Raw genomic sequence first — 54,557 nt, forward strand, 5'->3', positions numbered from 1 at the left:
CCCCCAGTCCCGATTCAGCAGGTTCAGAACATTCTCGATGTCCGCGAACAGCGTAATCCGCGACCGACCGACAACCGCCGGAATCTCCTGCTCCATGTGAAGATCGATCTTCGTGAAGCTGGGCGAGCGTCCGACGTTCTTCGGTGCAGTTTGACCCTGGAAGTTCTTAAGGACAGATCCGTTCACGAGATCGCGAACAGCCTCGTACACAGCAGTGCTGGCATATACCACATTTGCATCGGCCGTCTGGCTGCTCACATTCGGGACATAGAGGAGATGACGACCGCCCGTGCGGTTGATCCCGTACAATTGCGAGACGCCACCAACAGCCGATGCATCGTTCATGGTGTAGCTGAATGCACGACCGTCACGCGTCTCGCCGAAAAGCTGGAAGCGCGTCTTGTAGTCGCCGAAGAACGCATGCTCGAAGCCGGCATAATATTTGAACTGCCATTTGATCTGGTCGTTGGCGGTTCCGTAAGCCGGATAATTGGGATCCACGTACACAGCATTGGTAAAGTTGGATCCCGGCGTGGAAGAAGTCAGAGGGCTGAGTTCCTTGACATCCTGCCAAGTGTAGCTGCCGCCGAACGAAAAACCGTTCTGGAACGATTTGTCGAACCGGACCACACCGACGATACTCCGCCCCTGATCCCCGTTCGTGAGCATCAGGTCTTCATTGCTGTCGGTCGGGCCAACCACGCTCACATATTTGGGGCGGCCATCCAGAGTGGTCGCGCCCGTCTTTACAAACCGGGCATTCGTAACGACCAGCGCATCCTTGACCCGCGTGTAGAGCAGATCCGCACCGAAGTTCCAGCCATCGCCCAGCGCACCAAAATCGGCACGGTAGTCAGCGGACAGGCTGAATTTCCACTGGCTCGGCAGTTTCAACTCAGGATCAAGGAGCGCTGTAGAACCGGTCGTGCCGGCAGATGCGTTTGAAACCGCGTCCATCACGGCTTGTGCGACACCTTGGCCTGTCACGTTCAGCAGACCAGCCGCTGGACCACCTGTCACGGCACCTGCGGCATTGCGCTGGATGGTCAGGCTGGACGTCACGATGCCGGTGTTGCTGTAGCTGTTGGAGACCCACACGTCCGGTGAACCGCCTCCGAACAGGCCGCCGCCGCCGCGCACGGACAACCGGTCATTTACCCGCCAGTCGAAGCCGACGCGTGGTTGCAAGACATCGCGTCCACCAAGCGTGGCCGTGTTGGTGAAGCCCAAACGATTATAAACATTGGAATTCAACGGAACGGGCGTGTTCATGTCATACACGTCCCAACGCACGCCATAGGTGAAAGTGAAGTCAGGCGTAACTTCCCAGTCATCCATGATGCCGAACGTAAACATCGTATAACGGAACTGTGCAGCAGCGTCGGAAAGCTCCTGAGAACGCGCGCCCTGATAGCGCAGCGCGCTTGCACGCCGGTTCTGGAAGTCTTGAATCGAATCGAAGTAGTAAGTGCCCAACGCATGCTGGAGGAACGCGTTATAGGTCTTCACATTCTCGAAGCCTGCCAGCAGCCGTACACGGTGGCTGTTCAGGTTAAGCTCACCGAGGAACTGCCCCGAAAAATTCTCGCTTTCCAATGCATTGAAGTGGCGCGAGGCATCCGGACCGATGTTGATAACGGGAACACCACTGGTGCAGGTCGTCGGAGAGGCCGAGACCGCCGGATCAACCTGCGATGTCTCATCAGCGCAGATCGAGAACTGGGAGAAATTCGCGCCCTGCGTCGGGTTCTGGCCGCGTGTGTACTTACGATAGGCGACGCGCGCCTCAGTCGAGAAGGTGTCCGACCAGTCACTGTTGAGCTGGAAGACGCCGGAGTGGACCTTCTCGCTCAGAATATAGTTGTTCGATGACAGCCCATATTGCGGCCGGGTCGCGCTGAACTCCGTACCTGAGTAGAAGTTATTGTCCCGCCCGGTCTGCACATAGAACGAGCCGTCATTATGGATATAGGTCAGGGCAGCGCGGTGATTGTCGGACAGGTTCGCGTCGAGCTTTACGACAACCTTGTCGTCCCGCTCTGTGTTGCTCGTCGGGACGCCACCCGCGTCATAATCGTAGACGCTCTGCGCAATGCCGGAAATCCGATCGAGCAGGCCTTGCGTGACGCCCTGAACCTCACTGCCGAAGCCCCCACCGATAGGCCCGATATTGATCGGCGTCGATTCACGCGCACGCTCGCCGGAAACCATGAAGAATAGACGGTCGGGGATGATCGGCCCGCGCAGCGTCGCGCCATAGACGCGGCTCTCGAAATCGAGATTGAGGGGCCGGTCCTTGGTGCGGTTGCCGGTCAGACCGTCGCTACTGAAGCTGTAGAAGCCGGTGCCATGCCAGTCATTGGTACCTGAGAGCAGCACCACATCGATGGCGCCGCCCTGCAAATCGCCGGCCGAGATGTCATATGGCGCGACCTTGACCGAGACCTGACCGATCGCATCGAGCGGAACCGGGCCACGACCGGTGGGCAAGCCACCATTGTTCAGACCGAAGTCGTCGGAGAACTGCACGCCGTCGACCGAGAAGCGGTTGAAACGGGGGTTCTGGCCGGCGATGGAAACAGCGCGGCTGTTCGTGAGATCGAGCGTGGCGAAAGCATCGCGACGAACCACGTCGCGAATATCGCGGTTGACCGAAGCGACACCCTCGATGTCATCGCGGGTAAACGCGCTGGCGGGACCTTGGCTGTAAGAGCCTGCGCCGGTGACGGCGGAGGCTGTCACGACGATGGTCTCACCCTCGGCTGTGAGCGCGATGGGCAGACGGAAGGTCTGGCCGGCCGTGAGATTGGCATCCGTGACGGTCGCATCGAGATAGCCCGGCGCACTGACCATGATGGTGTAAGGCCCACCAATCCGCAGGCCGCTGGTCGAGAAGCTGCCGTCGGCGCCCGTCGTCGTGCGCGAGACGGTGCCCGAGGGGACGTGCGTCACGGTGACGGCGGCGCCGGCGACCGGCGCGCCTTCTGCCGTGACAGTGCCGCGCACGGAAGAGGTTGTTTCCTGCGCATGGGCAGGGCTGATCGCCACGCAGGTGGCGATGCTCGCGGCCGAGGCAGCGAGGAAGAAGCGGAAGTTGCGCATCGAAGATCCCCTTTAGATCATCACGAAAACTGGTCTTGAGCCGTCCTGATCACGGCTGCCTTCACCCCTGTGGGCTCGGACACATCCTCTCGCCTGGTCTGCGATCCTTATGTCATCGCCCGTGTCTGGCGGACGTGACTCAATTATGACGATGGCGGGTTCATACTGGCGACCAGCCCAGTCTCGCCATTGCGAAATGAGCGGTATGTATCCGGAAAAAGGAGGAAAATTTCGCAAATCGCTCGTAACGCGGCAATAAAATCGCGCGATATCAATGGCATATTGTGCAGTGCGGCATCGATGCAACGCTCGCGCAGAATCTTGCCATGAGATGAACGGATCGCTGGCCCAATCGACCGTCTGGGCTGCCGGCGAGGCTCAGTCGCGCGAGATGACCGGCCGCTGCAGAAGCGGACGCCACCAGGGCAGGATGAAAAACACGAGCAGCAGCCAGATCAGGCCGACCGCCCAGCCGCCCGCCACATCGCTCGGCCAATGCACGCCGAGCCACACCCGGCTGGCCCCCGTGGCGAGAATCATCGCCGCGCAGACCCATGTCACCACCCGGCTCCGCGCCAGCAGCGCGATGGCGCCATAGAGCGCCATGGCGCCGGCGGCGTGCCCGCTGGGAAAGCTGGTGCCCACAGTCTCGACGAGGCAGGGGAGCATATCGGGGGAGAGCATCATCGGGCGCGGCGCATTGAAGCCGAGCTTCACCACGCCGATGACGAGCGCGGTCCCCACGCCCGCGACCAGCAGCGGGATCAAGCGTTCGGGATGCCCCAGCTTGATGAAGACCAGCCCCACCGCCAGCACGATCAACGTGCGACCGCCCACCGCGCCCAGCCGGTCCAGCGCCACTGCGCCATGCGTCACAAGCCCCGCACCGCGCACGCCGTGCAGCTTGCCCGCCAGTGCCATCAGCCGCTCATCGATGGGCGCGAACAGGCCGGTGGGCTGGAGGAAGCCGATGGCCGCGACCAGCAACGCCAGGCCGAGCGCAAAACTGAGCGCGACGCCCGGAGTTGGCGGTTGCCGCATCCGCCGATGGATCAGATGTGCAGCGCCCGCCCATAAGCGGCCAGCACGCTCTCGTGCATGGATTCGCTGATGGTCGGGTGCGGGAAGACCGTCTGCATGAAGTCCTGCTCCACCAGCTCGGCGGTCTTGCCGATGGTGAAGCCCTGGATCATCTCGGTCACCTCAGCGCCGACCATGTGCGCGCCGAGCAGCTCGCCGGTCTTGGCGTCGAACACAGTCTTCACGAAGCCTTCCGCCTCGCCGAGCGCGATCGCCTTGCCATTGCCGATGAACGGGAAAGTGCCGACCTTGACGGTATAGCCCGCGTCCTTCGCCTTCGCCTCGGTCAGGCCCACGGAGGCGACCTGCGGCTGGCAATAGGTGCAGCCCGGAATGTTGAGCGGGTCCATCTCATGCGGGTGGACATCCTTGTTGCCCAGCGCCTGCGCAATCGCCTCGGCGGCGGTCACGCCCTCATGGCTGGCCTTGTGCGCGAGCCATGGCGGCGCGGTGACATCGCCGATCGCCCAGATGCCATCGACGCCGGTGCGGCACAGGCCATCGGTCTTGATATGGCCGCGCTCCAGCGTGACGCCCAGCGCCTCCAGCCCGATATTCTCGGTGTTCGGGACGATGCCGATGGCGACGATGCAATGACTGAACTCGCTGGTTTCGCTCTTGCCATCCTTGCCCTTGATGGCAGCGGTAACGCCCTTGTCGCTGGCCTTGAGGCTCTCCAGCGAGGCGCCGGTGACGATCTTCATGCCACGCTTCACCAGTTGCTTTTCGAGGAACGCAGAGACGTCCTTGTCCTCGACCGGCACGATGCGATCCATCATCTCGACCACGGTCACATCCGCGCCCATGTCGTTATAGAAGCTCGCGAACTCGATGCCGATGGCGCCCGAGCCGATGACCAGCAGCTTGCCCGGCATTTCCGGCGGGGTCATCGCGGTGCGATAGGTCCAGATGCGCTTGCCGTCCGCCGGCGCGAACGGCAGGTCGCGTGCCCGCGCACCAGTCGCCACGATGATGTGTTTGGCGGCCAGATCGGTCTTCCTGCCGTCCTGGTCCGTCACCGAGAGCTTGCCTTTGCCGGTGATCGTGCCGGTGCCCATGTGCACGGCAACCTTGTTCTTCTTCATCAGGTGCGTGACGCCGGCATTGAGCTGCTTGGCGACACCGCGCGAGCGCTTCACCACCGCCTCGATGTCCGCGCTGATTTTCTCGGCGGCCAGGCCATAATCCTTGGCGTGGCTCATATAATGGAAGATCTCGGCCGAGCGCAGCAGCGCCTTGGTCGGGATGCAGCCCCAGTTGAGGCAAATACCGCCGAGCAGCTCGCGCTCCACAATGGCCGTCTTGAGGCCAAGCTGGCTCGCGCGGATCGCCGCGACATAGCCGCCGGGGCCGGAACCGAGAACGATGACGTCATAGGATTCAGACACGAAATGCTCCATCCATAATGCCCTCTCCCCTTGAGGGAGAGGGAGGGGCCCGCCGCGCAGCGGTGGGAGGGTGAGGGGTTTTCAACGCCGCAGATATCGCTTCGAGCGTTCCCTGCAAGTTGGTTTGAATATCATGATTCCAAAACCGCAGCACAATGTAGCCGCGCTCATTGAGCCAAGCCGTGCGAGCGACATCGGACGAGCTTTCCGCGTGCTGACCGCCATCGACTTCGAGAATTAGCCGCCGCTCCGGGCAGACAAAATCGGCGATGAAGGGGCCGATCGGTTGCTGCCTGCGAAATTTGAGACCTAGCTGGCCGCTCCGGAGCGCTTTCCAGAGCAGGCGTTCCGCGTCGGTCAGGTCGCGACGCAAACGCTTGGCCTGGGTCAGAGTGCTTGTGCTGTAGCCTGGCACCCCTCACCCTCCCACCGCTTTGCGGCGGGTCCCTCCCTCTCCCTCAAGGGGAGAGGGGAAAAACGAAGCGCCTGGAACCATCACGCCTCGGCAACCATCGGCGGCACCCTGCGGGGGCGGCGCACTTCGTCGATGGCGACGAAGATGAACCGGGCCTGCGTGACCTTGTAGGTTTTCTCGCTGTGCCGCGCGCGGCGCCAGGCCTCGACCTCAATGGTCATCGACGTGCTGCCCACCTTCATGAGCGTCGCGAAGACGGAGACCTCGTCTCCCACCAGCACCGGGCGGTGGAACTGCATGCCTTCCACGGCGATGGTGACAGCCCGGCCCTTGCTGTGCCGCGAGGCGACAAGCGCCGCCGCCATATCCATCTGGCCCATCAGCCAGCCGCCGAAAATGTCCCCATAGGGATTGGCATCCGCCGGCATCGCGGTGATCCGCGTGGCGGGCGCACCTTCCGGCAGGACATCCTCGTCAGCGGCCATGGTGCGCTTACGCCACCAGACCCAGCGGCGCCTCTACCAGTTCCTTGAACACCTTCATCAGCTCCGCGCCGTCCGCACCATCGATCGCGCGATGATCGAAGCTGCCGGTGGCGGACATGACGGTCGCGATGCCAAGCGCATCGTCGATCACATAAGGCCGCTTCTCGCCGGCGCCGATCGCCATGATCATCGCCTGCGGCGGATTGATCACTGCCTCGAACTGCTTGATGCCCATCATGCCCATGTTGGAGAGGCTGGCCGTGCCGCCGGTGAACTCTTCCGGCTTGAGCTTGCCTTCCTTGGCGCGAGTGGCGAGGTCCTTCATCCCAGTCGAAATGGCGGAGACAGACTTCGCGCCGGCATCGGTGATGATCGGCGTGATGAGGCCGCCCTCGATGGACACCGCCACCGAGATGTCGGCCCGGCTGAACTTGAGCAACTGGTCGCCGGCAAACTGCACATTGCATTTGGGCACAGCCAGCAGCGCCTTGGCCAGCGCCTTGATCAGCAGATCGTTGACCGAGAGCTTCACGCCCTGCGATTCGAGCGCCTTGTTCAGCTCGCCACGCAGCTTGAGCAGCGCGTCGAGGCGCACATCCACGGTAAGGTAGATGTGCGGCACCTGCTGCTTCGATTCGGTGAGGCGGCGCGCAATGGTCTTGCGCATGTTCGAGAGCTTCTCGACCTCGTGCGGAATGCCGAAATCCTGCGCGGCCGCGGCCACCGGGGCAGGCGCGGCCGAAGCCGACGCTGTGGGCGCCGCGGCCGGGCTCGCGGCCGGCTTGGGCGCGGTGCTGCCGGGCTTCACGCCCTCCAGATCGGCCTTCACGATGCGGCCATTGGGACCAGTACCGGAAACCGCGGCCAGATCGATGCCGCTGTTCGTGGCGATGCGGCGGGCAAGCGGGCTCGCCTTGACGCGATCTCCAGAGGAGGCAGCGGCCGGCGCAGCGGTCGATTTCGCGACTTCCGGCTCCGGCTTGGGGGCGCTGGCTGCTTCCGGCTTCTTCTCCGCAGCGGCGTCGGCCTTGGGTGCGGGCTTGGCTACAGCGGGAGCATCGCCGCTCGGCACCTCCTCGCCTTCCTCGACCAGAACCGCGATGACGGTGCCGACCTTCACATTGTCGGTCCCTTCGGCGACGAGTATCTTGCCGACGACCCCTTCGTCCACGGCTTCAAATTCCATGGTGGCCTTGTCGGTCTCGATTTCGGCGAGCAGATCGCCGGACGAGACGGTGTCGCCTTCCTTCACGAGCCATTTCGAAAGCGTGCCTTCCTCCATGGTCGGCGAGAGGGCGGGCATCTGGATATTGATCGCCATGGGGGCCAGGCTTTCCTGTTTTTCGGGTTGGACAATCACCGGCCACCTTCACGCTTTGCCCGTCGGGGTCAAGGCCATCCCTTGCATCCAGACCGAATTTCCCGCACCTACCGAGCCGGTTTCTTCGGGGGAGCAGGCGATGATGCGGACTTATCTCGTCGTGGTGGACGAAAGCAGCGAGGCGGAATCGGCCCTGCTGTTCGCCGCGCGCCGCGCTGCCAAGACGGGCGGCGGCGTGCATATGCTGGCGCTCGTGCCCAAGACCGAGTTCGTCCAATGGGGCGCCGTGCAGGCGACGATGGAGGAAGAAGCGCGCGCCCGCGCCGAGGCCCTCGCGGCCAGTGCCGCCGGCACGCTGATGGCGGAAGCGGGCATCCAGCCCGCGATCACGGTCAAGGTCGGCGATCCCGTGGCATCGGTGAAGGAGATGCTGGCCTCGGGCGAAACGGTCGCCGCGCTCGTGCTCGGGGCGGCGCCCAAGGGCGCGCCCGGCCCGCTGGTGGCGCACTTTGCCGGCAATGATGCCGGTACCCTGCCCTGCCCGGTGATGATCATCCCCGGATCGCTGAGCCGCGAGGATATCGAGCGGCTGAGCTGAGGGTCCGCTGCCGCCAAGTCAAATCAAAGCCGTGCTCCTGCGAAAGCAGGAGCCTAGGGCGGCGAGGTTCGTCGGTTGAGCCCTGGGCTCCTGCCTTCGCAGGAGCACTGTTAATTTCATTACGACAACGAAAAAGGGGCCGACCTTCGCCAGCCCCTCCTTCAAAATCCGATTGCGGCGGGTTCAGCCCGGCTGGTTGGCCCGTTCGGCGCCATTGCCGTCCAGATTCTCCGCGACGAACGCCCAGTTGACGTGCTTCTTGAGGATCGTGTCCGCGAAGTTGGGGCGCGCGTTGCGATAATCGATGTAATAGGCGTGCTCCCATACATCGAGGATGAACAGCGGCGTATCGCCATGCGCCACCGGGCAATCAGCGTCGTGATAGCTGGTCACTTCCAGCTTGCCGTCCTTGAGGATCAGCGCGGCCCAGCCGCTGGCGAAGTGGCCGACGGCTTCCGCCTTCAGCTTCTCGATCAGCGCGTCGGTCGAGCCGAAGCCTTCGTTGATGAGATCGGCCAGCTTGCCGCTCGGCTCCTGCGTCTCGGGCGAGAGGCACTGCCAGAAGAAGCTGTGGTTCCAGATCTGGCCGACCTGGTTGAACAGACCGCCCTTGGAGGACTTGATCAGCTCGACCAGCGACTTGCCCTGCAGGGCCGGATCGGCGGCGACCAGCTCATTGGCCTTCGTCACATAGGCATTGTGGTGCTTGCCGTGGTGATAGTCGAAGGTCTCGGCCGACATGTCATCGCCAAAGGCGGTCTTGGCATAGGGAAGGTCGGGCAGTGTGAATGCCATGGCGCTAATCTCCTCTTGGTGCATTAAAGTCGTTCTGCAGGCGAAACGCGCAGGCGCGCGATTCGTGTCGGTTGCCCGCAGCAGATGGCGCGTAGACCGGCAGCTTTCCAGTCATCTCTCCCGATCAGCGCCAAATATAATTTCGATATGACAGCGGCGCGACTTTGGCATAGCCTGTGCGATGGCCGATAACCGGCTTTAGGGGAGGGTGCGGTCAAAGCACCCGGCAAACGACTGGGGGAGCATCATGACGAAACTGTTCGGCAATCTGCATCTCGTCCTGCTGATCGGGGTTATTCTGACCCTGGCCGTCATTTACGGCATTGGCCCGAATGGCGAATCCGTTTCCGCCGCCTTGCGCTGGCTGCACACCTTCTTCGGCATTTTGTGGATCGGCCTGCTCTATTACTTCAACTTCGTGCAGATCCCGACCATGCCCAAGGTCCCGGCAGAGCTGAAGCCGGGCGTCTCCAAGTTCATCGCGCCGTCCGCGCTGTTCTTCTTCCGCTGGGCCGCGGCGCTGACCGTGCTGACCGGCCTGCTAGTGGCATGGCGCACCGGCTATCTGCACGAGGCGTTCGCGTTCAAGGCGCCCTATCAACTGATCGGCCTTGGCATGTGGCTCGCCGTGATCATGGCGATCAACGTGTGGTTCGTGATCTGGCCGGCGCAGAAGAAGGCGCTGGGGCTGGTGGCCGCCGACGATGCGACCAAAGCCAGCGCTGCCACCCGCGCGATGATCTTCAGCCGCACCAACACGCTGCTGTCGATCCCGATGCTCTACTGCATGGTCAACTTCAACGGCGGCTGACCGGCCGGCGCCCTGCGCGAGGCGCAAGCGCCTCAAAGCAGGGCGTGTTTCTTCAGGCAGTGCCGCAACTGGTCGTAGGAGAGCCCGATCGCCTTGGCCGTGGCGCGCTGGTTGAAGCGGTGGCGCTGGAGCGCATGGCGCAGGATCGCGGCCTCATGCGCGTCGACAGCACCGCGAAAGTCGGCAACATCGTCCAGCGCGATCAGCAATCGTCCATCTTCGACTGCACCCTCCTCGGAAGGACCGGCGACAGGCGCCGCGGTGGCGGTAGCGGGTTTTCCCGGCATCGGCTGCGGCTTCCAGGGCGAAGCAAAGGGATCGAGCTGGATCTCGTCGATCGGCCGATCCGGATCGGGCCAGCGATACACGGCGCGCTCGACCACATTGCGCAGCTCGCGCACATTGCCGGGCCAGCGATAGGCGTTGAGCGCCGTCATCATCCGCTTGGAAAAGCCCGGCCATGACGACCAGCCGCATTCCGATGCCATCTTGCGCCCGAAATGCTCGACCAGAACGTCGACATCGCCCTCGCGCCCGCGCAGAGGCGGCAGGGTAATCACCTCGAAGCTCAGCCGGTCGAGCAGGTCGGCGCGGAACCGCCCGGCTTCCACCGCATCGGGCAGATGCTCGTTGGTCGCCCCGACAATCCGCACATCGACATTGAGCGGCCGCGAACTGCCGATGCGCGTCACCTCGCCATATTCCACGGCGCGCAGCAGCCGCTCCTGCGCCGCCATGGAGAGCGTGCCCAGTTCGTCGAGGAACAGGGTTCCGCCATCGGCCTCCTCGAAGCGACCGGCCCGCGCCCGCGTCGCGCCGGTGAAGGCGCCGGCCTCATGGCCGAACAGCTCAGCCTCGATCAGCGTCTCGGGCAAGGCGGCGCAGTTCATGATGATGAGCGGCCCATCCCAGCGCTGGGAAAGGCGATGGATGCGCTCGGCGATCAGCTCCTTGCCGGTACCCCGCTCGCCGATGACCAGCACCGGGCGGTTGAGGTCAGCCGCGCGGCCGGCCTGCTCGACCGCATCCAGAAAGGCGAGGGATTCCCCGACGAAATGCGTCGTCTTTTCCATTCCCAACTTTTAGGGATATTTCCCAACTCATTGCAACAAACAATGCTTCGCGCCCACCTCGATCAAGAAGAAATTGGCGAAAATCCGGGCTTCTCAGAAATTGGCACGCCCCCTGCACTGCATTGGGCAATCCGCCAACGAGCGGGATTTGAAGGCCTAACCAGGATCAGGAAGAGACCGCCATGTTGAACACAATCGACCGCTTCGGTGCTCAGACCGCTGCAGCATGTCTTACCCTCATTTTCAGCGCCATCATGGTGATCGGCGCTGTCGGCCCTGCTCTCACCGGCAACCCTGCCGCCACGACTGCAGCGGCTCTGGACAACACACCGGACAAGCCGTCACAATCCCTTGTGTGACGGCTTCAAGGTCGGGGCAGCACACCCCCGCTGCCCCGACCGAACCGCCTCAGTTGGAGTATGTACATGAGTATTTTCTCTCGCACCCGGGACATCATTGCCGCCAACGTGACCGATCTGCTGGATCGCGCCGAGGACCCGGCCAAGATGATCCGCATGATCATCCTCGAAATGGAGGAGACGCTGGTCGAGGTGCGTGCATCGGCAGCGCGGACCATCGCCGACCAGAAGGAGATGCGCCGCCACATCGCCAAGCTCGATGCCCTGCAGGAAAGCTGGGTCGAGAAGGCGCAACTCGCCCTCTCCAAGGATCGCGAAGACCTTGCCAAGGCCGCGCTGGTCGAGAAGCAGAAGGCCGGCGACATGGCCGAGCAGCTGCGCGGGCAGATTGCCATGCTGGATGAGGCGCTGGCCGCATCCGAAGAAGACATCGCCAAGCTGCAGGCCAAGCTGCGCGAGGCGCGCGTCCGGCAGAACAGCCTCGTCGCCCGCATGGAGAGCGCACAGACGCGCCGGCGTGCGCGCGAGATGTATAATGGCGAGCGCGTGCAGGATGCCTTCTCCCGCTTCGAACTGCTGGAGCGCCGGGTCGATCTGGCCGAAGGCGAAGCCGATGCCATGGGTCTGGGCGGTCAGCCCAAGACGCTGGAGCAGGAAATCGCCGAGCTCCAGTCCGCCGACAAGGTGGAAGCCGAACTCGCGGCGCTCAAGGCCGCGCAAGCCAGGAAGGATTGATCCATGGAGGACGTCTTTCTGCCCATCGTCATCTGCGGCATGCTGTTCATCGGCATGCCGTGGCTGATCTTCCACTATGTCACAAAGTGGAAGCAGGCGCCCAAGATCACCGATGAGGACGAACGGCTGCTCGATGAGATGCACATGCTCGCCCGTCGCCTGGAGGAGCGCCTCCAGACGGTCGAGCGGATCATCGCCGCCGATAATCCCGATTTCCGTCCAGCCCGCCCGAGCGCGAGCGACGATCCCTATTTCGACAGGAGGAACTGAGATGTCCGCCCGCCGCACCAAATTCTACCTCGACAAGAAAAATGCCAAAGCCATGGGCGTGTGCGCCGGCATTGCCGACTATATGGGCATCGACGTGCTCTGGGTCCGCATTGGCGCCGTGCTCGTGACGCTGGCCGGCGGCTTCCCCTGGACGGTGATCGCCTATCTGCTCGCCGCATGGATGGCCGAGCCCAAGCCGACCGGCCTCTATGCCGACCGGGAAGACGAGCGCTTCTGGCAGGGCGTGCGCACCAATCCGGCGCGCTCTACCCGCGATGTGCGCAGCAAGTTCCGCGACATCGACCGGCGCCTGTCCGACATCGAGACCTTCTACACCAGCCGCAACACCCGGCTTGCCGACGAGATCGACAGCCTGCGCTGACACAAGGGCGAGGCGAATGAGAGGCGCAACAGCGCTCGATTACAGGGGAATTTCAACCATGGATCCTATCACCGCGGACGCCGTCGTCGAATCGATGCCGCTCATCGTCGGCGCCAGTTCGCTGCTCGGCCTGCTGGCCATCGCCGGATGGGTCTTCAACACCTGGCTGCGCGTCCGGCACGGCTATCCGCTCGAGAACAGCTGGGGCAAGGCCGTCTACCCGCAGAAGAATGAGGAGCTCAGCGAGCGGATCAAGCTGCTCAGCCAGGAGAATGCGCAGCTGCGTGCCGAGCTTGGCGCGGTCAAGGATCGGCTGGCCAATGTGGAGCGCATCGTGACCGACAGCGCCCTTCATCTGACCAACGAGATCGAAAGCCTGCGCACCCCCTCCAACTGATCGCCATCCAACTGGCCGGGAGTCCCATCATGCCTGCTTCAATGCTGTTATTCTTCATGATTGTCGTCGGCATCCCGGTCATCGGGGGCATCTGGAGCAAATATATGCGGCAGAAGATGAAGCTGCGCGAGCGCGAGTTGGACGTGCTCGGCACACAGACCGCAGAAAAGGCCGCACAATATGCCGCGCAAGTCGAGCGGCTGGAGCAGCGGGTGCGGGTCCTGGAGCGGATCGTGACCGATCGCGGCGCGGCCCTTGCCCATGAAATCGACCAGCTCGGCGGCGCTGAATCCGCCCCTCACGAAACCCCCACGCGGACCGACCACTAAGACATCGACAGGAGGAGATAGAGTCATGACCGATCTTGACCTCGTGAAGCACGCCATGACCATGATAGCGCTAACTTTATCATTTGCACTTGTCGCCCTGGCCTCGCTCAAGGGCTGGAACGGATGGCTGGCGCTCAAGCGGGCAGAGCTGGACATGGCCGCCAGCCGCGCCGCCCCGCGCGCGCCGACCCCGGACGCACCCCTGGCCGGCGGGCTGATCGAGATGGCCGATCTCAAGGAGCGCATCCGCAAGCTGGAAGCCATCGCCGCCGGCATCGACGTCTGATCCGCAGAGTTTCACTGGCCTCCCGCGCGCCGCGACCTATATGGGCGGCATGACGACATTGCAGACCATCCAGGACGATTACGAACTGCTCGAAGGCGATGAGCGCTACCGGCTACTGATCGACCTGGGCCGCGAACTGGAACCGATGCCGGACGCGCTGAAGACGGACGCGACGCTCGTGCGGGGCTGCTCCGCCTCCGTCTGGGTCTACCCGACACGGCTGGACAATGGCGCGCTGCATTTCCTGGCGGACAGCAACGCCGCCATCACCAAGGGCATCATCGCCTTGGTCCTGCTCACTGTGCAGGACCGGATGCCGGCGGAGGTCGCGACGTTCGATATCGAACAGGCGCTGGCACCCTTCGACCTCAAGCGCCAGCTCTCGTCCAATCGCACGCAAGGGCTGCCGAACATGATCGCGCTGATCCGGGAAACGGCGACTCGCCTGCAGGCGGAGGATGCTGCGGGTTGAAAAGGGGGCGGTTGACAGGCTCACGTCACAGCTTGCAGGTTGGGCGCCATACCGGTGAGCCGTTTTCACCGCAGCTTCATTCGCATTCGGCCTCCGCCACGAACAGGGCGGGCGCCAGAAGAAACAGGTGGCGCATTGATTGATCCCAAGCATTTCCGCGACGTTCTCGGCAGTTATCCCACCGGCGTATGCGTCATCACCTCAAATAATGCGGACGGCCAGCGCTGGGGCCTCGCGGTCGGCACTTTTTCTTCGATCTCGCTAGACCCGCCGCTGGTCGGCTTCCTGCCCGACAAGCGCTCGGGAAGCTGGGCCAATATCGCCACCACCGGCCGCTTCTGCGTGAATGTGCTGGGCAATGCGCAGCTGGAGACCTGCCGGCGATTCGCCTCGCGGCATGACGACAAGTTCGAGGGCATGGCCCATGGCACCAGCCCCGGCGGCCTGCCGATTCTCGATGGTGCGCTCGCATGGATCGAATGCGCGATCGAAAAGGTCGTGGAATTGGGCGACCATCTTCTCGTCGTCGGCGCGGTGCAGGCCATGGAGCGTGCGCCCGAGGGCTCGCCGCTGATCTTCTATCGCGGTGGCTATCACCGACTGATCGATCTGGAAGACGCCACCGCCTGACCGGCTCACGCCCGGCCGAACGGCAGGATCGCCTCCAGCTCCGGCAAAGACGGCTTGCCCGGCACCTGCCGACCGCTGCGCATCAGGAAGACATGGCGGACGATCTCCGCCTGCTGCTCGATCCCATAGCGCGCGAACGGCTTGCCCGGCTGGTAGTCGTAATCATAGCGGCAGAACGGGTGCCGCCACACCAGCAGGTTGATGCCGGTCTGGTGCTGCCAGACGTGCGTCATTTCGTGAATGAACAGCCCTTGCGCCGCCAGATCGCCGGCACCGAAGCAATCGCAATAGCTGCGCCCCTGCGGATGGAAATGAATATGCCCGCGCGGCGCCATGACGATGGCACGCGGCTGAAAGGGCCACCATTTGCGGTTGCGAATCCGCACCTCGTCCAGGGCGATCGCATCGCCGAACACCCGCTCGACCAGCGCGCGCTCCGGCTGGGACAGCGGCCGATCGACGGCGCCAATGTGCGGGGATGGGACGGCCATGCAGCCGTGATAGGCGCCCCTGCCTCACCGGCAAGGCCCGCCTCTCCCGGCGCATGCCCGCCGGCCGTCACTCGCTCTTGAGATCGAGAACCGACACCGCCGCCAGAATGACGCCAAAGACCGCAACCATGCCGATGAAGGTCAGGACCGGCCACTGCATAAGAAGGTTCATCGCGAATGCTCCTGCAAACCATGTGATGAGCCCTCTTTTCACCGAACGGCGCCGCCGACATTGATCGGCATCAAACCCGCGCCCGCCCCATCCGGGCGGAATTTTTTTCACGGGTGATCCCCGCGCGGCATTTCCCGTGCGTAAAAACCGACAATCTTGCCCAAGTCTGACAGGTCCATTCATCGGGCGGTCATCTGGGCTGACTTAGAAAAGCGATGTGGCGCGGGGACTGACCTCGGGATTCCCCCCTGTTGCCCGGGCTTCGCCCCGCACCACATGCGCAAAAATTCAGGCGCTTTCTTCGAGCCCCCGCTCCATGCCCCCCGGAGCGGGGGTTTTCGATGTCCGCGCTATACGCCCGGCCTGGTGCCGCGACGCACAGCCGCTCGAGTCAAAATAATCGCTTCGCGGCTTGGGTTCGGCGCCGAGGGCGGCTAGGGACTTTGGCCATGTCGACCAAGCAGACTCTCAAGATCGCCTCCTGGAATATCAACAGCGTCCGCGCCCGCCTCGAAATCGTCGAGCGCTTCCTCACCGAGTATCAGCCGGACGTTCTGTGCATGCAGGAGACGAAGGTCGTGGACGGCTCCTTTCCGGAGGGCCTGTTCCGCCGGCTCGGCTATAATCATCAGGTGCTGCACGGCCAGCCGATGCACCATGGCGTGGCCATCGTCAGCCGCATTCCGGTGCGTGAGGACGAGCGACTCGATTGGCAAGCCAATGGCGAGGCGCGCCACATCGGCGTGCGGCTGGAAAACGGGCTGCGCATCGAGAATGTCTACGTGCCCGCCGGCGGCGAAGAGCCGGACCGCACGATCAACCGCAAGTTCGGCCAGAAGCTCGATTTTCTGCAGCGTATGATCGATTGGTCCGGCAAGCTCGGCGGATCGACCCTGCTGCTCGGCGACTTCAACGTCGCGCCGCTGGAGTGCGATGTGTGGAGCCACAAGCAGCTCATCAACGTCGTCAGCCACACCCAGATTGAGCGCGACCTGCTCGGCCATCTCCAAAGCTCGCACAACTGGATCGACCTTGGCCGGCGCTTCGTGCCCGCGCCCGAGCGGCTCTACACCTGGTGGAGCTACCGCGCGCAGGATTGGGCGAAGTCTGATCGCGGCCGTCGGCTCGACCATATGTGGCTGAGCCCCGACCTCGCGGAGACGGCGGTCTCGCATCAGGTCGCCGAGGATTGCCGCAGCTGGACGCGCCCCTCGGACCACGCTCCGCTGATTACGGAATTCGCCTTCTGATGGGCGCGCGATAATGGACGGGCGCGCTGCGGCTCGCGCCATCGATGCCCTTCGGCGCGGCTGGCCTATCCGGCTGGTCGATGCAGGTGTCGATGCAGGTGGGGCGCTGACGCTGCTGCCTGTGGAAGGCGCGACGCCGACGAGCCTCTCCTCGTTCGACCCGGCGGCAGAGGCGCCCCTGCTGCTCTCCGCCGCGCGGGCCGTCACGCTCAAGCTCGCCAACCAGCGGGAGGCGGCGGACCCACAAGCGCCGGCGCTCATCGCCCGCGAGCGCTGGATCGATTCGCCCGCCGCCGCCATGGCCATTGCCGATCCGGTGCGCGATCTCGCGACGCCGCTCAAAGGCCCGTTCCGCGCCCTGCCGGTGCCGCACCCGGCCCTGGCCGCCGCCGCCCTCACCCTTGCGCGCCTCGCCGGCATGTTGCCCGCCTTCTTCATCGGCTCCGAGGATGCCGAGGCCGAGGTGCAGCTGAGCGCGGACGATATCGCCACTTATGCAGACCCGACCCGGCTCGCCATCGCCGCCCGCGCGCGTCTGCCCGTCGAAGCCAGCGTGGATGCGCAGATCGTCGCCTTCCGCTCGCCGGAAGATCCCCGCGAGCACATCGCCCTCGTCATCGGCGAGCGCGACGGCAGCGCCCCGGTCGTCCGCCTGCACAGCGAGTGCCTGACCGGCGACGTGCTTGGCTCGCTCAAATGCGATTGCGGACCGCAATTGCACGGCGCTCTGCACGAGATCGCCCATGCGCGCTGGGGCGTTCTGCTCTACCTCCGGCAGGAGGGGCGCGGCATCGGCCTCATCAACAAGCTGCGCGCCTATCAGTTGCAGGATCAGGGCTTCGATACGGTGGACGCCAATGTCCGCCTGGGCTTCGCTATCGATGCGCGCGATTTCGGCGTGGCGGCGCGGATGCTCGATCTGCTCGGCATCGACGAAATCCGACTGCTCACCAACAATCCGGAGAAGGTCGCGGGCCTGGAATCGCAGGGCATCCGCGTGGCCGAACGGCTGCCGCTGGCTTTGCCCTCCAATCCCCATAATGAGCGCTATCTCGCGACCAAGCGGGACCGCACCGGCCATCAGTTGTGAGCGAAGCGCCAGCCATTCTGGTCGATGGCGAGGCGGGGCGCCTGACCATCGGCGACTGGTCCTGCGCCTGTGTCGTCGGCAAGGGCGGGCTCATCGCTGCGGCGGACAAGCGCGAGGGCGATGGCGCCTCGCCCATCGGTGACTGGCCGGTTCGCGCCGCGCTGCTCCGCCCCGGTCGCATCGATGCCGCTCAGGCGCCCGCCATCCCCTGGCGCTGGGTCCGGCCGGACGATGGCTGGAGCGACGATCCCGCCGACCCGGCCTATAACCGCCCCGTCCATCTGCCGCGCCACACCAGCCACGAGCTGCTCGCACGCGCGGATCAGGCCTATGACGTCATCATCGTCCTTGGCCATAATGATGCGCCGCCAACGCCCGGCATGGGCAGCGCGATCTTCTTCCACCAATGGGTGATCGGTGAGAATGGCCAGCCCAAGGCGACGGAAGGCTGTGTCGCCATCGCCCCGGACGACATGCGCACCGTCCTTGGGCTGCTTCGCCCCGGCACGACGCTCCGTTTGCGATAGCGCATCCTGCCGCATTCAACGGCTCGTCGCGAAACCACCCCATGGTAAGCAGCGCTTAACCACAGGGGCCTCACCTGCCGGGACGACCACAAGGTGATTCATGAACGCATATCTCGAAGACGGGCGGACCGACGCAGCCTGGCAAGCCATTTGCCGGTCCCAGGGCGTCATCGAATTCAGCCCCGAAGGCACCATCTTGTGGGCCAATGACGTCCTGCTCGAGACATTGGGCTACCGCCTCGATGAGGTGGTCGGCGAGCATCATCGCATCTTCTGCGCGCCATCCTTCGTGCGCTCCACTGACTATGCGGCCTTCTGGCGGACACTGACCTCCGGCGCGTTCCACGCCGGCCGCTATGAGCGGCGCTCACGCGGCGGCGCCCCCGTCTATCTTCAGGCCACCTACAATCCCGTTGTCGATTGTCAGGGCAGACCGGTGCGCATCCTCAAGATCGCATCCGACGTCACCCGGCAGGTCCAGCTCGAACAGGAAGTGCAGGCCCGCTATGAGGAAAGCCAGCGCCTGCAGGGTGAGTTGCAGCGCGGCAATGCGCGGCTCCAGTCCACCATGGCCGAACTGGCGGCCATCGTGACCACGATCGGCGCCATCGCCAACCAGACCAACCTGCTGGCGCTCAACGCGCGCATCGAAGCCGCCCGCGCCGGCGAAGCCGGTCAGGGTTTCGCGGTCGTCGCCAATGAGGTGAAGAAGCTGGCCGGGGACACCCGCCTCGCGACCTCCCGCGCGGTGGACATGATGAAGCACAGCATCGCGCCGGATATCGCCGCCTGAGCTACTCCGCCGCATCCTCCAGCGATGCGCTGGGTTCGGATGCCGCCAACCCCGCCTCCGGGTTCATCCGCTCGGCCTGCTGGCGCATCCACATCTGCGCATAATGGCCGCCGAGCGCGAGCAACTGCGCATGCGTGCCCTGCTCGACCACGCGGCCGTCATCCATCACGATGATGCTGTCGGCATGGACGATGGTCGAGAGCCGGTGCGCGACGATGATCGTCGTGCGGCGCGCGGCTACGTCATCAAGCACGGTCTGGATCGCCGCTTCCGTGCGGCTGTCGAGCGCACTGGTCGCCTCGTCGAGGACCAGGATCGGCGGATCTTTCACCAGCGTGCGCGCAATGGCAACGCGCTGCTTCTCGCCACCGGAGAGCTTGAGGCCGCGCTCGCCCACCCGCGTGTCATAGCCCTTGGGCAGCGAGTCGATGAAGCGGTCGATCGCCGCCCCGCGCGCGCCCGCCTCGATGTCCGCCTGCGTCGCGCCGTCACGGCCATAAGCGATGTTGTAGCCGATGGTATCGTTGAACAGCACCATGTCCTGCGGTACGATGCCGATGGCGGCGCGCAGCGAGGTCTGTTGCACGCGGGCGATGTCCTGCCCGTCGATGAGGATGCGACCGCTCTGAATATCGTAGAAGCGGAAGAGCAGCCGCGCGATGGTCGACTTGCCCGCGCCGGAATGCCCGACCACCGCGAGCGTCGTACCCGCCGCGACATGGAAGCTCACGCCCTTGAGGATCGTCCGGTCGGGATCATAGCCGAATACCACGTCCTCGAAGCGGATATCGCCGGCCGTCACCGTAAGCGGCGGCGCATCGGGCACGTCCTTGATCTCGGTCTCGGTATCGATCAGCCGGAACATCGCCTCCATGTCGATGAGGCCTTGGCGGATCGTGCGATACACCATGCCGAGCAGATCGAGCGGGCGGAAAAGCTGCATCAGCAGCGCATTCACCAGCACGACATCGCCCGGCGTGAACCGGCCCTGCGCCCAGCCCCACACCGTGAACGCCATCGCGCCGCCCATCATCACATTGGTGATGAGCGCCTGGCCGATGTTGAGCATCGCAAGGCTGTTGTTGCTCTTGGTCGCCGCGTTCATGTAGCTGCGCTGCGCAGCCCCGTAGCGCGCGGCCTCGCGGTCCTCCGCCGTGAAATATTTGACCGTCTCGAAGTTCAGCAGGCTGTCCACGGCATGGGCCGTCGCCCCGGTATCGAGATCGACCATCTCCCGCCGCAGCGCGTTGCGCCATTCGGTGATCTTCTGCGTGAAGGCCGTGTAGAGCGCGATCATCACCAGCGTGCCCGCCACCAGCCCGAAGCCGAACTTGACCTGGAAGATGATGCACACCGCGATCAGCTCAATCGCGGTCGGCGCGATGTTGAAGAGCAGGAAGTGCAGCATCGTCTCGATGGACGTGGTGCCTCGCTCGATGACCTTCGTAACGCCGCCGGTCTTGCGGTTGAGGTGGAAGCGCAGCGAGAGATTGTGCAGGTGGCGCAGCGTCTGCTCCGCCATCAGCCGCTGGGCATTGCGGCCGACGCGCTCGAAGGCGACATTGCGCAGATTATCCGACACGACGCCGCCAAAGCGCGCGCCCGCATAAGCCAGAACCAGCCCCAATGCGACGGCCACCCCCGCCTGCATCCCCGGCCCCATCCGGTCGATGATACCCTTATAGGCGAAGGGCATGACGAGGATGATCGCCTTGCCCAGCAACACCAGCACCAGCGCGACGATGATCCGCGCCTTGAGATTGGGCTCACCCGCCGGCCAGAGATAGGGCAGGAAGCGCCGCAACGTCGCCCATGCGGGCGGCGTGGGCAGATCCTTATCCTGATTGTCCGGTGGCATGGATGCCAGTTAGGCGCGCGGCCACCGCTTGCCAAGGGCGGTGAGCTTTGCGCGCCCGATTACCCTCGTTGCGGCCTGCCGTGGCATCAGCCCTGTGGCGCGGAGGGCACGGGCTTTCGACCGATTGTCCACCAAACGCGATGCGGCGCCAGCAATGGTTCCCGAGGAAAGCGCTCAGCGAGCATCGCCGCGTGAGCCGAATCGAAGGCCGCAGTGGCATCGGCCCCGAGGCTCGCCTTGATGCCCGCGCTGGCTTTGATCCGCCCGCGCCATCCTTCATGACTGTAGGGCTGATTGATATCGAAGGACGCCGTTTCGAGTTCGCTGAAGCCAGCTCTGGCCAAATCCGCCAGCCATTGCGGGTAGACGCCGCAGCCTCCCGCGCCGGGCCATGCGGGATTGTGCGCCAAGATGAGGGCTTCGGTCGCCTCCACAACGGTTCCGGGCAGCGGGAGCCAATCGAAATGAGCCAGGACCACAACGCCGCCGGGCCGCAGCACCCTGCTCGCTTCCCGCGCAGCGCGCTCCCGGTCGAACCAGTGCCAGCATTGTCCAGCGGTTACGATGTCGAAAGCCCCATCGGCGAAAGGCAGCGCCTCGGCTGTCCCAACGACATAGTCGACCTCAAGCTTGGCAGCCCCATCCAGCGCGCGCGCCTCTGAGAGCAGAGCTTCGCTCGGATCGAGGCCGGTGACGGTCAGCCCCCTGAGCGCCAAGCCACGCGCCACGGACCCTGTGCCGGTGCCGATGTCCAGCGCACGCTGGCCGGGTTGCGTGGCAATTTGACCGGTGAGCCGATCGAAGAATGCGGGCGGGAAACCGGCGCGGTGGCGCCCATAATCCGCCGCAGCCCGCCCGAAATCGACCGCGCCTCCAAAACGGCGCAATTGTTCCGCTGTTTGTGCGCTCTTGTCTCTCAACGTCTGGACTCCGGCACCGGCATAGGGCCTCATGTTATCATCGCGCCGAGATCGCGCGCAGAGATTTCACCAGCTCACGCCCGCGCGCTGAAGACGCTCCAGCCGGTGGCTTCGGCCAGCCGCTCGAGGGCACGCGTGCCGAGGTGGGAGTTGCCGCTTTCGTTGAGGCCGGGCGACCAGACGGCGATGCTCGCCTTGCCGGGTACGACGGCGAGAATGCCACCGCCGACGCCGGATTTGCCCGGCATCCCGACCCGAAAGGCGAAGTCGCCGCTGGCATCATAATGGCCGCAGGTCAGCATCAGTGCGTTGATACGGCGGGCGCGGCGGGGCGAGACCACGCGCCCGCCCGCCGGCTGGCGTCCATCCAGCATGAGGAAACGGCCGGCCTGCGCCAGCTGCACGCAATCCATGGTGATGGCGCATTGGTGGAAATAGCAGCCCGTCACCAGATCGACGGGATTGTGGATGTTGCCGAAGGCCCGCATGTAATTGGCCAGCGCGATGTTCCGGTAGCCCGTCTCCGCCTCGCCCCGCGCCACGCTTTCATCGATGGCGATGCTCTCGTCATCGGCCAGATAGCGCACGAAGCGCAGCAGCGCGCCGATGGATTCGCGGGGTTGATGGCCGGAGAGATTGACGTCCGCCACCACCAGCGCGCCCGCGTTGATGAACGGATTGCGCGGAATGCCCCGTTCGGCCTCGAGCTGGACGATGGAATTGAAGGCATTGCCCGAAGGCTCGCGGCCGACGCGCTTCCAGAGCTGGTCCCCCACCTTGCCGAGCGCCATGGTGAGCGCGAACACCTTGGAGATGGACTGGATCGAAAAGATCCTGCGCGCATCCCCGCCCATGGCGATGGTCCCATCCGCGCCGACAATGGCCATGCCGAACTGGTCCGGGGACACGTTGGCAAGGCCGGGGATATAGGTCGCGACGGCGCCGCGATCCCGCTCGGCCGCCATGGCCGCGACGATCTCGTCGACGATTGTCTGCAGGTCGCCAGCCATCGGAGCGATCAATGGATGACGATATCGGCAGGCTCCGGCGGCAGCTCATCGCCTGAGGTGCTGGCGATCACCTGCGCCGCGACAAGATCGCCCACCACATTCACCGTGGTGCGACACATATCGAGGAAGCGGTCCACACCCAGCACGAGCCCGATGCCCGCCGGGGGCACGCCCACGCTGGCGAGGATGAGCGCGATTACCGGCAGCGTACCGGCCGGAACGCCCGCCGTGCCGATCCCGCCCATGATGCAGATGAGCATCACGACGAGCTGCTGGCCCAGCGTCAGATCGACGCCGAAAAACTGCGCGAGGAACAGCACCGTCACGCCCTCGAACATGGCTGAGCCATTCTGATTGGCGGTAGCGCCGATGGTGAGCACGAAGCGGGAGATGGGGCGCGGAAGCTTCAATTTCTCCTCGGCGACCCGCAACGATGTGGGCAGGGTCGCATTGGAAGAGGCCGTGGCGAAAGCCATCACGCTCGCTTCCTGGGTCTCGCGGAAGAAGGCGATGGGATTCTTGCCGGCGATGAACTTGAGGATGAGCGGAAACACGCCGAACATCTGCATACCGAGCGCCAGCAGCACGACAAAGACAAAGGCGGAAAGACGCCCGATCAGTTCCCAGCCAAACAGCGCCGCCAGATTGAACATGAAGCAGAAGATGGCGATGGGCGCGAGCTTGATGACAAGGCCGATGAGCCGCATCGAGACCTCGAAAATGCCTTCGAACCCGGCCTTGATCGTCGCGGTCTTCGCTGGATCGACCAGCAGGAAGCCGACGCCGAAGAAGAGCGCGAAGAACATCACCGCCAGAATGTCGTTCGCGCTCATCGCCGCGACGAAGTTGGTCGGCACGATCGCCAGCACCGCCTCGACGCCGGTTTTGGACTCGCCGGCCTGCGCCACGATGGAGGCCGCCCCTTCCGAGGATTGCGCGATCATGCTCCGGGCCAGCGCCGGATCGATGCCGCCGCCCGGCTGGAGCAGATTGACGAGTGCCAGAGAGATGGCGACCGAAATGCTGGAAACAACGACCGTGTAGAGCAAGGTGCGCAGGCCCACGGTCTTGAGATGCCGCGCCTCCCCCATATCCGCGACGCCCACGATCAGCGCCGAGACCAGCAGCGGAATGATGAGCATGAACAGCAGGCGCAGGAAGATCTGGCCAATGGGCTGCGTGACATAGGTGGTGACGATCGCCACCCAGGCCGCGTCCGCCGCGACGCTGTGGACGATCAGCCCCAGCACCAGCCCCGCAAGGAACCCGCCGAGCATCCAGTATTGCAGGCGCGTTTCCTTGCGGTCTTCGCCCGCGCTGGCTTCGGTCATGCTCGATCCCCTTTTGGTGTTGCGAAGCAGGCTAACAGTGCGGGGAGCGCATCGCAAATACGCAAAAAGCCACTCAGCATCCTAGAAGATGCAACGCCACCTCGCGCTGATGCGGGGCACGGCGATGCTCGACCAGATAGATGCCCTGCCAGGTGCCGAGCGCCAGCCGCCCGCCGATCAGCGGCACGCTGAGCGAAACACCGGTCAGTACGGCCTTGAGATGCGCCGGCATATCGTCCGGCCCTTCATCGTCATGCAGGTAGCGCTGGTCCTCGGGCGCCATCCGCGCCAGCCAGGCGAGCAGATCCTTCTGCACCGCCGGCGCGGCATTTTCCTGAATGGTGAGCGAGGCGGAGGTGTGGCGGCAGAAAACGGTAAGCAGGCCTTCGTCCATTCCTTGCGCCAAAGCCCAGTGCGAAACCTCGCGGCTGATCTCCACCATGGCCTGCCCCGGCGTCGCGATGCGCAGGACCGTGCTGGCCTGCCGCAGATCAGCCATGACCGGCGGGCGCAAAGATCACGAGCAGCCTTCGACCCACTGGACCTGCTCCCACTGGCCGATGCGCCAGCTCTGCACGGTCTTGCCGTCCGTCTCCGCGATCAGCCCCGTCGGCGCATTGGCCCGATGCAACACCAGATAATGGCCGGTCGGCCCGGTATAGGGATGCGGCTGCACTTCGGCCGAACCGAGCCGCTTGATCGCCTCGGCTTCGCTCTGGCCCACGCGCAGGCCAAATGGTCCCTCATGCTGCGCATCGGAGACATCGACCCGCACGACATGGTCGCCATCCAGCATCACCGCCGCCTCCGGCCAGCCCTTGAAATGCGCATAGGTGCAGGTCGAGCCCGGCATGGGATCATCCCGCCCGGCGACCGCGAGCCCTTCAGCGGCCAGCTCGGCGAGGGTCGCGCCGATGCGGATCGGCCCGACCTGGTCGAGCGTCTCTGCCTCCGCCGGCTCTGCAGCCGCATTCGCCGCGTCGGCGATGTCATTGGCCGGCACAGCCATGTTGCGACCCGCCTGCGCGCCATTGTCCGGATCTTCAGGCTGGGACTGGCAGGCGGCAAGGCTTGCCAGAGCGAGGATGGCGAGGGCCGTCCTCATCCGCATTGCGCCCGGTGGAGCAGCGCCTGATCGGCCAGCACCAACGCCATCATCGCCTCAACGACCGGTACCCCGCGAATGCCGACGCAGGGATCATGGCGGCCCTTGGTGCGGATGTCCGCTGCCGTCCCCTCGCGCGTCACCGTTTCCTGCGGAATAAGGATCGAGCTGGTCGGCTTGAACGCCACGCGCACCCGGATCGGCTGACCGGTGGCGATACCGCCGGCGATGCCGCCGGCATGATTGGCGAGGAACACGGGTCGCCCGTCATTGCCCGGGCGCATCGGGTCGGCATTCTCCTCGCCGCGCAGCCGCGCTGCGGCAAAGCCATCGCCAATCTCCACGCCCTTCACCGCGTTGATGCTCATCATCGCCGCCGCCAGTTCGCTGTCCAGCTTGGCATACAGCGGCGCGCCCCAGCCTGCGGGCACGCCCATGGCGACGCATTCGACTACGGCGCCGAGCGAGGAGCCATCCTTGCGGGCCGCATCGACAAGCGCTTCCCAGCGCGCGGCCGCAGCCGGGTCCGGGCAGAAGAAGGGATTGTTGCCGATCTCGCTGGCATCGAATGCCGCAGGATCGATGGCGTCCCCGCCGATCTCGCTGACATAGCCAAGGATCTGGACCTGCGGCACCACCAGCCGTGCCACGGCACCCGCCGCGACCCGGCTCGCCGTCTCGCGCGCGGATGAGCGCCCGCCGCCGCGATAATCGCGCAGGCCATATTTGGCATCATAGGCATAATCGGCATGGCCGGGCCGATAGGCCTGCGCGACCTCGGAATAGTCCTTGGAGCGCTGGTCGACATTCTCGATCATCAGGCTGATCGGGGTGCCGGTCGTCTTCCCCTCGAACACGCCGGAGAGGATGCGCACCTGATCCGGCTCCTGCCGCTGGGTGGTGAAGCGCGACGTCCCCGGGCGGCGCTTGTCCAGCCAGGGCTGCACATCGGCCTCGCTCAGCGCCAGTCCCGGCGGGCAGCCATCCACCACGGCGCCGATAGCCGGGCCATGGCTCTCGCCCCAGGTGGTGAAGCGGAAGACCCGCCCGAAACTATTGAAGCTCATGCCATTCTTTCCAGCTCAGCCGCCAGGGCAGCGCAGACGGCTGCGCTGCCGCTCATCCCTTGTCGAGCGCGATATCCGGCGCGTCCTCGGCCTTCATGCCAATGACGTTATAGCCTGCATCGACATGATGGATCTCGCCGGTCACGCCGGAGGCAAGATCGGAAAGCAGATACAGCCCGGCCCCGCCGACATCCTCGATGGTGACGTTGCGGCGCAGCGGCGAGTTCAGCTCGTTCCACTTGAGGATGTAGCGGAAGTCGCCGATGCCCGATGCCGCGAGCGTCTTGATCGGCCCGGCCGAAATCGCGTTCACGCGGATGTTCTGCGGCCCCAGGTCCATGGCGAGATATTTGACGCTGGTCTCCAGCGCGGCCTTGGCGACGCCCATCACATTATAGTGGGGGATCACCTTCTCGGCGCCGTAATAGGTCAGCGTGACGATCGACCCGCCTTCGCTCATCATCGGCACCGCGCGCTTCGTCACGGCGACGAGGCTGTAGGCCGAGACGTTCATGGTCAGCAGGAAGTTTTCGAGACTAGTGTCGACATAACCGCCGCGCAGTTCGTTCTTGTCCGAGAAGCCGATGGCGTGGACCACGAAGTCGATGGTCGGCCAGCGCGCGGCCAGTCCCTCGAAGCAGGCATCGACAGACGCCATGTCCGACACGTCGCAGGGCAACAGAAAATCGGAGCCGACTTCCGCCGCCAGCGGGCGCACGCGCCGCTCCAGCGCCTCGCCCAGATAGGAGAAGGCCATTTGTGCGCCCTGCGCGTGAAGTGCCTTGGCAATACCCCAGGCCAGCGACTTGTCGTTGGCCAACCCCATGATGAGGCCGCGTTTGCCGGCCATAAGGCCTGTCATGATGTTGGATCCTCCGTCTCTTCCGCCGGTTCTTCCCCGTCCGGGAAATCAGCCAGCGCGGCGTTGAGTTCGGCGCCAATTACCACGCCAAGCCCAATGATGAAGAAAAAAATGAGCGTGATCATCGCGCCCGCCAGACCGCCATAGGTCAGGCTGTAGCTGGTGATGTTGGAGAAGAAGAGCGGCAGCAGCAACGAGGTGACATACCACCAGCCCGCCGTGAACGCCGCGCCGGGCCATTTCGGGAAGCGCTTGGCGCGATAACGGCTCGGGGTCAGCGCCGCGAAGATGAAGTAAAGCGCGAGATAAAGGATGATCGCCGGCACGAAGCGGGTGGCGGTAAGAATGGCGAAAGCCTGGTCGCTGCCCGGCAGCAATTGCTCGACGATCGTCTCCGCCGCGACGAGCAGCACCTGCAGGGAAAGCGCCAGCAGCGCCCCGAACACGCTGAGCACGATGATCCCCATGGCCCGCAGTCGATAATGCCAGAAGGGCGATGTCGAGCGCGTGCCATAGGCCCGGCGGAGAATGTCGCGGATCGTCTCGATCAGGCTGCCGACGGTCCACAGGCCGATGATCGCGCCAAGCCAGAGCAAGGGTCCGGTCCGCGCCTCCAGCACATCGACGATGGCCGGCCGCAGCACCTGTGCGACGCTGGGCGGCACCGTCAGCAGAAAACCGTTCACCGTTTCGAGACCGGCGCGGGTGCGCCCGAGGATCTGCGCGATTGCCGCAGCAAGGATGAAGAAGGGAAAAACCGCGACCAGCGTGAGATAAGCGAGATTGCCGGCATGAATGAAGCCGTCATTATAAACACCGACCGCGACGCGCTTGACCACGGCCAAAGCGCGGCTCGCCCAGCGGCTCCGCTCGATTTCCGCGCGCAGGCGCTCGCCCCGATCACGCAACCGGCGACGGCGCGCTTCAGGCGATTGCGGAGAGGGATTGGTCAGCACGCCCGATCTCTAGAACAAAGCGGCAGGCGAGGGAATCGCGCACATGCGCCCCTCGTCGCCGGCCATAGCGCAGGGCTTGCCCGCGCCGGGATCACACGCCCAGATGCGTCCGCAACGGCCGCGTGTCGCTCCAGCTCTCCACGAAAGACTTCAGCGCGGCATCATGGCCCGGCACGTCGATCATCAGCGTGACGAGCTGGTCACCGCGACCACCGCTTTTGCGATGGAAACCCTTGCCCTTCAGCCGCAGCGTCTGCCCTGAATGGGCGCCCGCCGGAACGGCGAGCATCACCGGCCCATCGACCGTGGGTACCTTGACGCGCGCGCCGGCCACGGCCTCGTTGAGGCTGATCGGCAGGTCCAGCCGCACATTGTCGCCATCGCGCTTGTAGAAAGCGTGATCGCCGATCTCGATGGTGACGATGGCATCGCCCGCGCCCGCCGGGCCCGGCTGCCCCTTGCCGCTGAGCTTCATCTGGGTGCCATTCTCGACACCGGCAGGCAGCTTAAGATCGATGGTCTTGCCGTCCGCCAGCGTGATGCGCTGCGGCGCCAGCGTCGCGGCATCGGTGAACGGAACGGACAGGCGATAGGCCATGTTGGCGCCCCGCTGCGGCGGTGGCGCACCGCGCCCGCCAAAGCCGAAGCCGCCGCCCGGTCGCCCGCGTCCACCGCTGAACAGCCCCTCGAAAATATCCGAGAAGTCCGGGCCGCCGGCCCCGAACTCAAAGCCTTCCGGCCCGCCGCCCTGCGAGCGGCCCCCGCCCTGTCCGCCAAAGCCGAAGGGATGCGTGGGGTTGCCGTCGGCATCGATCTCGCCCCGGTCGAACCGGGCGCGCTTGTCCTTGTCGGACAGCAGATCATAGGCGCGCGTGACCTCGGAGAATTTCTCCGCGGCCTTGGGATTGTCCTTGTTCCGGTCCGGATGCAGCTCCTTGGCGAGCTTGCGATAGGCGGACTTGATCGCCGCCTCGTCCGCACTGCGGGGGACGCCCAGCAGCGAATAGGGATCAGCCATGTCGTTCTACCCACCCGTTCACGAAGATATCATGCCTCATGGCATTCATCTGGCGATTGCGGCGCGGCGCCGCAAGTGGGGATGCGCGTGCGGCTAGCGCGCGGCGACGCGTGCCGGCCCGTTCGGAAAGCGCTCGAACATCGCCTCGGCGAGGCGCGTGGCGATCGCCTGGTCGCTCCAGCGCGAATCGCCCTCGCGCGTCGCGATCTCGGCCCGGCCTTCCCACAGGGGCGCGCCGGTAGCCTTGTCGAGGATGCGCGCTTCCATGCGGGTCGACACCAGCGCCTTGCGCGGCTTGGAGAGATCGACCGCGAGCGCCATGCCCATCGTCGAGCCATAGGTGCCGGTTCCGACCATCATTTCGCCGCTCACCGGCTTGCGCTTGGTCTCCTCGGGCACCAGCGTCTCGCGGCGGATGCGCAGTTCGGTCACCTGCCCGCTGTCGCCCTGCGACTGCGCCAGCGTATCATAGCCGGCCTTCACCAACTGATCGATCACCGCCGCTTCAAAGGGCGCGGTGCCCGGGACATCATCGACCGCGCCGGTCAGCGTCGAAACCTGGACCGGCCCGCTGCCGAGCCGCGCGGCCCCGCCCTCGGCGGTGAACTGTGCGGCATCGACCTGCCCTTCGCGCGAGTCCCGACCGCTGCTCACGAGGGGTGCACGCGGCGAATCGATGCGCGAGCCGCCCCAGCGATCCGGGCCGCGACCCCATTGGGCAACGCCCGGCGCGGCGGTCGCGAGGAGGGAGAGGGCAGCGATGAAGCGGACAGGGACGGAGGCGTTCATGGTGGTCCTCTTGCGCAGAGCTTGTTTCCGCGCCAGCCCACCCAACTGGTCCAGCATCGGCGCGCATAGTCTATCGACCCACGCCTTGCCCCCATATGAATGGGCATCGCGCCTTCGGGGCAGGAAGCGACAGGAGAGTTTCCACGCGCGGCCGCACAGGCTAGGTGAAGCGCATGACGACACAGACCGCGACCTCATCCGAACCGACCACGCTGACGGACGACCCCTTCGCCCTCTTCGCCCAATGGATGGCCGACGCCCGGGCCAGCGAGCCCAATGATCCCGAGGCCATGGCGCTCTCGACCGTCGATGCGCAGGGCCGCCCCTCCACCCGCATGGTCCTGCTCAAGGGCTATGGGCCGGAAGGCTTCACCTTCTACACCAATTTCGAGAGCCGCAAGGCCGGGGAACTGCTCGCCCATCCCGAGGCGGCCCTGCTGTTCCACTGGAAGTCGCTGCGGCGTCAGATCCGGATCGAGGGACCGGTCGGCCCGGTGGATGCCGCAACGGCGGACGCCTATTTCGCCTCGCGCCCGCGCGTGTCGCAGATCGGCGCCTGGGCATCCGACCAGTCCCGGCCGCTGGATGCCCGCGAAACCTTCGAGGATCGCATCAGGGAGGTCGAGGCGCGCTTCGCCGGCGTCAACGTGCCCCGCCCGCCGCACTGGTCGGGCTTCCGCCTTGCCCCGCGCGCAATCGAGTTCTGGCTGGACCGGGCCTTCCGCCTCCACGAGCGTCGCCGCTACGAGGCGGACGGCGCGGGTCGCTGGGCCGCGCAGATGCTCTATCCATGAGGCATGGCCGGTGAGTGCGGCGAGGCCTCCGGCGCACGAGGATCATCTCGCCACGACCGGGGCGATCAATCGCAAGGCCGCGCTCGCCAGCGTCGCCGTGGCGCTCATTCTCGCGACGGCCAAGAGCTGGGCCGTGCTGCGCACCGAGTCCATCGCCATGCTGGGCTCATTGGCGGATACCGGGCTGGATCTGGTTGCCAGCCTCGTCACGCTCTTCGCCGTCCGCCTCGCCGCGCGCCCGGCGGATTACGACCACCGGTTCGGCCATGGCAAGGCGGAGGCTCTGGCCGCGCTGTTTCAGGTCTCGCTGATCAGCGTTGCCGCTGTCCTCATCATCCTGCGCTCGGTCGAGCGGTTCGGCAGTGCCGGCACGCCCACGGCGATCGAATATGGCATCGGCGTCTCCATCCTCGCCATCGTGCTGACCATCCTGCTCGTCAGCTATCAGGCGCGTGCGATCCGGGCGACGGGATCGGTCGCGATCAGCGCGGACAGCCTGCATTATCGCAGTGACCTGCTGCTCAATGGCTCGGTCATCCTGGCGCTGGTTCTGGAAACGGCGCTGCACCTGCGCGGCGCGGACGCGCTCTTCGGCCTCGGTATCGGCCTGTGGCTGGCGCTCAATGCGGGCCGGACGGCGATGCACGCCATTGGCGAGCTGATGGACAAGGAATGGCCGCTGGAAAAGCGCCAGCGCTTCCTCGACATTGCCGAGCGGCACCCCGCCCTGCACGGCATCCACGATCTGCGGACCCGCAGCAGCGGATCGCATGACATCGCCCAGTTCCACATCTGGCTCGACCCGCATATGTCGCTGAAACAGGCGCATGACGTGATGGAGGACATCACCCGCGACCTGACCGCCGACTTCCCCGGCCTGGAGCTGATCATCCACCCCGACCCCGCCGACCAGCCGGAAAGCGACCTGCTCACCCAGCAGGATGCCCGCACGGTGCTCGTCAACGAAGCCGCCGCGAGCGACAAGACGCCCGGGCCGGAGACGCCCGCCCCATGACGGCAGCGCCGATGATCCTCCCTTTCGTCCAGGTCGATGCCTTTGCGCATGCGCCGTTCACCGGCAACCCCGCCGCTGTCATGCCGCTGGATCACTGGCTGGCGGACGATGTGCTGCAGGCGATCGCGCAGGAGAATAACCTCGCGGAGACTGCCTTCGCCGTGCCGCTCCCGCCCGGCGCCGGGGCGGACTATGACTTGCGCTGGTTCACGCCGACCGTGGAAGTCGCGCTGTGCGGCCACGCCACGCTGGCGAGCGGTCATGCCCTGATGGGCGCCGCGCGACAGAGCCTGCGCTTCCGCACACAGCAGGCCGGGGATCTGGTGGTCGAACGCGTGGCGGGCGGTGAAGGCGATACCTACCGGCTCGATCTGCCGGGCATGGCCATGACGCCGGCGGACCTTTCAGAAATCGCCGCCCTGCTCGGTGGCCCCGCGCCGCAGGAGACGCACGCCCGCGACGGCGGCTATCGCCTGCTCGTCTATGCGGACGACGCGCAAGTGCGCGCGCTGCGCCCCGATTTCGCGGCGCTCGGCAAGCTCGGCAATTTGCTCATCATCGCCACCGCGCCGGGCGCCGAGACCGATATCGTCAGCCGCGCCTTCGTGCCGGGCGCAGGGATCGACGAAGACCCGGTGACCGGCTCGGCCCATTGCCTGCTCACGCCCTATTGGAGCGACCGGCTCGGCCGCGACCGCTTCACCGCCTATCAGGCCAGCGCGCGCGGCGGCTATGTCGACTGCGAACGCACCGGCGACCGCGTCATTCTCACCGGTCGATGCCGCACGGTGATCGAGGGGCAGTTTTTGCTTTCAGGGTGGTAAGCCGCCATGAGCAAGAGAGAACTGACGCAAAACGAACGTCGGCAGTTCCACTTGGGCTGCGCCGCCTTGCTCCTCATTCTGGCATTCGGACTTGTGCGGTCAGCCGGCAGCGCAATGTGCGACACAACGACTTTTTATGAAAGTCTCTCGCCCGACGGTTGGACCGGAGCGCGCGTTCAAATGACGGACTGCGGCGCTTTGTCCGGCTTCTCCAGAGTCGTCTGGATACAGCCCCGCTGGCTTCCAACGGATCGGCTCTTCGCCTGTCGAGCCGTAGCGATCGATGGTCAACCAGCTGTTCGTCTGGAGTGGGCGCAGGCAACGCTGGTCGTCGTGACCGACGCACCGCGCGCGAGCGTCATCCACGCCAACGCCTCGTGCTACGGTTGGTCCGTTAAACTGGCAGCGCCACACTCCTGACCAGTCACGAAAACCGCCGGACCAGCCGCGCCATGGCTTCGCGCAGGGCGTCCATGTCTTCCTCGCGGGTGATGCCGAGGCGGACGATGACCAGTCGCTGCTCGGGCGAAACGAGAACAAACTGGCCGCGCTCGCCCACCGCCGCCATCACGCCGGCACCGGCCTGGCCCGGAAAGAGCGGTGAGGGGTCGCCGCCCCGGTTGAGCCAGAGATGCCCACCAAATGCGGCATGAGCGGGCGACGGCGCCGTCATGAAATCGAACCAGGGATCGGCGATGATCTGGCGCCCCGCGACATGGCCGCGCTGGCGGATGAGTTCGCCGATCGTCGCATAGTCGCGCGCCGTCATATGCATCATCAGCGCGCCCTCGAGCGTCCCGCGCGCATCGAATTCCGGCACGAAGTCCTTGAGCCCGAGCGGTCGCGCGAAGCGGGCATCGAGAAAGCGGGCCATGGCGGCGCGGCGGGCGAGCGGGTCCTGATTCGCCGTCAGCCGGTCTGTCATGATGCCGGTGAGGATCATGGTGCTGCCCGCGCTCGGGGCGAAGGTCACGCCCGGGGCCTGCACCAGCGGCTTGGCCGCTGCGAACGCCGCCTGATCCGTGCTGCCCTCGCCCGCGAGCATGGCGAGAGTGTCGCTCGGCTCGCCCGGTTGCCAATCCTCGCGATATTGCAGGCCACTGCTCATCTGCAGCAGGTGCCGCAAGCTGATCGCGGCGCGCGGATCGCCGGTCTGTCGCCAGGCGGCGACGGGCGCCGGATCGTCCAGCGCCAGCAGACCGTCGGAGACCATCATCCCGGCGATGAGGCCGGTGACGGTGCGGGCAATCGACCAGCTCAGGAAGCGGCTCTGCGGCGTGAATCCATCGGCATAGCGCTCGGCGACGATCTCACCCCCGCGCATCACGATGAGCGCGCGCGTCTCGCCGACGTCCGCGCCATCGCCGGGATCGAACAGCGGGTCCACCGCCTCGCGCAGCGCCATGGCGGAAAGGCCGGGGCTGTCCTTCAGCACGGCATAGCGGCTGGCCGGCACGTCCTGCGATGCGCCCGCTCCGGCGAGCATCAGGCTGGCGGCGGTGACGCACAGCCAGCGGGAAAGGCTTTTGATCTTCATGGCGCGCGGCCTTATCACGCAGCGCGATGAAAGGGGATAATCAGATGTGGGGGCAGCGCGATCCTCTCAAGCGCAAGGCCATGATGAAGCGCGCGAGCGGCTGGCTCGCGCTGCTACCGGTGGTTCTGGTCGCCTTCTGGGTCGCGGTGAGCTGGCCGGGCTGGGAGCGGGAGGCCGACCAGGCCGCCGGCCTCGCCGCGCGCCTAGGCTGCTCGTGCCGCTACGTCGAGAATCGCCCGCTCGAAAGCTGCCAGAGCGATCTGGCCGGCGTGCCCTGGATAGCGCTCGTGCGCTATGAGGATGCACCCGAGGCCCGGCGCCTGACCGCCAAAATACCCATGCTGGCCACGCGATCCGCGCGACTCAAGCCCGGCTTCGGCTGCATGCCCGAGCGCTGAGGGGCGTAGGGTGGCCCGTCATATCTCCCCTCCTCTTCAGAGGAGGGACTAAGATAGATCAGTGCCTGCCGCGCAGCCGCTGGATGAGGTGCACCACCGCCGCCACCACCAAGCCGACGAGGAAGCCGAACAGCGCCGCCAGCATCGCGCTGATGGTCCAGACGATCGCCGGCGCGTGGCTCACCGCTTCGGCAATGGCATGCTGGCCATGGGGCAGCACAGCCAGCGGCGTGCCTTCCAGCCCGTGCAGAATGATCCCGCCGCCGACCCACAGCATCGCTACCATGCCGATCGATTCGAGCAGGCTCAGCACGCCCGGCATCATCCGCACCAGCCCGCGACCCACCCGCTGGACCAAAGGGCCACCGGTCTTGGCCAGATGCAGACCGATATCGTCGAGCTTCACGATCAACCCGACCACACCATAGACCGCGACGGTGACCAGCAGGCCCACGACGGCGAGGACCAGCGCCTGCGTGAGCAGCGGCCGACTCGCCACGTCAGCCAGGGCAATCGCCATGATCTCGGCCGAGAGGATAAGGTCGGTGCGGATCGCGCCTGAGACTTTCGCCTTTTCCAGCGCCTTGGCGTCGCCATCGGCGGGGAGCATGTCCTCCTCCTGCGCATGGCCGCCCCGCAGCATCTCGATGATCTTCTCGGCCCCCTCGAAGGCCAGAAAGGTGCCGCCGACCATCAGCAGCGGCGTGATCGCTTGCGGCAGGAACGCGCTGAGCAGAAGCGCGAGCGGCAAAAGGATGAGGAGCTTGTTGCGAATGGACCCGAGCGCGATACGCCAGATCATCGGCAGTTCGCGTTGCGGCGAAAAGCCGGTGACGTAGGTCGGCGTTACGGCGGCATCGTCCACCACCACGCCGGCTGTCTTCACGCTGGCCCGGCCGGCCGCGGCGGTCACATCGTCGACGGATGCCGCGGCAAGGCGGGCGATGGCGGCGACGTCGTCAAGCAGGGCGGCGAGGCCGGAGGCCATAAGGGATGCTCCTCGTCAGGATATTGCAGCCACCCTGCCTGATTTCCCGGCGGGCGGAAAGATCGGGCAGCGGGTCAGGCGGCAGGCTCTGGCGGCAACGACCAGTCGATCGCCCCCCGCCCCTGCGCGGTGAGAAACGCATTGGCCCGCGAGAAGTGCCGGCAGCCAAAAAATCCATTATGGGCCGAGAGCGGCGAGGGATGCGGCGCCTTCAGCACCAGATGCCGCCCCCCCGCGCTCACATCCTGCACGAACGCCGCTTTCTTCTGAGCGTAGGCCCCCCAGAGCAGGAAGGCGACCGGCTTGTCCTGCGCGGCGACGGCGGCGATCACCGCGTCGGTGAACCGCTCCCAACCCTGATTGGCGTGGGCGCCGGCCTTCCCCATCTCGACGGTGAGCACGCTGTTGAGCAGCAGCACGCCCTGTTCCGCCCAATGGACGAGGTGACCATGGCCGGGCGGGGTAAAGTCCACATCGGTCCGCAATTCCTTGAAGATGTTGACGAGGCTCGGCGGCGGCCGCACGCCCGGCTTCACGGAGAAGCACAGGCCATGCGCCTGCCCCGGCCCATGATAGGGATCCTGCCCGAGGATCACCACGCGGACATCCGGCAGGGGCGTGAGGGCGAGCGCGTTGAACCAGTCGCTGCCGCGCGGAAAGATTTGCGCGCCGGCCGCCTTGCGGGCCTGAAGAAAGGCCTTGAGCTGCGCCATGGAGGGCGCGGCGAACGCATCGGCCAGTGCCACCCGCCAGCTTTCATCGAGCGAGGCAGGGATGGAGGGCGGGGTTATGGCGGTGTCGGCATCGGCAGTCATTCGCCCGGCTTAGAGCATTTGCGGCGCCGGGCAAATTAGTCCGCATAGGCGCGAACGGCAGACAGCCGCTGCCGGTTGACACGCAAGGCGATGAAACGCATGGGATTTTCATGCGGATATGCATCAGGCATTTTTCCATCCGCCATCATGCGGGGCAGCTTCTCGCGGGCATCTAGCCCCGGGACCCGGTGCCGTGCGCGCCGGGCTCGGGGCCCTTTCGCCGAACCGCCGTGCGACGTTCCAGACGCGCATGCCCCACGCCCGAAAGTCCGCATGATGCCACGCCACTCCATCACATTCCGCCACCCTTCCGGGGCCTGACCAGAGCACGACCGCCGGCCTTCACCGCGCGCTGAGTCCTGCTCGGCCCGGCAATGTTCGGTCGCTTCGTCTCTGCCTGCCCCACGCGCGCCCTGTCGGCGCCGTCCAGCCCAGCCATCAAATTTACGTCCAGAGAAGAAAGACCAAACATTGCTGAGAATTGACGATAAGCTTCGCCCGGTCCTGCATGACGTCATCCGCCGCAATGGCGGCGAGCCGGAATTTCATCAGGCGGTGACGGAGGTGCTGGAAAGCCTCGGTCGCGTCGTCGCAAAGCGGCCCCATTATCTGGACAATGCCCTGATCGAGCGGCTGTGCGAGCCAGAGCGGCAGATCATCTTCCGCGTGCCGTGGGTGGACGATAATGGCCAGGTGCAGATCAACCGCGGCTTCCGCGTGCAGTTCAACTCGGCACTCGGGCCCTACAAGGGCGGCATCCGCTTCCATCCCTCGGTCAATGTCGGCATCATCAAGTTTCTCGGCTTCGAGCAGACCTTCAAGAACGCCCTCACCGGCATGCCGATCGGCGGCGGCAAGGGCGGATCGGACTTTAACCCCCGCGGGCGCTCGCAGGGCGAGATCATGCGCTTCTGCCAGTCGTTCATGACCGAGTTGTTCCGGCATCTGGGCGAATATACCGACGTGCCGGCCGGCGATATCGGCGTGGGCGGGCGCGAGGTCGGCTATATGTTCGGCCAGTATAAGCGGCTCACCAACCGCTATGAGGCCGGTGTGCTGACCGGCAAGGCGCTGTTCCACGGCGGCTCGCGCGCCCGCACGGAGGCCACCGGCTATGGCGCGACCTATTTCGTCCAGCGGATGCTGGCGACCCGCAAGCAGAGCTTCGATGGCAAGCGCGTGACCGTCTCCGGCTCGGGCAATGTCGCCATCTACACCATGGAGAAGGTCATCGAGTTCGGCGGCATCATCGCGGCCTGCTCGGACTCGAACGGCTATGTGATGGACGAGGACGGCATCGACCTCGAACTGGTCAAGGAAGTCAAGCTCGTCCGCCGCGACCGGATTAGCGACTATGTGCGCCTCAAGGGCGGCAAGAGTCATTATGTCGAGGGCGGCTCGGTTTGGGATGTGCCCTGCGACATCGCCATGCCGTCCGCCACCCAGAACGAGCTGACCGGCAATGACGCCAAGACGCTGCTCAAAAATGGCGTCATCGCGGTGGGCGAAGGCGCCAACATGCCCTCCACCCCGGATGCCGTGCGGCTGTTCCAGGAAGCCGGCATCCTCTTTGCGCCCGGCAAGGCCGCCAACGCCGGCGGCGTCGCCACCTCCGCGCTGGAAATGCAGCAGAACGCCTCGCGCGACAGCTGGTCCTTCGAGAAGACGGAAAGCCGCCTCGCCTCGATCATGCACGACATCCACGACCGCTGCGCGGAAACCGCCGAGGAATATGGCGCCCCCGCTGACTATGTGCTGGGCGCCAACATCGCCGGCTTCGTCCGCGTGGCCGAGGCGATGGACGCGCTTGGGGTGATCTGACGCGCGGTGGACACACAAAGGCCGCCGGAACACCGGCGGCCTTCGCATGTCTGATCCGATCAGCGCTGGTTCTGGCGTTGACCGCCGCCCTGCTGGTTCTGATCGTCCTGTCCGCCCTGCTGGCGACCGGACTTGTCCGTGTTGGACTGGTCCTGCTGGCCGCCCTGGCCGGGCTGGCGCTGTTGATCATTCTGCTGGTTCTGGTTTGCCATGGTCCATCCTCTCTTGTCGCCCTTGATGGGCATGGGAGAGAAACGGATGGAAGAGCGGCCGGTGCCCGGCTTTGCGACGAATGCCGGAAAAGCGGACGAGTTGAAAGGAGCGTCGGACGGGCCGGGTAGGCCGTCAGCCGATCTGCTTCCAGGCCGACGCGATTTCCGCGATGAAGCCGTGAGCGCTCTCCATCAGGCTGGGATCATTGGCGACGGTCGCCTCCAGCGTCCGGCGGCGCGTCTCGCGGTAGATGGTCGCAAGGCTGATGGCGATCTCGCCGCCCTGATCGAAATCAAGGCTCGTCTCCAGCGCGTGGAGAATGGCGAGCGCGCGCGTCTGCCGGTCCAGGCATTTGTGGCGGTCACCGGCCTTGAGCGCCAGTGCGGCGGTATCCAGCGCGAGCAGCAGCTCGTCGAACAGGATGCGCACGAGCTGGTGCGGCGTGGCGCCCTCGACGCGGCTGCCGCTATCCACCGCCGCATAATGGCGGAGCGCGGCCATCGGCCTCATCGGATGCGAACCCATGTACATACAGCGTATCCCTTATTTGGTGCGTCCAGCGTCTGCGCCCGGACTGTTAGTCGTTGTTCTGGCTCCAGATCTTGACCTGCTGCTCAAGATAGGATTGCGTCGCCTGGAACTGCAGCAGGCGCGTTTGCATCTTCGCGTAGGTCGCGGTGAGCTGGGTGCTGTAGGTGCTGCGCTGATCGCCCAGCTTCTCCAGCTCCTTCTCCAGCGCGGCCTTCTGCTTCCCGTAAATGGCTGCGGAACTGGCGAGCGGCCCTTCGCTGCCGTTCACATAATCGGTGATGTCCTTGAGCGCGCCGGCAATGCCCGGCTGCGTCGCGCTGGGCACGGCAGGATTGAGCATCTGGGTGACGCCTTCGGGGTCAGCCGCCAGCGCCGCTTCGAGCCGCTTGGTATCCAGCGTGAGCGTGCCGTTGCGTTCGGTGCGCACGCCCAGATCGCTCAGCGTGCGATAGGTGCCGCTGTCGGTCAGCGGTTGGGAGACCAGGCCGGCGAGACGACGCGACAGATCCCGCACGCCAAAGTCGCCCGAGAGCAGGCCGGCCGTATCGCCCTGCGCGACCGTCGCATCGTTGAGGGCGCCCTTGAGCTGATTATAGGCGGTGACGAACTCGCGAACGAGATCGCTCATGGTGCTGGTCGGCTGGTCCGTGGCGAGGGTGATCGTCTTGCCCGGCTCCGCCTTGTTGAGGTCGATCTGGATGTTGGGGATGGCGGTGGTGATCTTGTTCGAGCCGAATTCCATATCGACATTGTCGATGCGGATCAGCGCATTCGCGGCGACCTGGCTCTGCGTCAGCGTCCCGGCGGCGCCATCCCAGACGAAGCGCTGGAGATTGGCATCCGCATCGGCCTCGGCAGTGAGCGTGAAGGCCTTGGCGGTGCCGGTCTCGCCCTTGAGCACGAGGCGCGCGCCGGATTGATCGGTGACGATCGAAGCCGTCACGCCGGCATTCGCGGCATTGATGGCCGAGGCAAGGTCAGCCAGCGTGCCGGTGCCGCCGACGGTGATCATCGTCTCGGTGCTGCCCACGGTGAGCTTGAGCGTGCCGGTGCCAGCGACGGCGGCGCTGTCGGCCAGCGCGGCGGACTGGAGTACCTGCCCGGCGGCAAGCTGGCGCACCTCAAGCTGCGCCGGCAGGCCCTTGGGCACGCCGCCCGGAATGAGCGAGACCGCCGCGATGGTCGGATCATTGGAGACCGGATTGCCACGATAGCCGGTGCCCTGCAGCAGGTCGGTCAGGGCCTTGGAGAAGGTCTCGAGCGAGCTTTTGGCGGAGGCCAGCGCCGACACGCGGGCACTGGCGGTATCCAGCCGGGACTGGACGGCACTCTGGCGCGGCTGGAACGAGGCATTGGTGAGATCGGACACCATCTGGGTGATGTTGATCCCGGAGCCGATGCCCAGTGCGCTCGCAATATCCGTCGCCATATCCGTCGTCCTTTCAAGGCTTCAGAACGGCAGCGGCGAGCGCGGCTTTAGTGCCACGGGCAAAGAATCAGGGCAGGCGCATTCAGTCGTCGAACAGCGGCGCGCTTGGCGCCGGAACCCTCAGTGCGAGGCGGCTTCCACCATGAGCGAGGTGACCGATGCCTGCGCCGCCTGGGCCAGCCCGGCCTGCCGCGCCACCGCCTGCGCCACATTGGCGACGAAGGTGACCATCTGCTCGTCGGTCGGCGGCATGGGGAGCATGACGACGGGGCTCGGCATCAATGCGACGATGGCCCGGTCGGCCAGTTCGACACTCGATTCAGCATTGCGGGCCGAGGGCTGGATATGCGCCAGCACATCGGCGATCTCGGCATGGATGCGGGCATAATCGGCAGCGGCGGCGGAGCGTTCGCGATCCCGCAGCAAGGCGGCGCGGGAGGTCTCGCCCTCCGCCCCGCCATGCATGGCACGGGATTGGGAAACGGCAGGCACAGCCAAGGGGCTGCGCTCCGTTGCGCTGGTCACCGGGGTGACAGCCCCGGCGCGGGGCAAGAACTCGTTCATGACACATTGCCTTCTAATGTGTCCCCATCAACAAAAGACGGACGAGTTCGGCTAAGCTTTAATTCACGATATTGCGCCCATCCGCATCGAATCGCATCGCATCGGGCAGATCGATGTGCGGACGGTCCATCTCGGTCGCCATGGCGTGCTCGATCCGGTAGACGAAGGCGAGGATGGCGGCGACGGCCATGAACAGCCGTTCGTCCACTTCCTGCCCCGCGCGCGAGGTGAAGTAGATGGCGCGGGTAAGCTCGGGATATTGCAGCACCGGCCGGCCCTGATCGGCCGCGAGCGTGCGGATCGCCGCGGCGATTTCATCGGAACCGCGCGCGACTACCACAGGCGCCGCATCGCGCCCCGGATGATAGCGCAGCGCGACGGCGAAGTGCGTCGGGTTGGTGAGCACCACCGTGGCCTCTTCCACCGCCTTACGCACCGAGCCGTTGAGCGTCTCATATTGCCGCCGGCGGATCGCGCCCTTGAGTTCGGGAGAGCCTTCCGTCTCCTTGTGCTCCTGTTTCACTTCCTGCTTGCTCATGTTGAGCCGCTTCATGCGCTGGAAGATCTGCGCCGGCACGTCGATGCCCGCGATGAGGAACAGGGCCGCCGCGAGCGCGAGCGTGACGACCACGAAGATGTGGCCCATCTCGCTCATCGCCGGCATCACCCCGGTCTTGGCCATGCCGTGAATCGCATCGAACTGCCGCCACAGCAGCACGCCGCCGATGCTGCCGAGCAGCACCACCTTGGCGAGGGATTTGACCAGCTCGATAATGCCCTGCATGCCAAAGATGCGCTTGAGCCCGTTGATCGGGTTCATGCGCTCCGGCTTGGGCACGAGCGCGCCGGTGCGGAAGCCGAGCGAGCCAAGCACGGCAGGCGCGGCAATCGCCGCGACGACCGTCGCCAGCAGCACGCCCGCGAGCGGCAGCGCGATGATGGCGAGCAGATGATAGGCGCGCTGCTCCGGGGCGAAGCCCGCAATATCGCCCTGATCGAACCGCAGGGCCTCGGCGAGCATCAGGCGGATGGCGTCGATCAACGCCGGCCCGGCAATCGCGAGCCAGCCGACGCCGGCCATCACCACCATGGCGGTGGAGAGTTCGCGGGACTGGAGAATGTCGCCCTTGCTGGCCGCGTCCGTCAGACGCTTGGCTGTTGGCTTCTCGGTCTTTTCGCCGCCGCCGGAGGCTTCCTGCGCCATGGTTCAGCCGCCCGCCAGCAAGCGGCTCATGTCGAGCCCTTGGCGCAAGGCGTCGCTGATCGCCTCGCCCATGACCGGCGCGGCGATGGCGAGCAGCACGAGGCCGGCCAGCAGCGTCGCCGGCAGGCCGACCGCGAAGAGATTGAGCGACGGCGCGGTGCGCGCGAGCATGCCCATGACGAGCTGGACGAGAATGAGCGTGAAGGTGACCGGCAGGGCGATGATGACGCCCGAGGCAAACATGGTGCCGCCGAACTGCGCGATGCTCTCGAACGCGCTCGCCGGCATGAGATTGCCCGGGGGCAGCGCCTTGTAGCTCATCACGACGTATTGGATGAGCAGCAGATGCCCATCCATGGCGAGCAGCAGGAAGGTAGCAATGATCGAGAGAAAGCGGCCGACGACCGGCGTTGGCTGGCCTGAGAGCGGATCGACCATGGAGGCAAAGCCGAGGCCCATGGCATTGGCGATCGTCTCGCCGGCAATGAACGCCGCCGAATAGCCGATCTGCAAGGCGAAGCCGAGGCTGAGGCCTGCAATCACTTCCGCCGCGACGAGGGCGATGCCGGCGATGCTGGCCAGCCCTTGTTCGGGCAGCGCAAAGGGGGCGCTGTTGAGCGCGGCAATGCCGATCGCGAGGCTGAGTATGATGCGCAGCTGCACCGGCACGGCGGCGGCGCCGAAGATCGGCGCGGCGAGCAATGCGGCGCCGGGCCGGATCATCGCCAGCATCCAGAGCCACAGCTGCGCCTCGAGGCCCGCAAATGCCGGTGCGATCATCTGAGCAGGTCCGGAATCCGCTCGAAGATCTCGCGCGTGAAATCGGCGATGAGCATCAGGATCGCCCCGCCGAACAGCGCCAGCGTCACCGCGACGATGATGAGCTTGGGCACGAAGGAGAGCGTCGCCTCGTTGATCGAGGTCGCGGCCTGGATCATGCCGATGATGACGCCCGCCAGCAGGGCCGGGATCAGGATCGGCCCGGTCGCGAGCGCGGCAACCCATAGCGCCTGCTGGGCGAGGCCGACGAAGAAATCGCCATTTTCCATGATGCGTCCCTTTCCTGCCCGCTCAGGTCGCGAACGAGCCGGCGAGGGAGCCCATGGTCAGCGCCCAGCCATCCACCAGCACGAACAGCAGCAGCTTGAACGGCATGGAGATGATGGTCGGCGAGAGCATCATCATACCGAGCGCCATCAGCGTGGAGGCGACGACGAGATCGATGATGAGGAAGGGCAGGAAGATCATGAAGCCGATCTGGAAGGCGGTCTTTAACTCGCTGGTGATGAAGGCCGGCAGCATGATCGAGAAGGGAATCTCCTCGGGCGAGCGGAAGGCCGGCACGTTGGCGAGGTTCTGAAACAGAGCGAGGTCGTTCTGGCGGGTCTGCTTGGCCATGAAGCCATGCAGCACCTTGCCCGAGCGGCTCACCGCTTCCTCGATGCTGATCTGACCCTCACCATAAGGCGTGTAGGCGCTGGCGGTGATCTGGTCGATCGCCGGGCGCATCACGAACAGCGAGAGGAACAACGCGAGGCCGACGAGCACCTGGTTCGGCGGCGTCTGCGCGAGGCCGAGCGCCTGACGGAGCAGCGAGAGCACGATGATGATGCGCGTGAAGCTGGTCATCATCAGCACCAGCGACGGCAGCACCGTCAGCAGGCTCATCAGGACGAGGATCTGCAGCGAGATGGAGAGCGGGCGCCCATCGCCCGAAACATCGTCGAGCGCGCGGGTCAGCCCGCCCGAGGCAGCGGCAGCGCCTTGCGGCAGCGCGCCGGTTGCGGGTGCCTGCACTTGCGGCGCGGGCGCGGCGGCGGGTGCAGCCGGGGCAGTCTGCGCGAAGGCGGGCTGCGTGAGGCTCAGCGCGGCAAAGAGAAGAGCGCAAAGGAGGATCAGCAAACCCGTGCTCCTGCGGAAGCAGGAGCCCAGGGCAGCTAGGGACAGCGACTGCGCCCTGGGCTCCTGCCTGCGCAGGAGCACTTGGGTAGTCGCCAGAATGGGGTCAACCATGACGGGTTTCGCTCTCCGCGATCTTCTCGACCTTGCCGCGCGAGACGGAGAGCAGCAGGCGCTTGCCCTCGAATTCCACGACCGCGAGCTTGCCGAGCGTGCCCATGGGCAGCACATCGACCAGCTTGACCATCCGATCGCGCTGGCCGGCGCCGAGCATGCCGGGCTGATATTTGCGCCACAGCCACAGCGCGCCATAGGCCATGCCGCCGACCAGCGGCAGCATGATGAGCAGCTTGAGGAAATACCAGGCGAGCGCGCTCATGCGCGGCGCTCGAGCCCGGCGAGGCGCGCCTCGGTGGAGGCGATCTCGACGATGCGCACGCCATAACGGCCGTTCACCGTCACCACCTCGCCCCGGGCGACCAGCGTGCCGTTGACCATGATGTCCAGCAGATCGTCAGCCTGACGATCGAGCTGCACGACGCTGCCCTCGCCCAGATTCATGATTTCGGCCAGACGCAGCTGTGTGGCGCCGACCTCGACAGACATGCGGACGGGAATATCGGCCAGCAGGGCCATGTTGCGGCCCAGACCCATGTCCACCGGTGCGGCGGCCTCAGCCCGGAGTGTTTCGCTCATCTCGCTCATTATGTTGGTCCTCAGGCCAGTTTTTCGATCATGAAGGCGGCACTGCCGTCCTGTTCGCCCACGGTGCCCTGCGCGAAGACGCGGTCACCGACGAGCAGCGGCAATTGCCGCGCGATGTGGATGGGGATGACGTCGCCGGGCTTCAGCGACATCAGCTCCGCCATTTTGAGATTGGGCCGCGCCAGCACCGTGCGGACGGGGAAGCGCACATCGTCCAGCCGGGTGGCGAGACGGGTCCGCCAGACCGGATCGGCCGGCCGCGCCTCGTCCCCCGCCTTGGGCGATCCGACGATCTCCAGCCCGCCAAAGCCGGCCTTGGGATAAATGAACTCGATGATGCGCGGGCGATGATCGCCCATGTCGACCTCGAACCCCTGCACCACGATGGCCGTCTCGCCGGGCATCAGCTGGGCATGGGCCGGATTGGTCTCACGGTTGATCAGCACCGGCTCCAGCGGCGCGATCTCGGCCCAGCATTCGACCAGCGCCGCGATGATGCCATCGGCAAGCCGGGCACCGAGCCGCGTTTCCGTGGGCGTGAACTCGCGCTTGTCGCTGCTCGCGCGGTCGCCCTTGCCGCCATAGAAGCGATCGACCAGCAGCGAGACCAGCGGCGCGTCGATGCGCAGCACCACCGGCCCCTTGATGGGGTGCAGGCGATAGAGCGAGAGGCTGGCGAACTCCGGAGCGCTCGCATCCCACATCATGAACATGGTTTCTTCGAGCGGCAGCGCGGTGACCAGCGGACGCGCGCCCCCATAAGGCTCGATGATCGCGCGCAACCGGCGGCCGACCCGCTCGCCGAGTTTTTCCAGTCCGCTGATCGCGGCGACCGGCTCACTGGTCTGTCGCCCGAGCGCGAAAGGCTGCACGTCATTCATCGTTCATTGTCCCCGTCCGACCCCCGTCGGACACGGCGCTACTGAATAACGAAATTGGTAAAATAAACGTTATCAATGCCGCCGTAGCCCGTCTTTTCCTTCAAAACATCGTTAATAACGGTCAGAAGTTTCGCCTGGAGCTTCTCCTTGCCCTGCGGGGTCGAGAGGTCGAGCTCCTGCTCCTGCGCCATCATCATCAGGATGGCCGAGCGGATCGGCAGCTCATGCGCCTGCACCGCCTCGATCACGCGCTGGTCGTAATAGGTCGACACGGCGATCGAGACCTGCGCGAAGGAGTCACTGTCCGCGAGGTTGGAGGTGAACGGCGCCGGGATCTGGAAATAGGTCGCCTGATAGGCCGAAGCATTGGCCGGGCGGGGCAGATCCACGCCCTTGCCCTCGCGCTCCGGCGCGTGCTGCTCGGCGGCCTTGGCGGCCCAGGTCTTGGCGACCTCTTCGGGCTTTTCGCCAGTCAGCACCAGCTGCGGGCGAAAGGCGTCTTCCGCCGGCCCGCTTTCCTTGTGCATGGAGCCAGCGGCGAAGAACCCCGCCGCCGCGCCACCGCCACCCAGCAGCGCCACGGCGCCCAGGATGATGATAAGCTTCTTCTTGCCGCCGCCCTTCTTCTTGGCGGCGCCGGCGTCCGGTGCGTCACTCATCGATCGATCCCCTTAAGCAAAGCGCACATGCCCGTCGGCACTGTCGCGCGCGGCGACCCTGCTCTCATCGGGCTGGCGAGATTGTTCCCCGGCGACGCGCGGGAACGATGTCCCGCGATCGCCATCCTGTCCGCGACCCTGCTGCTGCATCTGGCTCGCCAGATCGCGCTGGGCCTGGCCCTGGGCCTGATTTTGCGCCTGATTTTGGGCCTGGCTCTGCGCCTGACCCTGATCGCGCGCGGTATCCGAGGAGGCGCCGGCCTTCTCGACCGTGATCTGCCCGAGATGCAGGGTGGCAAGACGTGCATCGGCCTGCAGCGTGCCGCGCCCTTCGTTGAGGCGCCGTGCGGCCTCATCCGTTTCGGCCGTCAGGCGGATGTCCATGGCGCCGGCGCCCTGGAACACGTCGACTTCAAGCCGGCCAAGATGCGGCGGGTTGAGCGAGAAGCGGCTATGCCCACCACCGTCCGCCAGCCCGGCAATTTCGCGGGCAAGCCGATCGATCCACTGGCCCGAAACGCCCATGTCGATAACCTGTGCGCCCAGCGCCGAGGCTGCCGAAGGCGCCGCCTGGCCTGCGCCGCCACTGCTGCTGACAGCGCCGCTCTCGGTCGAGATGCCAACCGGCAAGTCGATGACGAAGCGCTGGGCCATGTCTGGAGACGGCGCCGCGGCCTTGCCGGTCGTGGCGCCCTGCGCCGCCAGAGCATCTGCCAGGCTGGCACCTTCCGCCTTTGGAGAGTCCGCCCCATCGGCCTTGGGGGCAACGAGCGCTGCCACGCCGGCGGCTACCGTCGCGCCATCCTGCGATGAAGCGGCGGCACGGCCTCCCTTGGGTCCGGTCCCGGCAGCAACATGGGCAACCATGGCCGGCATGCCGGGTGCGAGCGGGAAGGGAATGACCTGTGCCTGCAGCGGCTGCGCGGGCGCCGCAGCGTTGGTGGCGCCATCATCCGTCGCGGCCGTGTCACCGGCCTCGGCGTCTGCGTTCGGCTCGCCTTCGGTCAACGCCAGGGCGGCATCCTGAGGCGGCTGCGCGGTCGCAGCGCCCTGCTGGGCCTGCTGCGCCTGCAGCTGAGCCGCGACGGTAACAGCCTGCTGGGGCTGGCTCGCGAACCGATCGGGCGCTGTCAAAGCCAGCTTGTCACCGCCGACCAGCGCGAGGATATCGGCGCTGAAGCCTTCGTCCGGTGCTCCGGCCCGGCCGGTCGTGGCGGTCCCGTCATTGTCGACGACAAGGCTGAGGCCCGCGCCCCCGGCCGCCGGAGCATTGCCGTTCAGCGCAGCCAGCTCGACAAGCGCAGCGAACTGCCCGCCCGTGGCGAGGCCCGGCTCCCCGGCCTTCGCATCGGCAGCAGGCGTGCGCCCCGTCATCATGCTGAAGAGCGACGTGATGTTGATCATTCTTCCAGTCCCCTGTTCTGCATCCGCCGGACGCGCGGCTGCGCGGCCAGCCTGGCTTCGCGCAGTGCTTCCCGTGCGGCCTTGGCCTTGTCCTTGAGGCGCTCGGCGATTTCGCGTTCACGATCCGCCACCACCCGTTCCGCATCGCGCGCGTCGATCCGCCGATTGGCATCGAACAGCGCGCCATCGAGCTGCCGGCCGGCGCGTTCGAGGCGGCTGGCCAGTTCGCGCCGCGCAGCGAAGAGTCCACCAATCTGCTGCCCGCTCTGGCCGCACAGCTCCTCGCGCACCTGCGCGATGCGGCGGGCATTGCTGGCGATCTGGCTCGCCTCGTCCTGCGCAAGCGTGAGCGCGGCGACGGCCTGATTATGCTGCACGTCCCGCACCCGGACGAGGCGCTTGCGCGCGGCGACCATCCGGCTCATGCGCCGAACTCCGCGATCAGCGCCGCGGCGCTCGTATCGACGTCAATCGTGGACTTGCTGCTCTGGCGCAGGAAGCCGAGCAATTGCTGCCGGCGTTCCACGGCCTCGTCGATGGTCGGATCGTTGCCGGGGCGATAGGCGCCCATCAGGATGAGATCGCGATTTTCCTCATAGGCCGCCCACAGCCGCCGATAATTGGCGGCGGCGCGCAGATGCTCGTCATCGACGATGTCCGCCATCACGCGCGAGAGCGAGCGCCCGACGTCGATGGCCGGGAAGATGCTCTGCTCGGAGAGGTGCCGCGAGAGCACGATATGCCCGTCGACAATAGCGCGCGCGGTATCGACGATGGGGTCGTCGGTATCGTCGCCATCGGCCAGCACAGTGTAGATCGCGGTGATCGACCCGCCCGAGCGGCTGTCCACGCCCGCCCGCTCGACAAGGCGGGGAATGAGCGACAGCGCCGAGGGCGGATAGCCCTTCATCGCCGGTGGCTCGCCCAGCGACAGCCCGATCTCGCGCTGGGCATGGGCGCAGCGGGTAAGACTGTCGATGAGCAGCAGCACCTGCTTGCCCCGCGCGCGGAAATATTCGGCGATGGCGGTCGCCCGGGCAGCCGCGCGCAGGCGCAGCACCGGCGGATGATCGGCCGGAACGGCAACCACGACGCTCTTGTTCATGAGCGCGCCGCCGATCTTGGTCTCGAGGAAGTCGCTGACCTCGCGGCCGCGCTCGCCGATGAGACCGGTGACGATCACGTCCGCCTCGGCCCCGGCGATCATCTGGCCCATCAGCACCGATTTACCGACGCCCGAACCGGCCATGATGGCGATACGCTGGCCGCGCCCGGCCGTGAGCAAGGCATTCACGGCGCGGACGCCGAGATCGAACCGCTCAAGCACCCGGCCGCGATCCAGCACATTGCCGCGCACGCCAGCCAGCGGCCACTGGCCATTGGCAAGCACCGGGCCCTTGCGATCGAGCGGCTGGCCCATCGCATCGATGACGCGGCCGATCAGCCCCTCGCCGACCTGCACCATATTGGCGGCGCTGTCTGGCTCGACGCGCGCGCCATTTTCCAGCGGCGCATCCTGATCCAGCGGCACCAGCACGGCGCGGCTGCCCCGGAAGCCAACGACCTCGGCGCGCACCGACATGCCATCGGCTGCACGAATGCGCGCGCCGGCGCCGATGGGGCGGGAGAAGCCGGTCACTTCGAGCATCCCGCCATCATGGCCAACCAGCCGGCCGACATGGCGCGGCGCCTGATTGGGCACCTGCATATGATCGAGCAAGCGCGTGGCGCGGGCGAGTTCCGCCTGGATCACAGTCGGCCCTCCATATCATCCATCAGCGCCTTGAGGCGCGCGAGGCGCACGTCCGGGCCATCCTCGATCCAGCCCTCCGCCGTGGCGAGACGGACCGATCCGCGCGGCACATCGGCGCTGGCCGCCAGCGAGAAGCGCAGCGGCTCGGCCTGCAACAGCGGCAGATCCTCGGGGTTGACCTCCAGCCGGGCCTTGGCATCCTCGGTGTCGATGCAGGCGGCTGCTGCCTCGCAGCGCGCCCGGAGCACATCGGCATCGATCGGCACTTCACCCACGATCTGGCCGACCAGACGGATGACCGCCTGGGACAGCAGCGTGGCGAAGGCGCCTTCATCCACTTTGCCGAGCGCCAGAACGGCGGCAGCCAGCTCCCGCCGCGCCGCATCGTCCTGCTCGGCGGCTTCGCGCGTGATGCGCTCGCCTTCCTGAAAGCCCTGCACGAAGGCATCGCGCGCGGCTTCCTCAATGGGGTCGACCGGCGCCTGAGCGGCCAGCGTTTCATCATAGTCGCCGCCGGGCCCGCTTCCGCCGGGAAAGGTCACATTCCAGGCCCGATGGCCCTGCTCCTCGGCATAGAGGTGGCGAAAGCCCCTGCCATCGCGCCCGACGCTGCCGAAATTGCCCCAACTCTCCAGCGGTGCGGCGCCACTGACGGAGTCGGCCGACCAGATCCTAGACATAGTCGTCGCCCTTTCCGCCCAGCATGATCGCCCCTTCCTCGCCCATGCGGCGCGCCTCGGCGATGATCGCCTTTTGCGCTTCCATCACTTCGGCAAGGCGCATCGGGCCGCGCTCGTCCATCTCGTCCTGAATGGACTGGGCGGCGCGTTGCGACATGCAGCCCAGAATGCGCGTACGCAGCGTGTCGCTCGCCCCCTTGAGCGCGACGACGAGAATGGCGTTGTCCACCGCCCGCATGAGCGTGCCGAGATCCTTGTCCGACAGGGCCTGCAGATTTTCGAAGACGAACATCTCGTCCTCGATGAGCTGGGCGACATTGCGGTCGCGCTTGTTCAGCGCCTTGATGATGCGCTGCTCATGATCCTTGCGGATGTTGTTCATGATCGCGGCGGCCTCGCTGGTGCCACCGCGCTTGGTGGTGCCGGCGGACGAGCGGCCCTGCGCCGGGCGCGAGGCAATGAGCTGCTCCAACTCGTCCAGCGCCTCGGTGCTCACCGGGCCGAGCGTGGCGACGCGATAGACGACATCGTCCTGCACCTCGGCCGGCAGCAGCTGCAGGGTCGCGGCCGCCACGGCGGGGTCCAGATGGGCCAGCACGATGGCCATGATCTGCGGATGCTCGGGCTCGATAATCGCGGCGATCTCAGCCGGTTCCATCCATTTGAGCATCGAGAGCTTGGTCGAGCGCGTCGGCGGCGTGATGCGCGCGAGCATATTGTCCGCGCGATCCGGCCCGAGCGCCTTGTGCATGGCGCCGCGGATATGCTGCGTCGCCCCGTAGCCGATGGTGGTGCGGCCCCGCGCCTTGGAGACGAACTGGTCGAGCGCGGCATTCACCTCGTCCACCTCGACATCGGCGACGTCATACATGGCGTAGCCGAGCTGGCGCACCTCGTCCGGCTCCAGCCGGGAGAGGATCTGCGCGGCCTCGTCTTCCTCGAAGAGCATCAGCAGCACGGCGGCAGCGGCGCTGCCGGTGAGCGGGCGGGCGGCTTCGACCTCAGCCATCGGCCTTCACTCCATCCTTGAGGAGATCGCGAACGACGAGCGCAGCGCGATCAGGGTCCTGCTTCACAAAGTTGCGGATCAGCGTGGCGCGATCGCTATAGTCATGCGTGGCGCTGATCATATCGAGGGTCACCGGCTGGGCGGGGTCATGCACCGCCGCCGAGGCCCGGCCGATCTCGGCCTGGATTTCCGTGCCGATCTGCTGGCCGATCTGCGCATCGAGCACCTGACGCTCCGCCTGCGCGGCGGACCAGCGCTTGAGCAGCGGACGGCCGATGCCGACCAGCAGCAGCAGCGCGACGAGCAGGGCCGAGACGTTACGGGCGAGCATCGCCACCCAGGCTTCCTGATACCAGGGCGTCGCATCGGTGGCGGCGTCCCCGGCGGCTTCGGCGAACTTGCGCGAAGAAATCGCCACCACGTCACCGCGCGCCTGATCGAAGCCGATTGCGCCCTTGACCAGCGCCTCGAGCGCCGCGATCTCCTGCGGGGTGCGCGGCTTGCCATCGGTGCCCTGATCCAGCGCGACGGCGATGGACAGGCGCTGCACGGTGCCCACGGCGTCCCGCGTCACGGAGACTTCGCGGCCCAGCTCGAAGCTGCGGTTGAAGGTTTCGGTCGTCTTGAACGGCGGCATGCCGGGTGCGGGCGGCGTCTGCATGGCGTTGGCCTGTGCCTGCGCCTGCGTCGGCGGCGGGCCGCCCGGATCGGCGGGATTGACCGGCGGATTGGGCTGCAGCGCGCCGGGGATGCCGCCCGGCGTGGCATTGGCATTGCCCTGCGCATCCGTGTTCCAGCTGCCGTTTTCGGCGCGCAGACGGGCTTCGTCCTGCGGATAGGTTTCGCGCGTGGCCTGCCGCTCGGCGAAGTTCACCTCGGCATGCACCTCGGTCGAGAACTTGCCGGCACCGATGATCGGTGTGAGCAGCGCGGTCACAGCCTGACGGTAGCGATCCTCGATGCGGCTCTGGATCTGAATCTGCCGATCCGTCTCCGCGCCCGCCCCCGTCGCATTGCTGAGCAGGCGGCCATTCTGATCGACGACCGACACCGATTCCGGCGCCATGTCGCCCACGGAGGAGGCGACCAGATGCACGATGGCCTCGACCTGCCCTTCGGACAGCGAGCGGCCATTGGCCAGTTGCAGCATCACGGATGCCGTCGGGCGGGAGCGCTCGCGCAGGAAGATACTCGGCGCCTCGACCGCGAGGTGGACCCGCGCCTTGGTGACCGCATCGATCGCCTCGATGGTGCGGGCCAGATCCATCTCGCGCGCGCTGCGCAGCTTCTCGCCCTCGACGGCGCGGCTCGCGCCCATCGGCATGGAGTCGATCAGCGTGTCGCCGGTCGGCGCGCTGCGGGGCAGGCCCTCGGCGGCGAGCTTCATCTTGGCGTTGAAATAATCGGTCTCGGCGACGGTGATCGCACCGCTCGTCTGATCGAAATTATAGGCGATACCGCTCTTGCCCAGCGCCTCGGCCACGGCGGCCTGATCGGCCTCCGGCAGGCCCCGGAACAGGTCGCGCTGCGGCGGCTCGCGCAGTGCCAGCCAGGCCAGCGCGGCGAGGGCGGCAACGGTGATGAGCCCGATCATCGGCAGGCTGCGCTGCACCGCGGGCTGCTGGAGCAGGCCGGTGAGGCGCAGCTTCATGCCCTGCGCGCCGGCCGCAAAGCCCGCGCCAGACCCGGAGAGGGCGGGCAAGCCGGGCTGCATCGCTGCCTGGTTGCCAGTGGTGGTGGTGATGTTCGCGTCGCTCATCTCATTACACCGGCATGCTCATGATGTCCTTGTAGGCGGACAGGAGTTTGTTGCGGACCTGCAGGGTCGTCTCGAAGCCCACCGACGCCTGCTGGCGCGTCAGCATCACGGCCGCGATGTCCGTGGTCTCGCCGCGCTCATAAGCGGCGGTCGCGTCGCTCGACTGGGTCTGCAGCTTGTTCACGCCCTCGATGGCGCTGCGCATGGCGTCCGCGAAATCGGCGCCACCCGCAGGGCTGCTGGCGGGCGCGCCGCCGGTCGCGGCACCGGCGGCGCTTTTCGCGGCGTCCTGAATCGCGGAGTTACGCTGGAGAATGCTCTGGCGCAGGGCCAGCACGCTATCGACCGAAAGTCCCGACATGATGATGCCTCCTGCGCTCAGCTAGCCAGCGCGAGGTCACGCATTTCAGCGAGACGGTAGCGCAGGGTACGTTCGGAAATGCCAAGGATGCGCGCCGCGCGGGCGCGATGCCCGCCGGTATCGCGCAGAGCGAGGCGAATGGCGTCCATCGCCGAGGCGCGGGCAACATCCTGAAGACGAGCGCGGGCCGGCAGCGGCGCGGGCTCGGCCGGAACGGGCGCGGGCATGGCGTTGCCGGCAAGGCTGAGATCGCTCACGTCGATCTGGTCGCCTTCCCGCAGCACGATGGCCCGCTGCAGGACATTGCCCAACTCACGGGCATTGCCCGGCCAACTGTGCGCGGCGAGATGCCCCAGGGCAGCGGGCGTCGGCCAGGCAAAGCCGGACTGGCCGCCCTGATGACGCAGCAGAAACGAAGCGGTGATCGCCGGAATGTCACCCGGACGGCTTGCGAGCGCGCTCAGGTGCAGCGGCATCACATTGAGCCGCCAGTAAAGGTCCGCACGGAACCGACCGGCATCGGCTTCCGCCGAAAGATCGCGGTTGCAGGCGGCGACGACGCGCACATCGACCGGCACCGGATGCGTCGCGCCGACGGGAAGCACTTCGCCTTCCTGCAGCGCGCGCAGCAGCTTGGCCTGCAGGGCCAGCGGCAGTTCGGCGATTTCGTCGAGGAACAGCGTGCCGCCATTGGCAGCGAGGAACAGACCGTCGGACGACGCGCCAGCACCGGTGAAGCTGCCCTTCTTGTGACCGAAGAGCATGGCTTCCATCATGGTTTCCGGCAGCGCCGCGCAATTGACGGCGATGAAATCCTTGTCGGCGCGCGGGCTCATATCATGAAGGAAGCGTGCAATGCCCTCCTTGCCTGTGCCGGTCTCGCCCTGAACGAGCACCGTCGCATCGCTGGCGGCGATCCGCTGGGCGAGGCGCATCAGCATGGCGCTGCTCTCGTCTCCCACCGCCGGCATCCGCGCCGGGCGGAGCAGTTCGGCGATCAGGGCAAAAGCCATCGCCTTGTCCTGCGCACCGAAGGCAATGCGGGCGGGGAAGCCATTGGAGGCGGGCATGAAGCGCGGCGCACCCTCGCGCCACTCGATCAGCAGGTCGCGACACGTTGCGTCGGCAATTTCCTCGGCGAGGAGAA

At 66.0% G+C, this 54,557-nt stretch carries 63 protein-coding genes (2 of these 63 cut by a window edge); 20 read left to right on the forward strand and 43 right to left on the reverse strand.

Going from position 1 to position 54,557, the window contains the following annotated elements:
• The 6 genes from M2334_RS16320 to M2334_RS16345 form a co-directional block, all read right to left on the reverse strand.
• Nucleotides 1–3,102: the 5' portion of a carboxypeptidase regulatory-like domain-containing protein gene (locus tag M2334_RS16320; RefSeq protein ID WP_264605984.1), read on the reverse strand. 168 nt of this gene lie to the left of the window's left edge; 3,102 of the gene's 3,270 nt are visible here — the first part of the coding sequence; the start codon lies at nt 3,100–3,102; its stop codon lies beyond the left edge, outside the window.
• A gap of 378 nt (nt 3,103–3,480) precedes the next feature.
• On the reverse strand, nt 3,481–4,143 hold the full coding sequence (locus M2334_RS16325) for a phosphatase PAP2 family protein (RefSeq protein WP_264605985.1): 663 nt from the start codon (nt 4,141–4,143) through the stop codon (nt 3,481–3,483).
• An 11-nt stretch (nt 4,144–4,154) separates the two neighbouring features.
• Complete coding sequence (gene lpdA, locus M2334_RS16330; protein ID WP_264605986.1) at nt 4,155–5,570, reverse strand: dihydrolipoyl dehydrogenase; 1,416 nt, start codon at nt 5,568–5,570, stop codon at nt 4,155–4,157.
• On the reverse strand, nt 5,563–5,985 hold the full coding sequence (locus M2334_RS16335) for an endonuclease domain-containing protein (protein ID WP_264605987.1): 423 nt from the start codon (nt 5,983–5,985) through the stop codon (nt 5,563–5,565). Before M2334_RS16335 ends, lpdA begins: the two co-directional genes overlap by 8 nt.
• Before the next feature lie 80 nt (nt 5,986–6,065).
• Nucleotides 6,066–6,470: an acyl-CoA thioesterase gene (locus M2334_RS16340; RefSeq protein WP_264605988.1), complete on the reverse strand. Its 405-nt coding sequence runs from the start codon at nt 6,468–6,470 to the stop codon at nt 6,066–6,068.
• A 7-nt stretch (nt 6,471–6,477) separates the two neighbouring features.
• Nucleotides 6,478–7,791 carry a pyruvate dehydrogenase complex dihydrolipoamide acetyltransferase gene (locus M2334_RS16345; RefSeq protein WP_264605989.1) on the reverse strand — a complete coding sequence of 438 codons (1,314 nt, stop codon included), beginning with the start codon at nt 7,789–7,791 and terminating at the stop codon, nt 6,478–6,480.
• A gap of 142 nt (nt 7,792–7,933) precedes the next feature.
• On the opposite strand from M2334_RS16345, the gene M2334_RS16350 reads away from it, so the two are divergent.
• The gene (locus M2334_RS16350) at nt 7,934–8,389 is read left to right on the forward strand and encodes a universal stress protein (protein ID WP_181561548.1); all 456 of its coding nucleotides are present in this window, start codon (nt 7,934–7,936) and stop codon (nt 8,387–8,389) included.
• A gap of 183 nt (nt 8,390–8,572) precedes the next feature.
• Here M2334_RS16350 and M2334_RS16355 read toward each other — a convergent pair whose 3' ends face one another.
• Nucleotides 8,573–9,184, reverse strand: coding sequence for a superoxide dismutase (locus M2334_RS16355; RefSeq protein ID WP_264571487.1), 612 nt, complete (start codon nt 9,182–9,184; stop codon nt 8,573–8,575).
• Nucleotides 9,185–9,431: 247 nt separating this feature from the next.
• Here M2334_RS16355 and M2334_RS16360 point away from each other — a divergent pair, with 247 nt between their 5' ends.
• Nucleotides 9,432–9,995: a urate hydroxylase PuuD gene (locus tag M2334_RS16360; protein WP_264574156.1), complete on the forward strand. Its 564-nt coding sequence runs from the start codon at nt 9,432–9,434 to the stop codon at nt 9,993–9,995.
• Between the two features lie 32 nt (nt 9,996–10,027).
• On the opposite strand, the gene pspF is transcribed toward M2334_RS16360, so the two are convergent.
• Nucleotides 10,028–11,068, reverse strand: a complete 1,041-nt coding sequence (gene pspF / locus M2334_RS16365) for a phage shock protein operon transcriptional activator (protein WP_264605990.1) — start codon at nt 11,066–11,068, stop codon at nt 10,028–10,030.
• A 182-nt stretch (nt 11,069–11,250) separates the two neighbouring features.
• On the opposite strand from pspF, the gene M2334_RS16370 reads away from it, so the two are divergent.
• From M2334_RS16370 to M2334_RS16410, 9 genes are all read left to right on the forward strand, one after another.
• Nucleotides 11,251–11,427 carry a hypothetical protein gene (locus tag M2334_RS16370; protein WP_264605991.1) on the forward strand — a complete coding sequence of 59 codons (177 nt, stop codon included), beginning with the start codon at nt 11,251–11,253 and terminating at the stop codon, nt 11,425–11,427.
• A 66-nt stretch (nt 11,428–11,493) separates the two neighbouring features.
• Nucleotides 11,494–12,162, forward strand: a complete 669-nt coding sequence (gene pspA / locus M2334_RS16375; protein WP_181560861.1) for a phage shock protein PspA — start codon at nt 11,494–11,496, stop codon at nt 12,160–12,162.
• Nucleotides 12,163–12,165: 3 nt separating this feature from the next.
• Entirely contained in the window at nt 12,166–12,432 is a 267-nt protein-coding gene (gene pspB / locus M2334_RS16380; protein ID WP_181560862.1) for an envelope stress response membrane protein PspB, read from the forward strand.
• A 1-nt stretch (nt 12,433) separates the two neighbouring features.
• Nucleotides 12,434–12,814 (forward strand): envelope stress response membrane protein PspC, encoded by a 381-nt coding sequence (gene pspC / locus M2334_RS16385; RefSeq protein WP_181560863.1) that lies wholly within the window; start codon nt 12,434–12,436, stop codon nt 12,812–12,814.
• A gap of 94 nt (nt 12,815–12,908) precedes the next feature.
• Nucleotides 12,909–13,211, forward strand: coding sequence for a cell division protein ZapB (locus M2334_RS16390; RefSeq protein WP_181561549.1), 303 nt, complete (start codon nt 12,909–12,911; stop codon nt 13,209–13,211).
• 29 nt (nt 13,212–13,240) lie between these two features.
• Complete coding sequence (locus M2334_RS16395; protein ID WP_264593432.1) at nt 13,241–13,540, forward strand: hypothetical protein; 300 nt, start codon at nt 13,241–13,243, stop codon at nt 13,538–13,540.
• Nucleotides 13,541–13,565: 25 nt separating this feature from the next.
• Nucleotides 13,566–13,826: a hypothetical protein gene (locus tag M2334_RS16400; RefSeq protein WP_264571489.1), complete on the forward strand. Its 261-nt coding sequence runs from the start codon at nt 13,566–13,568 to the stop codon at nt 13,824–13,826.
• 40 nt (nt 13,827–13,866) lie between these two features.
• Nucleotides 13,867–14,298 (forward strand): SufE family protein, encoded by a 432-nt coding sequence (locus tag M2334_RS16405; protein ID WP_413715179.1) that lies wholly within the window; start codon nt 13,867–13,869, stop codon nt 14,296–14,298.
• A gap of 135 nt (nt 14,299–14,433) precedes the next feature.
• Entirely contained in the window at nt 14,434–14,928 is a 495-nt protein-coding gene (locus M2334_RS16410) for a flavin reductase family protein (RefSeq protein ID WP_264576861.1), read from the forward strand.
• 5 nt (nt 14,929–14,933) lie between these two features.
• Here the strand turns inward: M2334_RS16410 and M2334_RS16415 are convergent, their stop codons facing one another.
• Nucleotides 14,934–15,419, reverse strand: a complete 486-nt coding sequence (locus tag M2334_RS16415; RefSeq protein WP_264605992.1) for a vgr related protein — start codon at nt 15,417–15,419, stop codon at nt 14,934–14,936.
• Nucleotides 15,420–16,040: 621 nt separating this feature from the next.
• Here M2334_RS16415 and M2334_RS16420 point away from each other — a divergent pair.
• The 4 genes from M2334_RS16420 (at nt 16,041) to M2334_RS16435 (ending at nt 19,251) form a co-directional block, all read left to right on the forward strand.
• The gene (locus M2334_RS16420) at nt 16,041–16,841 is read left to right on the forward strand and encodes an exodeoxyribonuclease III (protein ID WP_181560868.1); all 801 of its coding nucleotides are present in this window, start codon (nt 16,041–16,043) and stop codon (nt 16,839–16,841) included.
• A 13-nt stretch (nt 16,842–16,854) separates the two neighbouring features.
• Nucleotides 16,855–17,931, forward strand: a complete 1,077-nt coding sequence (gene ribA / locus M2334_RS16425) for a GTP cyclohydrolase II (RefSeq protein WP_264593435.1) — start codon at nt 16,855–16,857, stop codon at nt 17,929–17,931.
• Nucleotides 17,928–18,458 (forward strand): L,D-transpeptidase family protein, encoded by a 531-nt coding sequence (locus M2334_RS16430; RefSeq protein ID WP_264593436.1) that lies wholly within the window; start codon nt 17,928–17,930, stop codon nt 18,456–18,458. Before ribA ends, M2334_RS16430 begins: the two co-directional genes overlap by 4 nt.
• Nucleotides 18,459–18,558: 100 nt before the next feature.
• A complete protein-coding gene (locus M2334_RS16435) occupies nt 18,559–19,251 on the forward strand; it encodes a methyl-accepting chemotaxis protein (RefSeq protein ID WP_264577872.1) in 693 nt (230 codons plus the stop codon).
• 1 nt (nt 19,252) lies between these two features.
• On the opposite strand, the gene M2334_RS16440 is transcribed toward M2334_RS16435, so the two are convergent.
• The 11 genes from M2334_RS16440 to M2334_RS16490 form a co-directional block, all read right to left on the reverse strand.
• Nucleotides 19,253–21,109 (reverse strand): ABCB family ABC transporter ATP-binding protein/permease, encoded by a 1,857-nt coding sequence (locus tag M2334_RS16440; protein ID WP_264605993.1) that lies wholly within the window; start codon nt 21,107–21,109, stop codon nt 19,253–19,255.
• A gap of 86 nt (nt 21,110–21,195) precedes the next feature.
• Nucleotides 21,196–21,996, reverse strand: coding sequence for a class I SAM-dependent methyltransferase (locus tag M2334_RS16445; RefSeq protein WP_264605994.1), 801 nt, complete (start codon nt 21,994–21,996; stop codon nt 21,196–21,198).
• A 107-nt stretch (nt 21,997–22,103) separates the two neighbouring features.
• The gene (locus M2334_RS16450; RefSeq protein WP_413716452.1) at nt 22,104–23,039 is read right to left on the reverse strand and encodes a glutaminase; all 936 of its coding nucleotides are present in this window, start codon (nt 23,037–23,039) and stop codon (nt 22,104–22,106) included.
• 8 nt (nt 23,040–23,047) lie between these two features.
• Nucleotides 23,048–24,370, reverse strand: coding sequence for a dicarboxylate/amino acid:cation symporter (locus M2334_RS16455; protein ID WP_264577869.1), 1,323 nt, complete (start codon nt 24,368–24,370; stop codon nt 23,048–23,050).
• Nucleotides 24,371–24,443: 73 nt separating this feature from the next.
• Nucleotides 24,444–24,860, reverse strand: a complete 417-nt coding sequence (locus tag M2334_RS16460) for a secondary thiamine-phosphate synthase enzyme YjbQ (protein ID WP_264585966.1) — start codon at nt 24,858–24,860, stop codon at nt 24,444–24,446.
• 27 nt (nt 24,861–24,887) lie between these two features.
• Complete coding sequence (locus M2334_RS16465; RefSeq protein WP_264605996.1) at nt 24,888–25,475, reverse strand: hypothetical protein; 588 nt, start codon at nt 25,473–25,475, stop codon at nt 24,888–24,890.
• On the reverse strand, nt 25,472–26,542 hold the full coding sequence (aroC, locus tag M2334_RS16470; protein WP_264588275.1) for a chorismate synthase: 1,071 nt from the start codon (nt 26,540–26,542) through the stop codon (nt 25,472–25,474). The genes M2334_RS16465 and aroC overlap by 4 nt, the downstream gene beginning before the upstream one ends.
• Before the next feature lie 52 nt (nt 26,543–26,594).
• Complete coding sequence (fabI, locus tag M2334_RS16475; protein ID WP_181560875.1) at nt 26,595–27,404, reverse strand: enoyl-ACP reductase FabI; 810 nt, start codon at nt 27,402–27,404, stop codon at nt 26,595–26,597.
• A complete protein-coding gene (locus tag M2334_RS16480; RefSeq protein WP_264572320.1) occupies nt 27,401–28,357 on the reverse strand; it encodes a YihY/virulence factor BrkB family protein in 957 nt (318 codons plus the stop codon). The genes fabI and M2334_RS16480 overlap by 4 nt, the downstream gene beginning before the upstream one ends.
• A gap of 94 nt (nt 28,358–28,451) precedes the next feature.
• Nucleotides 28,452–29,378, reverse strand: a complete 927-nt coding sequence (locus M2334_RS16485; protein ID WP_264593442.1) for a DnaJ C-terminal domain-containing protein — start codon at nt 29,376–29,378, stop codon at nt 28,452–28,454.
• 93 nt (nt 29,379–29,471) lie between these two features.
• Entirely contained in the window at nt 29,472–30,167 is a 696-nt protein-coding gene (locus M2334_RS16490; RefSeq protein WP_181560877.1) for a DUF4136 domain-containing protein, read from the reverse strand.
• A gap of 173 nt (nt 30,168–30,340) precedes the next feature.
• Between M2334_RS16490 and pdxH the strand changes: the two genes are divergently transcribed.
• From pdxH to M2334_RS16505, 3 genes are read left to right on the forward strand one after another with little or no spacing between them, the layout of a single operon-like run.
• Complete coding sequence (gene pdxH, locus M2334_RS16495; RefSeq protein ID WP_264605997.1) at nt 30,341–30,961, forward strand: pyridoxamine 5'-phosphate oxidase; 621 nt, start codon at nt 30,341–30,343, stop codon at nt 30,959–30,961.
• Nucleotides 30,962–30,971: 10 nt separating this feature from the next.
• Nucleotides 30,972–31,976 (forward strand): cation diffusion facilitator family transporter, encoded by a 1,005-nt coding sequence (locus tag M2334_RS16500; RefSeq protein ID WP_264605998.1) that lies wholly within the window; start codon nt 30,972–30,974, stop codon nt 31,974–31,976.
• Nucleotides 31,973–32,800: a PhzF family phenazine biosynthesis protein gene (locus tag M2334_RS16505; RefSeq protein WP_264605999.1), complete on the forward strand. Its 828-nt coding sequence runs from the start codon at nt 31,973–31,975 to the stop codon at nt 32,798–32,800. The genes M2334_RS16500 and M2334_RS16505 overlap by 4 nt, the downstream gene beginning before the upstream one ends.
• A gap of 424 nt (nt 32,801–33,224) precedes the next feature.
• On the opposite strand, the gene M2334_RS16510 is transcribed toward M2334_RS16505, so the two are convergent.
• Nucleotides 33,225–34,337, reverse strand: a complete 1,113-nt coding sequence (locus M2334_RS16510) for a serine hydrolase domain-containing protein (protein WP_264593447.1) — start codon at nt 34,335–34,337, stop codon at nt 33,225–33,227.
• 26 nt (nt 34,338–34,363) lie between these two features.
• Here M2334_RS16510 and M2334_RS16515 point away from each other — a divergent pair, with 26 nt between their 5' ends.
• Nucleotides 34,364–34,735: a hypothetical protein gene (locus tag M2334_RS16515; RefSeq protein ID WP_264606000.1), complete on the forward strand. Its 372-nt coding sequence runs from the start codon at nt 34,364–34,366 to the stop codon at nt 34,733–34,735.
• A gap of 58 nt (nt 34,736–34,793) precedes the next feature.
• Here M2334_RS16515 and M2334_RS16520 read toward each other — a convergent pair whose 3' ends face one another.
• Both M2334_RS16520 and ung read right to left on the reverse strand, forming a co-directional pair.
• Nucleotides 34,794–35,723: a DUF808 domain-containing protein gene (locus M2334_RS16520; protein ID WP_264606001.1), complete on the reverse strand. Its 930-nt coding sequence runs from the start codon at nt 35,721–35,723 to the stop codon at nt 34,794–34,796.
• Nucleotides 35,724–35,797: 74 nt separating this feature from the next.
• Nucleotides 35,798–36,538 carry a uracil-DNA glycosylase gene (gene ung / locus M2334_RS16525; RefSeq protein ID WP_264593450.1) on the reverse strand — a complete coding sequence of 247 codons (741 nt, stop codon included), beginning with the start codon at nt 36,536–36,538 and terminating at the stop codon, nt 35,798–35,800.
• A gap of 471 nt (nt 36,539–37,009) precedes the next feature.
• Here ung and gdhA point away from each other — a divergent pair, with 471 nt between their 5' ends.
• Nucleotides 37,010–38,359, forward strand: coding sequence for an NADP-specific glutamate dehydrogenase (gene gdhA, locus M2334_RS16530; protein ID WP_264576881.1), 1,350 nt, complete (start codon nt 37,010–37,012; stop codon nt 38,357–38,359).
• A gap of 59 nt (nt 38,360–38,418) precedes the next feature.
• Here gdhA and M2334_RS16535 read toward each other — a convergent pair whose 3' ends face one another.
• The 20 genes from M2334_RS16535 to M2334_RS16630 form a co-directional block, all read right to left on the reverse strand.
• Complete coding sequence (locus M2334_RS16535; RefSeq protein WP_264571511.1) at nt 38,419–38,571, reverse strand: hypothetical protein; 153 nt, start codon at nt 38,569–38,571, stop codon at nt 38,419–38,421.
• Between the two features lie 133 nt (nt 38,572–38,704).
• Nucleotides 38,705–39,073 carry a flagellar export chaperone FliS gene (fliS, locus tag M2334_RS16540; RefSeq protein ID WP_264576883.1) on the reverse strand — a complete coding sequence of 123 codons (369 nt, stop codon included), beginning with the start codon at nt 39,071–39,073 and terminating at the stop codon, nt 38,705–38,707.
• Between the two features lie 76 nt (nt 39,074–39,149).
• Nucleotides 39,150–40,532 carry a flagellar filament capping protein FliD gene (gene fliD / locus M2334_RS16545; protein ID WP_264571513.1) on the reverse strand — a complete coding sequence of 461 codons (1,383 nt, stop codon included), beginning with the start codon at nt 40,530–40,532 and terminating at the stop codon, nt 39,150–39,152.
• 120 nt (nt 40,533–40,652) lie between these two features.
• Complete coding sequence (locus M2334_RS16550; RefSeq protein WP_181560888.1) at nt 40,653–41,096, reverse strand: hypothetical protein; 444 nt, start codon at nt 41,094–41,096, stop codon at nt 40,653–40,655.
• Between the two features lie 58 nt (nt 41,097–41,154).
• The gene (locus tag M2334_RS16555) at nt 41,155–42,300 is read right to left on the reverse strand and encodes a flagellar biosynthesis protein FlhB (protein ID WP_264574129.1); all 1,146 of its coding nucleotides are present in this window, start codon (nt 42,298–42,300) and stop codon (nt 41,155–41,157) included.
• A 3-nt stretch (nt 42,301–42,303) separates the two neighbouring features.
• Nucleotides 42,304–43,080: a flagellar biosynthetic protein FliR gene (gene fliR, locus M2334_RS16560; protein ID WP_181560890.1), complete on the reverse strand. Its 777-nt coding sequence runs from the start codon at nt 43,078–43,080 to the stop codon at nt 42,304–42,306.
• Complete coding sequence (gene fliQ / locus M2334_RS16565) at nt 43,077–43,349, reverse strand: flagellar biosynthesis protein FliQ (RefSeq protein WP_181560891.1); 273 nt, start codon at nt 43,347–43,349, stop codon at nt 43,077–43,079. The genes fliR and fliQ overlap by 4 nt, the downstream gene beginning before the upstream one ends.
• 22 nt (nt 43,350–43,371) lie before the next feature.
• Nucleotides 43,372–44,202 (reverse strand): flagellar type III secretion system pore protein FliP, encoded by an 831-nt coding sequence (gene fliP / locus M2334_RS16570; protein WP_264593452.1) that lies wholly within the window; start codon nt 44,200–44,202, stop codon nt 43,372–43,374.
• A 103-nt stretch (nt 44,203–44,305) separates the two neighbouring features.
• Nucleotides 44,306–44,578 (reverse strand): flagellar biosynthetic protein FliO, encoded by a 273-nt coding sequence (locus M2334_RS16575; protein ID WP_181560893.1) that lies wholly within the window; start codon nt 44,576–44,578, stop codon nt 44,306–44,308.
• Nucleotides 44,575–44,904: a flagellar motor switch protein FliN gene (gene fliN / locus M2334_RS16580; RefSeq protein WP_181560894.1), complete on the reverse strand. Its 330-nt coding sequence runs from the start codon at nt 44,902–44,904 to the stop codon at nt 44,575–44,577. The genes M2334_RS16575 and fliN overlap by 4 nt, the downstream gene beginning before the upstream one ends.
• Nucleotides 44,905–44,915: 11 nt before the next feature.
• A complete protein-coding gene (locus M2334_RS16585; RefSeq protein WP_264593453.1) occupies nt 44,916–45,785 on the reverse strand; it encodes a flagellar motor switch protein FliM in 870 nt (289 codons plus the stop codon).
• 38 nt (nt 45,786–45,823) lie between these two features.
• Complete coding sequence (gene fliL / locus M2334_RS16590) at nt 45,824–46,444, reverse strand: flagellar basal body-associated protein FliL (RefSeq protein ID WP_264571515.1); 621 nt, start codon at nt 46,442–46,444, stop codon at nt 45,824–45,826.
• 12 nt (nt 46,445–46,456) lie between these two features.
• The gene (locus M2334_RS16595) at nt 46,457–47,848 is read right to left on the reverse strand and encodes a flagellar hook-length control protein FliK (RefSeq protein WP_264606002.1); all 1,392 of its coding nucleotides are present in this window, start codon (nt 47,846–47,848) and stop codon (nt 46,457–46,459) included.
• Complete coding sequence (locus tag M2334_RS16600; RefSeq protein WP_264576889.1) at nt 47,845–48,273, reverse strand: hypothetical protein; 429 nt, start codon at nt 48,271–48,273, stop codon at nt 47,845–47,847. The genes M2334_RS16595 and M2334_RS16600 overlap by 4 nt, the downstream gene beginning before the upstream one ends.
• Complete coding sequence (locus M2334_RS16605) at nt 48,270–49,601, reverse strand: FliI/YscN family ATPase (RefSeq protein WP_264574126.1); 1,332 nt, start codon at nt 49,599–49,601, stop codon at nt 48,270–48,272. The genes M2334_RS16600 and M2334_RS16605 overlap by 4 nt, the downstream gene beginning before the upstream one ends.
• Nucleotides 49,598–50,281 (reverse strand): flagellar biosynthesis protein, encoded by a 684-nt coding sequence (locus tag M2334_RS16610; protein ID WP_264606003.1) that lies wholly within the window; start codon nt 50,279–50,281, stop codon nt 49,598–49,600. The genes M2334_RS16605 and M2334_RS16610 overlap by 4 nt, the downstream gene beginning before the upstream one ends.
• Nucleotides 50,274–51,290: a flagellar motor switch protein FliG gene (gene fliG, locus M2334_RS16615; RefSeq protein WP_264571519.1), complete on the reverse strand. Its 1,017-nt coding sequence runs from the start codon at nt 51,288–51,290 to the stop codon at nt 50,274–50,276. Before fliG ends, M2334_RS16610 begins: the two co-directional genes overlap by 8 nt.
• On the reverse strand, nt 51,283–53,049 hold the full coding sequence (fliF, locus tag M2334_RS16620) for a flagellar basal-body MS-ring/collar protein FliF (RefSeq protein ID WP_264606004.1): 1,767 nt from the start codon (nt 53,047–53,049) through the stop codon (nt 51,283–51,285). The genes fliG and fliF overlap by 8 nt, the downstream gene beginning before the upstream one ends.
• Before the next feature lie 4 nt (nt 53,050–53,053).
• Nucleotides 53,054–53,410, reverse strand: coding sequence for a flagellar hook-basal body complex protein FliE (gene fliE, locus M2334_RS16625; protein WP_181560903.1), 357 nt, complete (start codon nt 53,408–53,410; stop codon nt 53,054–53,056).
• Nucleotides 53,411–53,427: 17 nt separating this feature from the next.
• Nucleotides 53,428–54,557, reverse strand: partial view of a sigma-54 interaction domain-containing protein gene (locus M2334_RS16630; protein ID WP_264606005.1) — the 3' portion only. The gene runs 130 nt beyond the window's last position; 1,130 of the gene's 1,260 nt are visible here — the last part of the coding sequence; its start codon lies off the right edge, out of view — the gene reads right to left on this strand; the stop codon is at nt 53,428–53,430.

The organism is Sphingobium sp. B11D3D (assembly GCF_025961755.1).
Taxonomy (GTDB): domain Bacteria; phylum Pseudomonadota; class Alphaproteobacteria; order Sphingomonadales; family Sphingomonadaceae; genus Sphingobium.

Bases quoted from the DNA above. Each gene is read 5' to 3' on its own strand.
- ung (WP_264593450.1), bottom strand. From the start codon at position 36,538: ATGACTGCCGATGCCGACACCGCCATAACCCCGCCCTCCATCCCTGCC.
- M2334_RS16595 (WP_264606002.1), bottom strand. From the start codon at position 47,848: ATGATCAACATCACGTCGCTCTTCAGCATGATGACGGGGCGCACGCCT.
- M2334_RS16465 (WP_264605996.1), bottom strand. From the start codon at position 25,475: ATGAGGACGGCCCTCGCCATCCTCGCTCTGGCAAGCCTTGCCGCCTGC.
- M2334_RS16485 (WP_264593442.1), bottom strand. From the start codon at position 29,378: ATGGCTGATCCCTATTCGCTGCTGGGCGTCCCCCGCAGTGCGGACGAG.
- M2334_RS16400 (WP_264571489.1), top strand. From the start codon at position 13,566: ATGACCGATCTTGACCTCGTGAAGCACGCCATGACCATGATAGCGCTA.
- M2334_RS16435 (WP_264577872.1), top strand. From the start codon at position 18,559: ATGAACGCATATCTCGAAGACGGGCGGACCGACGCAGCCTGGCAAGCC.
- fliQ (WP_181560891.1), bottom strand. From the start codon at position 43,349: ATGGAAAATGGCGATTTCTTCGTCGGCCTCGCCCAGCAGGCGCTATGG.
- M2334_RS16455 (WP_264577869.1), bottom strand. From the start codon at position 24,370: ATGACCGAAGCCAGCGCGGGCGAAGACCGCAAGGAAACGCGCCTGCAA.
- M2334_RS16505 (WP_264605999.1), top strand. From the start codon at position 31,973: ATGACGGCAGCGCCGATGATCCTCCCTTTCGTCCAGGTCGATGCCTTT.
- pspC (WP_181560863.1), top strand. From the start codon at position 12,434: ATGTCCGCCCGCCGCACCAAATTCTACCTCGACAAGAAAAATGCCAAA.
- M2334_RS16510 (WP_264593447.1), bottom strand. From the start codon at position 34,337: ATGAAGATCAAAAGCCTTTCCCGCTGGCTGTGCGTCACCGCCGCCAGC.
- M2334_RS16345 (WP_264605989.1), bottom strand. From the start codon at position 7,791: ATGGCGATCAATATCCAGATGCCCGCCCTCTCGCCGACCATGGAGGAA.
- M2334_RS16440 (WP_264605993.1), bottom strand. From the start codon at position 21,109: ATGCCACCGGACAATCAGGATAAGGATCTGCCCACGCCGCCCGCATGG.
- fliD (WP_264571513.1), bottom strand. From the start codon at position 40,532: ATGGCGACGGATATTGCGAGCGCACTGGGCATCGGCTCCGGGATCAAC.
- M2334_RS16390 (WP_181561549.1), top strand. From the start codon at position 12,909: ATGCCGCTCATCGTCGGCGCCAGTTCGCTGCTCGGCCTGCTGGCCATC.
- M2334_RS16450 (WP_413716452.1), bottom strand. From the start codon at position 23,039: ATGGCTGGCGACCTGCAGACAATCGTCGACGAGATCGTCGCGGCCATG.
- M2334_RS16360 (WP_264574156.1), top strand. From the start codon at position 9,432: ATGACGAAACTGTTCGGCAATCTGCATCTCGTCCTGCTGATCGGGGTT.
- fliN (WP_181560894.1), bottom strand. From the start codon at position 44,904: ATGAGCGAGATGAGCGAAACACTCCGGGCTGAGGCCGCCGCACCGGTG.
- M2334_RS16350 (WP_181561548.1), top strand. From the start codon at position 7,934: ATGCGGACTTATCTCGTCGTGGTGGACGAAAGCAGCGAGGCGGAATCG.
- aroC (WP_264588275.1), bottom strand. From the start codon at position 26,542: ATGAGCTTCAATAGTTTCGGGCGGGTCTTCCGCTTCACCACCTGGGGC.
- fliL (WP_264571515.1), bottom strand. From the start codon at position 46,444: ATGAGTGACGCACCGGACGCCGGCGCCGCCAAGAAGAAGGGCGGCGGC.
- M2334_RS16585 (WP_264593453.1), bottom strand. From the start codon at position 45,785: ATGAATGACGTGCAGCCTTTCGCGCTCGGGCGACAGACCAGTGAGCCG.
- M2334_RS16405 (WP_413715179.1), top strand. From the start codon at position 13,867: ATGGGCGGCATGACGACATTGCAGACCATCCAGGACGATTACGAACTG.
- pspA (WP_181560861.1), top strand. From the start codon at position 11,494: ATGAGTATTTTCTCTCGCACCCGGGACATCATTGCCGCCAACGTGACC.
- M2334_RS16535 (WP_264571511.1), bottom strand. From the start codon at position 38,571: ATGGCAAACCAGAACCAGCAGAATGATCAACAGCGCCAGCCCGGCCAG.
- ribA (WP_264593435.1), top strand. From the start codon at position 16,855: ATGGACGGGCGCGCTGCGGCTCGCGCCATCGATGCCCTTCGGCGCGGC.
- fliS (WP_264576883.1), bottom strand. From the start codon at position 39,073: ATGGCCGCGCTCCGCCATTATGCGGCGGTGGATAGCGGCAGCCGCGTC.
- fliG (WP_264571519.1), bottom strand. From the start codon at position 51,290: ATGGCTGAGGTCGAAGCCGCCCGCCCGCTCACCGGCAGCGCCGCTGCC.
- fliF (WP_264606004.1), bottom strand. From the start codon at position 53,049: ATGAGCGACGCGAACATCACCACCACCACTGGCAACCAGGCAGCGATG.
- M2334_RS16575 (WP_181560893.1), bottom strand. From the start codon at position 44,578: ATGAGCGCGCTCGCCTGGTATTTCCTCAAGCTGCTCATCATGCTGCCG.
- pspB (WP_181560862.1), top strand. From the start codon at position 12,166: ATGGAGGACGTCTTTCTGCCCATCGTCATCTGCGGCATGCTGTTCATC.
- M2334_RS16370 (WP_264605991.1), top strand. From the start codon at position 11,251: ATGTTGAACACAATCGACCGCTTCGGTGCTCAGACCGCTGCAGCATGT.
- pdxH (WP_264605997.1), top strand. From the start codon at position 30,341: ATGACGACACAGACCGCGACCTCATCCGAACCGACCACGCTGACGGAC.
- M2334_RS16420 (WP_181560868.1), top strand. From the start codon at position 16,041: ATGTCGACCAAGCAGACTCTCAAGATCGCCTCCTGGAATATCAACAGC.
- M2334_RS16355 (WP_264571487.1), bottom strand. From the start codon at position 9,184: ATGGCATTCACACTGCCCGACCTTCCCTATGCCAAGACCGCCTTTGGC.
- M2334_RS16610 (WP_264606003.1), bottom strand. From the start codon at position 50,281: ATGTCTAGGATCTGGTCGGCCGACTCCGTCAGTGGCGCCGCACCGCTG.
- M2334_RS16515 (WP_264606000.1), top strand. From the start codon at position 34,364: ATGAAAGGGGATAATCAGATGTGGGGGCAGCGCGATCCTCTCAAGCGC.
- M2334_RS16550 (WP_181560888.1), bottom strand. From the start codon at position 41,096: ATGAACGAGTTCTTGCCCCGCGCCGGGGCTGTCACCCCGGTGACCAGC.
- M2334_RS16340 (WP_264605988.1), bottom strand. From the start codon at position 6,470: ATGGCCGCTGACGAGGATGTCCTGCCGGAAGGTGCGCCCGCCACGCGG.
- fabI (WP_181560875.1), bottom strand. From the start codon at position 27,404: ATGACAGGCCTTATGGCCGGCAAACGCGGCCTCATCATGGGGTTGGCC.
- M2334_RS16555 (WP_264574129.1), bottom strand. From the start codon at position 42,300: ATGGCGCAGGAAGCCTCCGGCGGCGGCGAAAAGACCGAGAAGCCAACA.
- M2334_RS16490 (WP_181560877.1), bottom strand. From the start codon at position 30,167: ATGAACGCCTCCGTCCCTGTCCGCTTCATCGCTGCCCTCTCCCTCCTC.
- fliE (WP_181560903.1), bottom strand. From the start codon at position 53,410: ATGTCGGGACTTTCGGTCGATAGCGTGCTGGCCCTGCGCCAGAGCATT.
- fliR (WP_181560890.1), bottom strand. From the start codon at position 43,080: ATGATCGCACCGGCATTTGCGGGCCTCGAGGCGCAGCTGTGGCTCTGG.
- M2334_RS16395 (WP_264593432.1), top strand. From the start codon at position 13,241: ATGCCTGCTTCAATGCTGTTATTCTTCATGATTGTCGTCGGCATCCCG.
- M2334_RS16600 (WP_264576889.1), bottom strand. From the start codon at position 48,273: ATGAGCCGGATGGTCGCCGCGCGCAAGCGCCTCGTCCGGGTGCGGGAC.
- M2334_RS16415 (WP_264605992.1), bottom strand. From the start codon at position 15,419: ATGGCCGTCCCATCCCCGCACATTGGCGCCGTCGATCGGCCGCTGTCC.
- M2334_RS16520 (WP_264606001.1), bottom strand. From the start codon at position 35,723: ATGGCCTCCGGCCTCGCCGCCCTGCTTGACGACGTCGCCGCCATCGCC.
- pspF (WP_264605990.1), bottom strand. From the start codon at position 11,068: ATGGAAAAGACGACGCATTTCGTCGGGGAATCCCTCGCCTTTCTGGAT.
- M2334_RS16325 (WP_264605985.1), bottom strand. From the start codon at position 4,143: ATGCGGCAACCGCCAACTCCGGGCGTCGCGCTCAGTTTTGCGCTCGGC.